We start from the raw sequence: 55784 nt of genomic DNA on the forward strand, positions 1-55784 counted from the left end.
TCTGTGTGGCGGCATTCTACAGAGGAACGCCGGGGTGTCAACCTTCAATTTGGATAAAACCTCTTCAGCTTCAATCGGTTAGCGCTGACTGACGGTCTTTTCGGGGGCTGCAGGTCAGGCAGGGCAAGGGTTTCAGCTCTATTGGAGGTTGGTTTTCGATTGAGAAAATAAATTCAAAGTCCGTTTCCTACAAACTGAAAAGAACATTCCTACCACTGGTGCTATATACAGGTGTCAGTGAGATACTGCCGGTCCGGCTCGCCATGTTTCCTTTTCTGTCATGACTCAGCGAAAAATCATCCACGTCGACTGTGACTGTTTCTACGCCGCCATCGAGATGCGGGATGACCCGAGCCTCGCCGGCAAGCCATTGGCGGTGGGTGGCTCGGCGGACCGGCGAGGGGTGATCGCCACCTGCAACTATGAGGCGCGGGCTTACGGCGTTCGCTCGGCGATGTCGTCCGGACATGCCTTGAAGCTGTGCCCGGACCTGACCATCGTCAAGCCGAGAATGGACGCCTATCGCGAGGCGTCGAAGGAAATACACACGATCTTCAGCGATTACACCGACCTGATCGAGCCGCTTTCCCTGGACGAGGCCTATCTTGATGTCTCGGACAGCGCGCATTTCGGCGGCAGCGCCACGCGCATTGCCCAGGACATTCGTCGCCGGGTTTCCAATCAATTGCACATCACCGTCTCCGCCGGCGTGGCGCCGAACAAGTTTCTGGCCAAGATCGCCAGCGACTGGAGAAAGCCCAACGGCTTGTTCGTAATCACCCCGGATCAGGTCGAAGACTTTGTCAGTGGTCTGCCGGTGAGCAAGTTGCACGGGGTGGGCAAGGTCACCGCCGACAAGCTGAGCAGGCTCGGTATCAATGACTGTATGCAATTGCGCGAGTGGGACAAGCTGGCGCTGGTGCGGGAATTCGGCAGTTTCGGCGAGCGCTTGTGGAGTCTGGCCCGTGGGATTGATGAGCGGTTGGTACACAACGACAGTCGCCGTCAGTCGATCAGTGTCGAAAACACCTACGACGTCGATCTGCCGGACCTGCGCAGTTGCCTCGACAAGCTCCCGGAATTGCTGGAAACCCTGAAAACCCGCATGGCGCGGATCGACAGCAGCTACCGGCCGGGCAAGCCGTTCGTCAAAGTGAAGTTTCACGATTTTACCCAGACCACGTTGGAACAGGCGGGGGCAGGGCGGGATCTGGGCAGTTACCAGTTGATGCTGACGCAGGCGTTCAATCGCGGTGGCAAACCGGTGCGGTTATTGGGAGTGGGCGTGCGGCTCGAGGATTTACGCGGCGGGTTCGAGCAGATGGAGCTGTTTGAGCGATAGACGAGCAAAAAAATGCCCGAAGCAGGTTCGGGCATTTTTTCAGGGGTTTCAGTTCGGCCCCGGATCCGCCACCAGACGCCCCGCATCCCGGGTCAGGGACTTGAGGAATTCGGCCTGCAACTCGGGATCGTTGCGGGTCAGTTCGATCAGGCTTTGTTCCAGCTCACTGGCTTCTTCTTCCAGACCCAGTTCCGACAGACGCTTGACCCGGTGCACCCACTGGCTCACTTCGTCGTCTTCCAGATCGTCGTAGATCAGCCCGTGAGCTTCCAGCAGCTTGCCGCGCAGGTGAGTGCTGATCGCCAGGGACGAATCGGAATGCACGTCATCCTTGCCGTCTTCGACGCTGATCTGCAGTTTGCCCACATGATTGAGGTCGTTTTCGGCGAACGGGCTGTCCAGCAGGTTCAGGCGCAGCACGCCGTTTCGATCGGTAGTCATGTCGAAGGTCTGTTTGCCGGCTTTGACCTGAACCGGGCGCTCGCTCCAGGGCAGGCTCGAATATTCCGTGCGCTTGTCGCGCTGGACTTCGTCGATGCCGGCCAGGTTCTGTTGCGCACGACCGTTCGATTGCACGTTCATGAACGGGTTGAGCCCGGCGAAACCGTAGCTGAGCCAGTCCCGTGTCACGCTGTCGGGCAGATTGCCGAGGGCAAACACGTTGACCACGTTGGCGCCGACGCCGCCGACCACCGCCACCGCGCCCAGCGGAATCTCGTAGATTTCCCGCCATGGCTGGTAAGGCGTGTAACGGTCGTAATGGCGCGTGACCTCGAACTCGGTGACTTCGAAAGTCTTCTGTTCGTTGATCTTCACGCGCCGTTGCGGCAGCTCAAGCACCTTGGGCTCGCCGACATCGATCTGCAGGCTGTGATCGAGCAGTTTGCGCTCGACACGTTCCTCGTGCTCGCTGCGTTGTGACATGTGATTGGCACAGCCGCTGACCAGCAGGGTGCCGCACAGGGCGGCACCACCGAGGCCTAAGGTGTTTCGCTTGAACATGACGTCTCTATCTGGTTTCAGCGGCGGATACGGGCCTGAAGGAAGGACAGCACGTCGGCAACCGGCAGCGCTTGCGCCTGGCCTTCGGTACGGCTCTTGTATTCCAGGTTGCCTTCGGCGAGGCCGCGGTCGCTGACCACGATCCGGTGCGGAATGCCGATCAGCTCCATGTCCGCGAACTTGATGCCCGGGCTGGTTTTCTTGTCGCGGTCGTCCAGCAGCACTTCGAAGCCGGCCGCGGTCAGTTCCGCGTACAGCTTGTCGGTGGCTTCGCGCACCAGCTCGGTTTCATAGCGCAGCGGCACCAGGGCGATCTGGAACGGCGCCAGGGTGTCGCTCCAGATGATGCCGTTTTCGTCGTTGTTCTGCTCGATGGCGGCAGCCACCACGCGGGAAACACCGATACCGTAGCAACCCATTTCCAGGGTCACCGGCTTGCCGTTCTCGCCGAGCACTTCGCACTTCATCGCCTTGCTGTACTTGTTGCCCAGCTGGAAGATGTGCCCGACTTCGATGCCGCGCTTGATTTCCAGGGTGCCCTTGCCGTCCGGGCTTGGGTCACCAGCTACAACGTTACGCAGGTCGGCCACGGTCGGAACCGGCAGGTCACGCTCCCAGTTCACGCCGAAGTAGTGCTTGTCGTCGATGTTGGCACCGATGGCGAAGTCGCTCATCAGCTCGACCGAACGGTCGATGATGATTGGCAGCGGCAGGTTCAGCGGGCCGAGGGAGCCGGCACCGGCGCCAATGGCGTCACGCAGTTCGGCATCGGAGGCCATGACCAGCGGGCTGGCAACACCAGGTTGCTGGGCAGCCTTGATTTCGTTCAGCTCGTGGTCGCCACGGATGATCAGTGCAATCAGCTTGCCTTCTTCTTCCGCGTGCACGATCAGGGTCTTGATGGTCTTTTCAATCGGCAGATTGAATTTCTCCACTAGGGCCGCGATGGTCTTGGTGTCTGGTGTGTCGACCAGGCGCAGCTCTTCGCTTGGCGCGGCGCGCGAGGTTTCACGCGGCACGGCTTCGGCCTTCTCGATGTTCGCCGCGTAGTCGGAACCGTTGCTGAAGACGATGTCGTCTTCGCCGGACTCGGCCAGCACGTGGAATTCGTGGGAGCCGGCGCCGCCGATCGACCCGTTGTCGGCTTCCACCGGACGGAACTTCAGGCCCAGGCGGGTGAAGATGTTGCAGTACGCTTCGTGCATGCGGTCGTAGGTGATCTGCAGCGACGCCTGATCCGCATGGAAGGAGTACGAGTCCTTCATGATGAATTCGCGACCGCGCATCAGGCCGAAGCGTGGACGGATTTCGTCACGGAATTTGGTCTGGATCTGGTACAGGTTGATCGGCAGCTGTTTGTAGCTGCTCAACTCGTTGCGCATCAGATCGGTGATCACTTCTTCGTGGGTCGGGCCCGCGCAGAAATCACGACCGTGGCGGTCTTTGATGCGCAGCAGCTCAGGGCCGTATTCTTCCCAGCGTCCCGATTCCTGCCACAGCTCGGCCGGTTGGGTGCTCGGCATCAACACTTCCAGAGAGCCGGCGGCGTTCATTTCTTCGCGAACGATGGCTTCCACCTTGCGCATCACTCGCAAGCCCATCGGCAGCCAGGTGTACAGGCCCGAGGCGAGTTTGCGGATCATGCCGGCGCGCAGCATCAGCTGGTGGCTGATCACGACCGCGTCGGAAGGCGTTTCTTTCTGTGTGGCGAGCAAAAATTGACTGGTGCGCATGGTTGGCCGTTGTCGGTTGCTATGACTGGAAATGACGGAGCAGTGTAACGGCGAGATCCGCCGACGTACAGAAGTGCAACCCCGGCGCGAAGCCTCTCGCCGGGTGCGAGATGTCTTACGATTCTTCCACGACGGAGGTCGGTGCAGGTTCCGGGGTCGGCGTCGGGCCTTCGCGGCGGCTTTCCTGGAACCAGTGCAGGGCGATCAGCACCAGGGTCGGAACACCGAGCAGCGCGGTGATGAGGAAGAAGTTGTGATAACCGAATTTCTCCACCATCACCCCGGAGTAGCCGCCGATCAGGCGTGGCAGCAGGAGCATGATCGAGCTGAGCAGGGCGTACTGGGTGGCGGAGAACTTCAGGTTGGTCAGGCTCGACAGGTAGGCGACGAACGCCGACGTGGCCAGGCCCGAACTGAAGTTGTCGAGGGAAATCGTCACCACCAGCATTTGCAGGTTCGGGCCCATGTCGGCCAGCATCAGGAACAGCAGATTGGTGCCCGCCGACGCGGCACCGCCGATGAACAGGATCGGCAGGATACCGAAGCGCACGATCAGCAGACCGCCCATGCCGGCGCCGACGAGGGTCATGATCAGACCGAAGATCTTGCTGACGCTGGCGATCTGGTCCTTGGTGAAACCCTGGTCGATGTAGAACACGTTGGCCATCACGCCCATCACCGTGTCGGACATTCGATAGGTGGCGATCAGGCCGAGCAGCAGCAACGCCTGCCAGCGGTAGCGCAGGATGAAGTCGTTGACCGGTGTCAGCACCGGCGCCAGACCGCGACGGCCCATGGCCGAGAGGCACAGGCAGGTCAGCGTGGTGTAGAGAATCGCGCGCAAGAACGCCCGGTCTTCCAGCAGCAGGTCCAGCGGGCTCATGTCGCCAAACAGCACGCTGGCGAAATCGGTGTTGTAGAGCTGGGTGAACATGGCCGGCACGGAGACCAGCAAAATGATCAGCACGAACACCGACATCAACTGATGCATGAAGGTGTAACGCCCCGCCTGCAACTGGGTGCGCAACGGCACCGGCGGCTCGCGCATCAGCAGGGTGGTGAGCAGGGCAGGCACCATCAGGGCACCGAACAGCACGTAGGTGCCGGTCCAGGCCGAATGCTGGTACTTGAAGCCTGTAGAGCCGAAGCCCTCGGCGAAGAACAGCGCACCCGCGGTCGCGAGCAGGGCGGCGATCCGATAACCGGACATGTAACTGGCGGCCAGTGCGGCCTGGCGGTTGTCTTCGGCGATTTCCAGTCGATAGGCGTCGACGGCGATATCCTGGGTGGCGGAAGCGAAGGCGACAACCACAGCGATAGCGATCAGCCAGGACAGGTGTTTTTGCGGGTCGCAAAAGCCCATGCCGATCAGACCGAGGATCACCAGCGTCTGTGAAAGTACCAGCCACGAACGGCGACGACCCAGCTTGCCCAGCAGCGGCAGGCGCCATTGGTCGAGCAGGGGCGACCAGACCCATTTGAAGGCGTAGGCCAGACCGATCAGGCTGGCGTAGCCGATCGTCTCGCGGGCCACACCGGCTTCACGCAGCCAGACCGAAAGTGTCGAGAACACCAGCATGTACGGCAGGCCGGCGGCGAAACCCAGCAACAACAGCACGAGCGTCGAAGGACTGGCATAGGCGGCGAGCGCGGCGCGCCAGGTTTTACGGGGCATGGGCTGAAGTCTGCCTCAAGATTGCGAAAACAAAGCGCGCACTCTAACCGCTGTGCTCTACCGGACGCCAGCCATGGCGCCGAATATCCACACGATTGTTCAGGACGGTGATGCCTTCCATGCGCAATCGAGCCCGCTGTTCGTCCCCGGACGGGCTGCCCGCCGGCAGGCTGATCCGACCGCCGGCGCCGAGTACGCGGTGCCAGGGCAGTTTGGTGTCGCCGGGCAATTGGCTCAGGGTCCGGCCGACCCAGCGGGCGGCGCGCCCCAATCCCGCCAGTTCGGCCAACTGACCATAGCTGACGACTTTGCCCTCAGGCACTTGGGCGAGGGTGGAATAGAGTGCCGTGCGTCGGATTTGCGGATCGTTTTCGCAGGCATGCATCGGGTCTGTCACGTGCGCGGTTCCTGAGCTTGATCGCGTTATGCCCTTAAGCGTAATCGGTGGAGGGGCAATTGAGAAATGAACTCAACAGAATTAGCCGGGTCACTCCTTGTCAGGGAATTATTCCTACGGATAATGCCGACCCTTTTTTCGCAAACTTGAGTCTTCGATTCGCTTATGTTGTCCAGAACCCTGCTGTGCCTTGCTGTCTTCAGTGCGTCCACACCTTTGCTTGCCGACACCGTCTGGTTGAAGAACGGTGACAAGCTGAGCGGTAAAATCACGCTGTTCGACGGCGGCAAGCTGCTGGTCCAGACCCAGTACGCCGGGGCCGTCACCATCGACTGGAAGCAGGTCAAGACCCTGGAGAGCGATCAGGAACTGCTGGTCAAGCAGGACGCCTACAACGGCGAGAAGGCCAAGTCGCTGACCGCTGCCGAAGACGGCAAGGTCATCCTTGCCAACGGCGAAGCGCCGAAAACCGTGGAGCTGGCGAGCATTCAGCAGATTCTCAAGCCCAAACCGGTGGTCGAGGATCTGGTGTGGAAGGGCAATGTCGACCTGGCGCTGGATTACCAGCGTGCGGAAAAGGACACCGACGACTACGACATCGGCTTCAAGACGTCCGCCCGCCATGGTCGCTGGCGGCACACCGCCGAGGGCGAGTACAACCGCGAAGTGCAGGACGACGTGACCACCACCGACAACTGGCGCGCCGAGTACGCACTCGACCGCTTCCTGACGGACAAGTGGTTCTGGCAGGGCCGCCTGAACTACAAGCGCGATCACATCGAAGAGCTGGCGCGCCAGCGCGTGGTCGGTACCGGTCCGGGTTACCAGTTCTGGGATGACGAGCTGGGGGCGTTCTCCCTCGGCTCGCTGCTCAACCGCACGGACTACCAGTATCGCGATGGCAGCAAGGACAACTTCTATTCAGTCGCCATGAAGTGGGACTACAACCGCTACCTGATCGGCAAGAAGGTCGAGTTCTTCACCAATGGCGAAGTCGGCAAGCCGTTGTCCGGCGTGGCTGACTACGCGCTGGATGCGGAAATGGGCCTGCGCTACAAGGTCACCGACTGGGCATCCCTCAACCTCAAGGCTGAGCGCGACATCATCAGCGGCACCGAGGATGCGGACTTGAGCAAGACCCGCTACACCGCCGGCTTCGGCGTCGCTTGGTAAGCAACAAAAAAGATCGCAGCCTTCGCAGGCTGCGATCTTTTTTTTGCGCCTGGAAAAACAGACGCCCACAAAAAAGCCCCGCTTTTGAGGGCGGGGCCTTTTACTAAAGAAGCTACAAGTTAGATAACTTGTACTTCCTCAGCTTGCATGCCTTTCTGACCGCGGGTAGCGATGAAAGAAACCTGTTGGCCTTCTTTCAGGCTTTTGAAGCCGTCGGATTGGATAGCTTTGAAGTGAACGAACAGGTCGTCACCGGATTGTGGAGTGATGAAGCCGAAGCCTTTTTCATCGTTGAACCACTTAACGGTACCGGTTTGGCGATTAGACATGGTGTAACTCCTTGAACAAAGATAACTGCGACTCAGGAAGAACCCTGGCCGAGACTGAGTGCAAAGAGCAGGAAAAATTCTTGTAGATGGTTGGATCGAAATTCAACATATCGTGTAGAGATTCTCAGTGACACAAGCAGCACAGTGGCGCCACCTTAACCCTTTTTCCGGAACGTGCCAATGCTTCTTGCGAAGGTTTCTCTGTTTTAGGGATCGGCGGTGTGACGGTTCGTCGCCAGGGCGCGTAATTCCTGCACGTTCGGCGAGATTTGCAGCCCGGACTTTGAACCCGGCGGCGCGCCCGGTAAGATGCCGGACAGATTTTTTCCACCTCGCTATTCAGGACACCCGCCATGAGCATCAAATCGGACAAGTGGATTCGCCGCATGGCGCAGGAACACGGCATGATCGAGCCGTTCGTCGAGCGCCAGGTACGTGGCAGCGACGACAGCCGTGTGATCTCCTACGGTGTGTCGAGCTACGGCTACGATGTGCGTTGCACCAATCATTTCAAGGTGTTCACCAACATCAATTCGGCCATCGTCGATCCGAAAAACTTCGACGCTGGCAGCTTCGTCGATGTCCACAGCGACGTCTGCATCATTCCGCCAAACTCCTTCGCCCTGGCCACGACCGTTGAATACTTCCGTATTCCACGCAACGTCCTGACCATCTGCCTGGGCAAGAGCACTTACGCTCGCTGCGGCATCATCGTCAACGTCACTCCGCTCGAGCCCGAGTGGGAAGGCCAGGTGACCCTGGAGTTCTCCAACACCACCAACCTGCCGGCGAAGATCTACGCCAACGAAGGCGTGGCGCAGATGCTGTTCCTCGAATCCGACGAGGAATGCGAAGTCTCCTACAAGGATCGTGCGGGCAAGTACCAGGGCCAGCGTGGCGTGACCCTGCCGCGCACCTGATCCGTCCATCCGGCAGTTACCGGGAATTCTTCGGCGGGTAGACACTCTATGGGGTGTACTGCCCGTTTCGCGAACAGCGGGACGGGCCTTCGCCGAGGAGTGCTCCATGAAGATCGATCCGCAAATCACTGCCGAACTGGCAAGGCTCGAGCCCAATCAGATTGGCGTATTGGCCTGGTCCTTGTTGGCACACCCGCCCATCGCCATGGCTGGCGGAATTCCTCACCAGCCCGATCCCGATACCCCCAACGAAGAACCGACCGAGCCCGGCGAGCCTACGCTGCCGGACAAACCGCCACCTGCGCCTGTCGCTTGATCGAATGTATGGCCCGTCGGCTGAATCCTGAACAGGACTTCAGCCGACGGGCCATATTTCGTTGTCGCCAATGACATAGATCCGACAGCTGTCTTCCTTCTCCACCGGATAACCGCCGGTGAAGGCGCCAAACGCCGGCAGCAGGCTGATGCGTTCCCCCAGCCTGAAACACGCCAGACGCAAACGCTGACGCCCCTTGCCGTTCAATCGATAGACCGGGTGAACGTGGCCTGCAAGCACGTGGCGTTCCGGGTGCGGATCGGGTTCGTGCTGCAACGCGAAGGGCCCGAGCAGCATCGGCTCCGGCACCACCCGAATGTTCAGCGTCGCTGGCGGATCACCGGCGCGTTTATCGTGATTACCGCGAATCAGCGTGATCGGCAGATCGGCGTGGCGTGAGCGCCACTCAGACAGAGCACTCAAAGTGCCCGGGGCATGCGAACCGGGCCCGTGCAGAAAATCCCCAAGAAAGATCAGTTGCCGACACGGCAGTTTCGCCAGCAACTGCTCGATCACGGCGATGTTGCTCGCTGTCGTGCCCTGCGGCACCGGCTGCCCCAGGCGCCGGTAAGCGGCAGCCTTGCCGAAATGCACATCGGCAATCAGCAGCGCCTGTTGCGCCGGCCAGTACAGTGCCTTTTCCGGCAACAGCCAGAGGTCTTCGCCTGCCAGACGCACCGGGTAGGGCGCGTTCATCAGGATTGGCCCTTGTCGGCAGTTTGTTCCAGATCGCCGACCATTCGGCGGATGCGGTCGGCGAGTTTTTCCGAACTCATGCTTTCGCGCATGCGTTCCACCAGCAATGGAAAGCCAAGCGGTGTAGGACGTTTGATCAAATGCATGTCCAGCTTCATCCGGTTGATCTGCTCCAATGTCTGTTCCAGTCGACGAATATCCAGTTCTTCCCGCAGGACTTCTTCCCCGGCCTGCGCCAGTAGCAGGTTGTCGGCGTCGTATTGTTTGAACACTTCGAAGAACAGCCCGCTGGAGGCCTGCACCTGACGGGTGCTTTTCGGCGCGCCGGGGTAACCGACGAACACCAGTCCGGCAATCCGCGCGATTTCCCGAAACCTGCGCAGTGCCAGTTCCCCCGCGTTCAGGCTGGCCAGCACGTCTCTCAATAAATCCTCGGGACTGAGCAGCGCGCCATCCAGTTGCACAGACCAGTCAACGGGCGTGGCGCTGAGCAATTCCAGTCCGTAATCGTTGACCGCAATCGAGAAAGTCACAGGCAGGCGCTGACTGACCCGCCACGCCAACAGACTGGCCAATCCCAAATGCACCTGACGTCCGGCAAACGGGTAGAGGAAAAGGTGCCAGCCTTCGCGGGATTTCAGCACTTCGGCCAGCAGGTTGTTGACGGTCGGCAGGCCCGACCAGCGCATCTGCGTTTCCAGCAATGGCTGCAAGGCCTGCATTTCCGGGCCGGCAAACTCACCGTGTGCCGCCGCGCTGAAGCGGCTGACCACGGCTTCGGCCAATTCATTGGAGAGCGGCATGCGCCCGCCATTCCAGCGCGGCACCGCGGCTTTTTTCGCCGTGCTGCGTTTGACATAGGCGGTCATGTTTTCCACCCGCACCAGCTCCAGCAAGCGACCGGCGAACAGAAACCCATCGCCAGGTTTGAGGCGAGCGATAAAGCCTTCTTCAACGCTGCCCAGCTGTTTGCCGCCTCCGCCCTTGCTCCAGAACTTCAGATGAATGCTGGCATCGCTGACGATGGTGCCGATGCTCATGCGATGGCGGCGCGCCAGGCGGGCATCGGGGACGCGCCAGATCCCGTGCTCATCCGGCTCGACCCGGCGGTAATCCGGGTACGCCGTCAGCGACATCCCGCCGTGGCGTACGAACGCCAGCGCCCAGGCCCAGTCTGCTGGTGTCAGGTCGCGATAGGCCCAGGCACCACGGACTTCTTCGTACAGATCATCGGGAACAAAGCCACCGCCCAGGGCCATGCTGACCAGATGCTGCACCAGCACATCCAGCGGTTTGTGCGGGGACAGTCGCGGTTCGATCCGCCGCTGTGCCACGGCATCGCCAGCGGCCGCGGCTTCGATCAGCTCCAGGCTGTGGGTCGGCACCAGGGTGACCCGCGACGTTCTGCCGGGCGCATGCCCCGAACGCCCGGCACGCTGCATCAGTCGCGCCACGCCTTTGGCCGAGCCAATCTGCAGCACCCGCTCCACCGGCAGGAAATCCACCCCCAGATCCAGGCTTGAAGTGCAGACCACGGCTTTGAGTTGACCGTTCTTCAGCGCCTGCTCGACCCAGTCGCGGGTGTCACGGGACAGCGAGCTGTGGTGCAGCGCGATCAATCCGGCCCAGTCCGGTCGCGCTTCCAGCAAGGCCTGATACCAGATTTCCGATTGCGCCCGGGTGTTGGTGAACACCAGACTGCTGGCGCAGACATCCAGTTCGGCGACCACCTGCGGCAACATCTTCAAGCCGATATGCCCGGCCCAGGGAAACCGTTCGATCGCCGGTGGGAGCAGGGTGTCGACCTTGAGCGACTTTTCGCTTTGCCCCTGAATACTGACGCCGTCGCCCTGTGGGATCAGCACCTGTTCGGCGTGGGACTGATTGCCGAGCGTCGCGGAAACGCCCCAGACGATCAGCCCCGGATGCCAGCAGCGCAACCGGGCGAGGGCCAGTTGCAATTGCACGCCGCGCTTGTTGCCGAGCAACTCGTGCCACTCATCCACCACGACCATACGCAGCGTCGACAGCGCCGTTTGCGCGTCGGCCCGGGCGAGCATCAGGGTCAGGCTTTCCGGGGTGGTGATCAGCGTGGTGGGCAGGCGCCGGTTCTGCCGGGCGCGTTCGCTGCTACCGGTGTCGCCGGTGCGCAGGCCGACGCTCCAGGGGATCTGCAGATCGTCCAGCGGCGCTTGCAGGGCGCGCGCAGTGTCGGCGGCCAGCGCCCGCATCGGCGTGATCCACAAGACAGTCAGCGGTTCGGCGTGTGGTTTGCGTTTACGGGTGGTTTCAGCAGCAGGCCTGGAGCGGGCAAACCGACTGAGCGCGGCAAACCACACCGCGTAGGTTTTACCGGCGCCGGTGCTGGCGTGCAGCAGGCCGGATTCGCCACGTTTGACCGCCGCCCACACCTGTTTTTGAAAGGCGAACGGCTTCCAGTCGCGGGCGCTGAACCAGTGTTTGGCGAAGTCGGTGGAAGTGCCCATGCCGGCGACGTGTGCTCTGAAGGTGTTCCTTCAGTGACCGCGCCGGCCGGGCAATAGTTTTACTTGAGATTGCCGCTCAGGAATTGCTTCAGGCGTTCGCTTTTCGGATTGCCCAGCACTTCTTCGGGTGCGCCTTCTTCTTCCACCAGTCCCTGATGCAGGAACAGCACCTGGCTCGAGACCTTGCGCGCAAAGCTCATTTCATGGGTGACCATGATCATGGTCCGGCCTTCTTCGGCCAGGCCCTGAATCACCTTGAGCACTTCGCCGACCAGTTCCGGGTCCAGCGCCGAAGTCGGTTCGTCGAACAGCATGACTTCCGGCTCCATGGCCAAGGCCCGGGCAATCGCCACCCGTTGCTGCTGGCCGCCGGAAAGGAATGCCGGGTATTGATCCGCCACTCGCGCCGGCAAACCGACCTTTTCCAGATAACGCCGGGCGCGGTCGTCGGCTTCCTGTTTGCTGCAGCCCAGCACCCGGCGCGGGGCCATGGTGATGTTTTCCAGCACGGTCATGTGGCTCCACAGGTTGAAGTGCTGAAATACCATAGCCAGGCGGGTGCGCAGGCGTTGCAGTTCATCGGCGTCGGCCACGTGCATGCCGTGGCGGTCTGTGACCATGCGGATCGCCTGGCCGTCGAGGCTCATCGCGCCGTCGTTGGGTTGTTCGAGAAAGTTGATGCAGCGCAAAAAGGTGCTTTTACCCGAGCCGCTGGCGCCGATCAGGCTGATCACGTCGCCGGTCTTGGCCTTGAGCGAGACGCCTTTGAGCACCTGATGGTCGCCATAGCTTTTGTGCAGGCCTTCAACGGTCAATTTGTACATGGGACAGGCATCCTCAAGGCGAAAGTAGATAGCCGCTGCGATAGGCTTCGGCGCCCGCGACGTGGGCGATCACCATCCCGGCAGTGGCCATGCGCCGTAGCGAGCGGGCATAGAGCAGACCGGAAGCGGTGCAATGGACTGGCGTGACCCGGTCGCTGATCGGGTCGATGATTTCGGCGATTTTCTGCCCGGCTTCCAGAAGCTGGCCGGGTGTGGCGCTGTACACCAGCAGCCCGCCGACGGGAGTGGCCACCGGTTCCACACCGGCCAGCGGTGTGGCGGGATGTGGCAGGGCCGGCAAGGCTTTGGGCTCGCCGACGATGGCGCCGAAATGAATCAGGTAATCGATCAGCGCCTGGCAGTCGCGACTGGCCAGCGGATGGGTGACATCCCCCTGACCGCGCAACTCGACGGTGACCGAAAAGCTGCCGAGCGGAATCTCGAAGTGTTCGCCGAAGCGCTCCTTCAATTGCCACCACAGCAGGGTGAAGCACTCATCGAATGACTGTCCGCCGGAGTCGGTGGCCAGCAGGCTCGCCTGGGATTCGATATAGCGCGCCAGCGGCTCGACCTGCGGCCAGGCCTCGGGCGTGGTGTAGAGGTGAACCACGGATTCGAAATCGCAATGCAGGTCGAGCACCATGTCCGCATCGCAGGCCAGCCGTTGCAGGGTCAGGCGCTGGGATTGCAGCTGGGTCGTGGCGGTGTGGCGGGCGAGGGCATTGCGCAGGCTGGAACGGATCAGCTCGAGGTTGCGCTGCGGGTCGTCGCACAGCTGCGCTTCGATTTCGTTGCCGATTTCCTCGCTGAGGTCGACGAACCAGCGGTTGAAATTCTGCCCGCTCTCCAGCTCGTAGCGGCCAAGCGGCACATCCATCAGCACCTGTTCGAGGCCGACCGGGTTGGCTACCGGCACCAGCACGATTTCGCTGCGCAGGCGGCCGGCGGCTTCCAGCTCCGCCAGACGCTGTTTGAGGTGCCAGGCCACGAGCATGCCGGGCAGTTCGTCGGCGTGCAGCGAGGACTGTATGTAGATCTTGCCCTGGGCCTTGTCTGGGCCAAAGTGAAAACTGTGGATCTGTCGTGCGGTCCCCGGCAGCGGGGCCAGCAGGTCGTGTATCTGATGACGCATCTCTAAAGGGTCCTAGTGGGTCGGGCCGAGGAAGGCCAGCCATCGGCGTTCGGCAAGGCGGAACAGGCCGACCAGCGCAAAGGTGATGGTCAGGTAGATCAGCGCGGCGATGCCGAACGACTGAAAGGTCAGGAAGGTCGCCGAGTTGGCGTCCCGCGCGACTTTCAGGATGTCAGGGATGGTCGCGGTGAAAGCCACGGTGGTCGAGTGCAGCATCAGGATCACTTCGTTGCTGTAGTACGGCAACGAACGGCGCAGCGCCGACGGCATGATCACGTAGGCATACAGCTTCCAGCCGGTCAGCCCGTAGGCCTTGGCCGCTTCGACTTCGCCGTGGTTCATGCTGCGGATCGCCCCGGCGAAAATCTCCGTGGTATAGGCGCAGGTGTTCAGGGAGAAGGCCAGGATCGTGCAGTTCATCGCATCGCGAAAGAAACTGTCGAGCACCGGTTGCGCGCGCACGGCGGCCAGGCTGTAAATCCCGGTGTAGCAGATCAGCAACTGGATATAGAGCGGCGTGCCACGGAACAGGTAGGTGTAGAACTGCACCGGCCAGCGAATGTAGAAGTGCGGCGAGACGCGAGCGATCGACAGCGGAATCGACACGATGAAACCGAAGAAGATCGAGGCGCTGAGCAGCCACATCGTCATCGCAAGGCCAGTGATGTTCTGACCGTCGGTATAAAGGAAGGCTTTCCAGTATTCCTGCAGGAGTTCGATCATCGTACGGCCTCCCGGGCACCGGCGGCGTAGCGGCGTTCGAGCCAGCGCAGGATGATGTTGGAAGCACTGGTGATCAGCAGGTAAATCAACGCGGCGAGAACCAGGAAGTAAAACAGTTGATAGGTGCTTTTACCGGCGTCCTGCGCTGCCTTGACCAGATCGGCCAGGCCGATGATCGAAACCAGCGCGGTGGCCTTGAGCATCACCATCCAGTTGTTGCCGATGCCCGGCAGGGCGAAGCGCATCATTTGCGGGAACACCACGAAACGAAAGCGCTGGCCGCGCTTGAGGCCATAGGCGGTGGCGGCTTCGACCTGACCGCGCGGCACGGCGAGAATCGCCCCGCGAAAGGTTTCAGTGAAGTACGCGCCATAAATGAAGCCCAGCGTCAGCACCCCGGCGCTGAACGGGTCGATCTCGATGTATTCCCATTCCAGGTAATCGGTGAGCGTCGTCAGCCAGGTTTGCAGGCTGTAGAAGATCAGCAGCATCAGCACCAGGTCCGGAACGCCGCGAATCAGCGTGGTGTAGAGCTGGGCGGGCAGGCGCAGCAGTTTGACTTTTGACAGCTTGGCACTGGCGCCGAGCAGGCCGAGCAACACGGCCACCAGCAGCGACAACGCCGACAATTTGATGGTCATCCAGGTGCCTTCCAACAGCAAAGGGCCAAAACCCTTGAGGCTGAAGGCGGAGAGCCCCAGATTTTGTAAGAGGTTTTCGAACATAAATCAGCAACCTGACTGAATGAAAAAGGCGCCCATCGAGGATGGGCGCCGGGGCATTATTTGCCGCTGTACAGATTCAGATCGCCAAAGTGTTTCTTTTGAATCTCGGCGTATTTGCCATCATCGTGTAACGCTTTGATACCTTTATCCAAAAGCGCTTTCAGCTCGGTGTTACCTTTCTTAATACCGACAGCGGTCTTGGCTGGCAGCAAGTGGTTGTCGACCGGCTTGCTGACTTCATAATCAGCGCCTTGCGGCGACTTCAGAAAGCCCAGTTCGGCCTGCAGCATGTCCTGAATGCCCGCATCGAGACGGCCGGAAGTCAGGTCGGAATACACCTGGTCCTGATTCTGGTAGGCCTGGGTTTTCACGCCGGCCTTGTCCAGTACGGCTTTGGCATAGGCTTCCTGGATGGTGCCTTGCTCGTAACCGACGGTTTTGCCTTTCAGGGAGGCGACGTCGTCGGTGATGCCCGAACCTTTTTTCGACACGTAGGCCGTCGGCCCGGAGAACAGCTCGCTGGAGAAGTCGATGACTTTTTCGCGGGCTTCGGTAACGGTCATCGACGAGATCACACCGTCGAATTTATTGGCCTTGAGGCCCGGAATCATACCGTCGAAGTCACTTTCGACCCATTTGCACTTGACCTTCAGCTCGGCGCAGATCGCGTTGCCCAGATCGATGTCGAAGCCAACCAGGCTGCCGTCTGCCGCTTTCGACTCGAACGGTGCGTAGGAAGGGTCAACGCCAAACCGCAGTTCTTTGTATTCCTTGGCCAGCGCGGAGCCGGCGGCCATGCACAACGCCAGTGCAGAAAGGGTCAGCAATGCTTTTTTCATTATTCAATCCCTAAGAACCAATATGAGCGCTTGTGGCGCGGAATGATTGTTACTGGAGCGCTTACGACTTATAGAAAGTAGCAATTTCCGAACCAGAGTCCCGAACAAGTGTTTTAAAAGGTGCAGGAAGTGCATGCCGGGGCCGGTCGGTGCACGAAAACGGGCGCGACGGAAAAGCTGCACCAGGTTGGTTCGGAGGTGATCGTTCCCACGTCGAGGCGTCGAACCGTCCGCGTGGGAATGCAGCCCCGGGACGCTCAGTCCCAAAGCGGACGCAGAGCGTCCATTGAGGCATTCCCACGCAGAGCGTGGGAACGATCGGGGTTAGGGGGGAGTATCGTTGGAAAGGAGTCAGACCAACAGGTTTTGCAAGGTCGCCAGGCTGTCGGCCTCGTCCACGGTCTTGTCCTGGCGCCAGCGCAGCATGCGCGGGAAGCGCACGGCGATGCCGCTCTTGTGCCGGCGGGAGAGGGCGATGCCTTCGAAGCCCAGTTCGAATACCAGGCTCGGTTTCACGCTGCTGACCGGACCGAATTTTTCCACCGTGGTCTTGCGCACGATGCTGTCGACCTCGCGCATTTCCGCATCGGTCAGCCCTGAATAGGCCTTGGCGAATGGCACCAGTGACCTTGCACTGGATCCCGGCGGGCCGTCCCACACCGCAAAAGTGTAATCGCTGTAGAGGCTGGCGCGCCGGCCATGTCCGCGCTGGGCGTAGATCAACACCGCGTCGACGCTGAACGGGTCGACCTTCCATTTCCACCACACGCCCATGTCCTTGGTGCGGCCAACGCCGTACATCGCGTCGCGAGCCTTGAGCATCATGCCTTCGACCCCCAGGCGCCTGGAGGCCTCGCGCTGGCGGGCGAGGTCGAACCAGTCGTCACCCGTCAGAATCGGCGAAGGCAGCAGTACCGGGTTGTTGCAGTGGGCGATAACTTGTTCCAGTTGTTCACGACGCCTGGCCTGAGGCTGGTTGCGCCAGTCCTCGCCCTGCCATTCGAGCAGGTCGTAGGCGAGTACCACCACCGGCGCATCTTCAAGGATTTTCCGGTCCAGCGACTTGCGGCCGATCCGTTGTTGCAACAGCGCGAACGGTTGCACCGCCGGGGCTTCTGTCGACTGCGGATCAAAAGCGTCTTCGGTGACCGGGCGCTGGTTCTTCCACACCACGATCTCGCCGTCGATCACCGTGCCGTCGGGTAAACCGTGCAGCAGCGTGTCGAGTTCGGGAAAACGTTCGGTGACCAGTTCTTCGCCCCGCGACCAGACCCACAGTTTTCCGTCGCGCTTGACCACTTGTGCGCGAATGCCATCCCACTTCCATTCCACCTGCCAGTTACTGGCCGGCCCGAGCAGTGCGTCGAAGGTTTCCACCGGTTGCGCCAGGGCGTGGGCGAGGAAGAACGGGTAGGGCTGGCCGCCGCGCTGGGCGTGTTCGTCGCTGGATTCAGGGGCGATCAGTTTCAGGTAACTCGCAGCGTTGGGTCGGTTGGACAGGTCGGTGTAACCCACCAATCGTTGCGCCACGCGTTTGCTGTCGAGCCCGGCCATGGAAGCCAGAGCGCGGGTCACCAGCAGTTTGGACACGCCGACCCGGAAGCTACCGGTGATCAGTTTGATGCACAGCATCAAGCTTGGCCGATCCAGTTGCGCCCACAGTGCGGGCAACTGATGGGCGAGGTATTCCGGGGTTTCACCGCGCAGGGGCAACAGTTTGTCTTCGATCCATTCGGCGAGCCCGGCCTCGGAGGTGTGCGGTTGTTCCGGCAGCACCAGCGAAATGGTTTCCGCCAGATCGCCGACCGCTTGATAACTTTCCTCGAACAGCCACGGGGCCAGGCCGGACACCTCGACCGCGAGATCGCGCAGGATCCGCACCGGCACCAGTTGCCGAGGCCGCCCGCCGGACAAAAAGTACACCGCCCACGCGGCATCCTGCGGTTGCGCCTGGGCGAAGTAGGTTTGCATGGCCGCCAGTTTGGCGTTGCTCGAGGTGGTGGCGTCGAGTTCGGCGTACAACCCGGCGAAGTCTTTCATGGTTGCACCTCGGCAACGACGGGCGTGGCGGTAGATAGCTCTTCTTCATCGTCACCGTATTCGGTGTTGAAACCTTGTGCGTCCAGACCCTGCTCGCGCAGATGGCGCACCAGCACGCCAATCGAGCCGTGGGTGACCATCACCCGTTCGGCTCCGGTCTGTTCGATGGCCCACAACAGGCCGGGCCAGTCGGCGTGATCCGAGAGCACGAAACCGCGATCGACCCCGCGCCGCCGACGGGTGCCGCGCAGACGCATCCAGCCGCTGGCGAAGCTGTCGCTGTAATCGCCGAACCGGCGCATCCAGCTGCTGCCGCCGGCCGACGGCGGGGCGATGACCAGCGCCTGACGCATCATCGGGTCATTCTTTTTCACGTCACCGGCGTAGATGGTTGGCGGCAGGTAGACGCCGGCCTCGCGGTACACGCGGTTCAGCGGCTCGACCGCCCCGTGGCTGAGGATCGGCCCGAGGGTTTCATCGATGCCGTGCAGAATCCGCTGGGCCTTGCCGAACGAATAGCAAAACAGCACGCTGGCCTTGCCGGCTTCGATGTTGGCCTGCCACCACTGATTGATCTCGGCGAACACCTGCGCCTGCGGCTGCCAGCGGTAGATCGGCAGACCGAAGGTCGATTCGGTGATGAAGGTGTGGCAGCGCACCGGTTCGAAGGGGGCGCAGGTGCCGTCGGGTTCGATCTTGTAATCGCCGGACGCGACCCAGACTTCGCCGCCGTATTCCAGCCGTACCTGAGCCGAGCCGAGCACATGGCCGGCGGGATGAAAACTCAAGGTGACACCGTGATGGGTCAGGCGCTGGCCGTAGTCGAGGGTTTGCAGGTTGATGTCCGCGCCCAGACGCGCACGCAGAATCCCTTCGCCGGCGCTGGCAGCCAGGTAATGCTGGTTGCCGCCACGGGCATGATCGCCATGGGCATGGGTGATCACCGAGCGCTCGACGGGCCGCCACGGGTCAATGTAGAAATCCCCGGCAGGGCAGTAGAGGCCTTCGGGGCGGGCGATAACAAGGTCCATGGCGTTACCGGAATGGAGGGACTTGTTAGCTATGAGGTTGGCGCGAAGTCAGAAGTTCTATTGATTTTCTGAACTGTCGCATGATCGTTCCCACGCTCTGCGTGGGAATGCCTCAGGGGACGCTCTGCGTCCAGTGACGCGGAGCGTCACGGGCTGCATTCCCACGCAGAGCGTGGGAACGATCGAGACTGTGGGGGGATTACTTGCCGGGAGTCAGGGTCAATCGCGTCTTGCCATAAACCCGGTCAAAGTTCTGCGGCTGCATCGGCAAGCCGATGTACTGGCCCTTGAGCCACGGATCGATGCCGTTCAGGTAGTTCGGGCTCACCGGATTCCCGGACTGCCCCGTCCCGTTCTGCCCCATCAACGGTTCGCTCTGACCAAAGTCGACAATGAAACGCATCGACGGCGCACGCGTGGTGTTGAAATCCTGGCCCCAGGCAAACGCCGCCGTGTTGAGGGTGGTGTGGTCACCGCCCGCTGCGGTTGGCCCGCGAACGGTCTGGCCGCTGGCATTCTTCCACTCGTAACGGTGCAGTTTGCCCCACTGCCAGGCCCGGCGGTCGCCGCCCAACTGGCTGTCGCCGGCGCTGATCGCTGCCGCCAGACTGCGGGCGAGGATCGCCGGTTTGTCTTCTTTTTGCGGGGTGCGGGCGTCGTCCCAGAATGGACTGTCTTCGCGGCCCAGCAAGTGATCGGCCTGGGCGGCGTAGGACAAGTCGCCGTTGGCGATAAACGCTTTCCACGCCGGACTGTTTTGCGGGCCGAGTTCGTCGAGGAAGATCTGCTTCATGCTTTCCTGCAGGAACAACTCGTAGATCGCTGCGTCGGCGGAAGTCGAGCTGAGCTTGCCGTCGAACGCCATCAGACGGGTGTAGGCCTCGCGGGCCTTGCTGCGGTCAGCTTCCGGCAGCGCGTCGATCGCCTGTTTCAGCGGCTGCGCCATGCCCGGTGCCTCGAACATTTTCTTCAGTTTGGCGGCGAAGGTTGTGGTCTGGTCGTACTGCATGGCGATCACGCTACGACCGTCGTGCTTGCCGCTGCCGGCCAGCTCTGCCAGGCGCTCGCCACGTTCCGGCGCCGCCCAGGAATTGGACAGTTGCATGCCGTAGCCGTGAGGAATGACCCGCTGGTTGGCGGTGCCGAGCCAGCCCTGGGCCGGATCCTGATCGTAGGGGTGCAGCATCGGGTCGGCGTAACCGTCCCAGTCGTAGCGACCTTCCCAGCCCGGCGACGGCAGCAGGCCTTCGCCTTCACGGCGGTTCGGGAAGCGCCCGGTAACTTGCCAGCCAATGTTGCTGGCGTCGGCAAACACCAGATTCAGCGCGATGGCGCGGATTTCCCGACTGGCGTCCGAGGCGCGCTCAACGTTCTGCGCGCGGCTCAGATCGAAAAACGCATCGAGGGATTTGTCGTCGGTGAAGCTCGGCGTCTGTAAGGCCAGGCCAAAACCTGCGCCCTGAGCGGCGGCCTGGGTGCTGTTGAGCAGCGCGCCATGGCGGGTTTCGTACACGGCTTCGCGAATCGGCCGCTGGCCTTTGACGAAGTAGGTTTCGTTGCGCACGGCGACCGGTTGCCATTTGCCGTTGACCTCGTAGGACAACGTGCTGCCCTGACGGCGGATTTTTTCCAGAAACAGGTCCTGGTTATCGCCAAGCACGCTGGTCAGGCTCCACGCCACTTTGCCGTTGAAACCGCCGAGCACCATCGGCAGACCGGCCACGGTCACGCCGGCGGCCTGGTATTTCGGTGCGCGAATCTGCACGAAACTCCACAGCGATGGCGCCGCCAGCGGGCCATGGCTGTCGCTGGCCAGCAGGCTCTTGCCGCTGCGGCTACGTTGCGGGGCGATGGCCCAGTTGTTCGACGACTGAGTGCCCAGCAAGTTAATGGCGGCCAGTTGTTCGCTGGCGTTGCTCAGTTCCGTCAGCCCCGGAATCTGCCCGTTGAGCTTGATGCCTTGCAGCTTGTCGGCTTCGGCCAGCGGCAGATTTTCGTCGGGAGCGGACGGGGTCAGCCACGCCAGTTTGTCGTTGGTCACAGTCTGCGCCAGCACCAGCGAGGCGATTTCTTCCGGCAGGTTGGCCGACTGGCTGAAGTTCAGCAGACAGAAGATCAACGCCGAATCTTCCGGTTTCCAGTATTCAGGCTTGTAGCCGCTGGAAGCCAGATCTCCCGGCAGTTTGTCGGCGTAGCGGAACAGGTAGGCGTTGACGCCCCGGGCATAGACCTCGAAGAAGCGCTTGAGCCGTGGCGACGAAGCCTTGTACAGCTCGCCGGCGCTTTTCTTCAGGTTGACGGCGCGCATGTAGCGGTCGGCGTCGAGCATCGACGAACCGGACATTTCCGCCAGACGGCCCTGAGCCAGCAGGCGCAGGGTGACCATCTGATTGATCCGGTCGCTGGCGTGCACGTAACCGAGGGCGAACAGTGCGTCGTGGAAGCTGTTGCTTTCGATCAGCGGCATGCCCATGGCATTGCGGCGTACCGAAACGTTCTGCGCCAGGCCCTTGAGCGGCTGCACACCGGAGGTCGGTGGGAGGGTGTCCTGGGCGTTCCAGGTCTGACAACCGGTCAGGCTCAGAACACCGGCCACTGCTGCGGCAACGCCGAACCGGGGAAGAAAATGTGAAAGGGCTGGCGAGGCCATGGCAAAGCTCCTGCGGGGGTGTAGAGGCTGGGGGCGCAATAAAGCCGCTACGTTAGTGAGCAGGAGGGGGCCGCGCAAGCGGGGCGAGCGGTTATTTCTTCCCGTTGATCGTTCCCGCGCACGGGAACGATCAGGCCGGGTGACTCAAGCCTTCGGCGGATTGATCTTCTGCACCAGCGCGTAGGCCTTCACGGTCGCCGGGCGATCCTTGATGTGGTTGAACCAGCGTTGCACGTTCGGGAAGTCTTCCAGGTTCTGGCTCTGCCACTTGTGGGAGACGATCCACGGGTAGATCGCCATGTCGGCGATGCTGTATTCGCTGCCGGCCACGAACTCGTTGTTGGCCAGTTGCTTGTCCAGCACCCCGTACAGGCGCGCGGTTTCATCGATGTAGCGCTTGATCGCGTAGGGGATTTTTTCCGGCGCGAACTGGCTGAAATGATGGTTCTGCCCGGCCATCGGCCCCAGCCCGCCCATTTGCCAGAACAACCATTGCAGCGCCACCTGGCGGCCACGCAGATCCTTGGGCAGGAACTTGCCGGTCTTTTCCGCGAGGTACAGCAGGATCGCCCCGGACTCGAACAGCGACAACGGTTCGCCACCGTCAGCCGGTTCATGATCGACGATCGCGGGGATGCGGTTGTTCGGGGCGATTTTCAGAAAGTGCGGCTGGAACTGCTCGCCCTGGCTGATGTTGATCGGGTGCACGTCGTAGCGCAGGCCCGCTTCTTCGAGGAACAGGGAAATCTTGTGGCCGTTGGGCGTGGTCCAGTAATACAGGTCGATCATGGAAAGCTCCAAATCAGAAAAATGGCTTACGTGCGGACAGCAAACGCCGGCTTCAGGTTGTCCTGTGTGCGTTCGATAGCTTGCTTAGTTACAGGAGGTGATGCTCAAGTACGGGAAATTCAATGACCCCGCGTGAGAAAAATCACCATGGAGCTCAAGGCCAACGCTGCACTGATCATCATCGACCAGCAAAAGGGCATTCTGGAACCGCGTCTGGGGCGGCGGAACAATCCGTCGGCCGAGGAGCGGATTCTTGATTTGCTGGGCTTCTGGCGACGCAGCGGGCGGCCGGTGATCCATGTGCAGCACCTGTCGCGCTCGCCGGATTCGGTGTTCTGGCCCGAGCAGTCAGGGGTGGATTTTCAAGAAAGGTTTTTACCGCAGGAAGGCGAGTGGCTGATCCAGAAGCAGGTACCGGATGCGTTTTGTGCCACAGGGCTTGAGGCGAAGTTGCGTGAGGCGGGGATCGGGCAGTTGATCATTGTCGGCGTGGCGACGAACAACTCCGTGGAGTCCACGGCGCGCACGGCGGGCAATCTGGGGTTCGAGGCGTGGGTGGCGGAGGATGCGTGCTTTACCTTCGACAAGGCCGATTATTTCGGCACCTTGCGTTCGGCGGAAGAGGTGCATGCGATGTCGCTGGGGAATCTGCACGGGGAGTATGCGACGGTGGTCGGCACCGGGCACATTCTGGCGGCAGGCTGAAAAAGCTTCCGGTGAATGGGCCGTCCCCTTCGCGAGCAAGCCCGCTCCCACCTTTGCCTGCATTCCGTCAGAAGGAATACGGTCGAATGTGGGAGCGGGCTTGCTCGCGAAAGCGGTGTCTCAGGCGAAGTAGGTTTTCGCCCGAAACATCAAGCACCGTGGCACTTCTTGAATTTCTTGCCGTTGCCGCATGGGCAAGGGTCGTTGCGGCCAACGTCTTTCAGGGCGTTGCGCACCGGTTCCTGGTGAGCGTGGCCGCAGTTCGGGCCGTGGACATGGCCATGGTCGTGATCATGGTGGTGATGGTCATGATCGTGGTTGCAGTCTGGGCCATGGACATGAGGTTGCTGGGTCATCGGGGTCACTCCGTAATCAAATCGGCGGGGATTATCACGCCATTGCGCGCCAGGTGCACGTAGTGAGCGATGAATAAACCGGTTTCCATCTCGCCCTCCAGTCGATAGGGAATCTGCTGGTGCGGGTTTTTCAGCATTTTCACCACCTCTTTCACCTTCGGCCACAGGTTGGTACGGATCGGCACCTTGTAAAACGCGCTGCTTTTGGGGTTCACCGTGATCCAGTGTTCGTGCTCCCCTTCGGCCAGCAGCATGTCGGCCAGGTGTATGCGGTATTCCAGGCCGCGCACGGTCAGGTCGCTGTCGTTGGGGTTGTCGATGCGAAAGTGCAGTATGAATTTCTGTTCCAGCAACTTGGCGCGCACCACTTCGACTTTCACCAGGTGCACGGCGGGGTCGCGGGAATCGTCGGTAAACCATGACGCGCAGCCGCCAAGCCCGAGAAACACGAACAGTGTGAAAGCCTGAAATGCGCGCCAATGACCGAGCATGGTTTAACTCCCTTTGCTGCCCAGTCTAGCCTCAGCTGCCGAAATACCCCGCACAGCATTTCTTGAACTTCTGGCCGCTGGCGCACGGGCAGGCGTCGTTGCGGCCCAGCTTCAGTTGCACGGTCGGGTCGATGAAGTACCAGCGCCCGGTGTTCTGCACGAACGACGAGCGCTCGCGGTGGCTGTGCTCGCCCTGACCGTCATGCCAGCGCGCGGTGAAGGTGACGAACGCGTGCTCCGGCTGGCCGCCGAGCACTTCCGAACTTTCCACGTCCAGACCGAGCCAGGTGCTCTGGGCGCTCCAGTCGCTGATCGACTGGCGATCCAGCCCCGCTTGCTGAGCGGGCAGGGTGGTGGCCACCAGATAATCGATCAGGCCCAGCACATAGGCGCTGTAGCGCGAGCGCATCAGGGCTTCGGCGCACGGGGCCGGGTGGCCGGCGTGATAGTGACCGCAGCAGGCATCCAGCAGGTTGCCGCTGCCGCAAGGGCAAATGGCTGTACTCATTGCATTACCACCAGTATTTCCCGAAGTTTTCCGGATTGGCCCAGAACCGCGAGTTGAGCCAGTCGGGGACTTGTTTGTAGTCAAGCAGATCGTAGGTGAACAGGGTCAATACCTGCTCATCCCGGGCGAAGCGTTCGCTGGCTTGCAGGGCCAGGGAATAAAAATCGGTTTCCTGCCAGCCGCTGGCCGGCAGGTCTGCCAGCACGGCGATGCGGCTGGCGTTGAGGTTGCGGATCCCGCCCAACAGATTCAGGCCGTCGCGCTTGGGCAAATGTTCCAGGCAGTCGACTACCAGCGCCAGGTCGAAACGGCGGGCCGCCAGTTCCGCCGGCAACGCACCGGGCGCGGCGTGCGCGACGCAGGTATCCGGGTGCGCTTCTTTAAAGGCAGCCAGCGCCGGGAACTCGCTGGCGCCGATCAGCAGCAGTCGTGCCGGGGCGTAGCGGTCGAGCAGGGCGGCCAATGCCTGCTGCGGCGTGCGGGAAGAAATGGCGACGTTCATCGAAGCTCCTCAATCAGAGCGCCAAGACTAGCCTGCCCGGACGCCAAGGCCTAGATCTCTGTCCTGCGGGTTTGCGGCAAATTCGTCGAAGTCCCGTGAACAGGCGCACAAACAGCAATGGCCTATTGCTGGCGGAGATTAAAACTCCGGTCTTTACTCCCTGAATCGGTTCTAAGCCGATCCCTCAGGAGAAAACTAGATGAGCATAGTTCGGACAGCATTACCCTTGGTTCTGCTAACCAGTGTGTTGACTGGTTGCGCAGGTTTGCAGAAAACCGACTGGCCGACCTGTGCGGCAGTCGGTGGTGTCGTCGGTGCGGGGCTCGGTGCGACCGAAAGCTCCGCATGGGCGGGGTATGGCGCGTTACTCGTCGGCGGTACGGCAGCAGCCTATTGCTGGGTTCACGGTGATGGCGACGAAGACGGCGATGGTGTGCCGGACAGTCGCGACAAGTGCCCGGGCACGCCTAAAGGCGTACAGGTCGATGCTGACGGTTGCCCTCCACCAGCCCCTGCGCCAGTGGTCGAAGAAGCTGTAGTGGTCAAGGAAGAAACCATTGTCATCCGCGATGTTCACTTCCAGTTCGACAAGGCCACGCTGACCCCGGCCGACAAACTGGTCCTGGATAAGGTCGCTTCGCGCCTGAAACAGGAGTCCAGCACCGCGCAACTGACCGTGACCGGCCACACCGACAGCGTCGGCAGCGATGCCTACAACCAGAAACTGTCGGATCGCCGCGCGCACTCGGTGGTCAAGTACCTGGTCGAGAGCGGTGTACCGCAAAGCAGCTTCGTGTCGGTGACCGGTGCCGGTGAAAGCCAGCCGGTGGCAGACAACAAAACTGCTGACGGTCGTGCGCTGAACCGTCGTACCGAAATCAAAATCAACCGCTAGCCCCCTCGCATCCGCGGCTTGTGCAGTCGCGGATGCGGGTCTTTACTCCTGTGTAACCGGTATGGGCCGGTGACACAGGAGCTTTAACGATGAGTGTTCTTACAAGGTCCGTCTTGCCGGTTCTGCTGCTGGGCAGCCTGTTGACCGGTTGCGCCACCCACAGCGATGGCACCGCTCCCCTCAATCAACGTACCTGGCCGATCTGCAGCCTTATTGGCGGACTGGTCGGCGGCGGTCTCGGCGCGCTCGAAAGTGGCGGCTGGGCCGGCGGTGGCGCTGCGCTGGGGATCCTCACCGGCGGATTGATCTGCTATGCCCAGGATGGCGATGAAGACGACGACGGCGTGTTCGATCGCCGCGACCGTTGCCCCGATACCCCGGCCAATACCCCGGTCGACCACCGCGGCTGTCCGCTGCCGCAATACCCGGTTACCGAGAAACCCGCCGAACCGGCCCCGCAAACTGAAGTCATCACCCTCAACGATGCCGGCAACGTGCTGTTCGATTTCGACAAGTCCGATCTGAAACCGGCCGCGAAAAGCCAGCTGGACACATTGATGGACAAACTGCGCAATGCCGATGTAGTGAGCATCAAGGTCATTGGCCACACCGACAGCAAGGGTTCGGATGCCTACAACCAGGCACTTTCGGAACGTCGCGCCAGCAGCGTGGCGGAGTATTTGCTGAGCCAGGGCCTGGCGCCGAACAAACTCACCAGTGAAGGGCGTGGCGAGAGCGAACCGGTCGCCGATAACAACACGGACGAGGGGCGTGCGCAAAACCGTCGGGTGGAACTGCACATCAATCGTTAGGATGCGTCTGTAGTCCGCAGGCTAGAGCTGTCGGTCGATGATCATCGTCGAACCGGCAGCCATCCGGCGGTGGATCGGTTTTTTTCATTTTTCCCTCTGGCTTATCCCCTGCAGAAGCCGTTACTGTGCGCCCAAAGAATAATTCGCAACACGGGGGAGCGTATGAATGTGTTCTGTGGGCTGGGGCGATTGTTGACCCTGCTGTTCTGCTGCGTGGTGCTGGCCAATCAGCTGGTGCCGTTTGTTCATCCGCTGCACCTGCTGGTCAATCTGGCCGGCGGTCTGCTGCTGTCGATCCACGTGCTCGAAGTGCTGCTGTGCAACCGCAGCCTCAAGGGCCGTCCGCACCCTTGGCGTGATCGTGGCCGCATCCTGTTGTTCGGCGTTTTCCACCTGCAAACCATCCCGGCCCCGGCCGCTCCGGAGGCTTCCCATGCGTAATCTCTGCCTGCTTGCTGCATTCATCAGTCCCCTGGCCTGCGCCCAGGTGGTCAGCGTCGAAACCAACTCGCTGATGCGTCTGCCGAACACCGCCAGCACTCTGCAACTGGAGAAACTGGTGGTCGCCGATTACGGCACTTTGCTGATTCCTTCGAACGTGACCGAGCTGAGTGTCGGCGAATTGCAACTGGGCCATGAAGCGCGCATCGCCATCGTGCCGAGCGAACAGGCGCTGGATATGAAAGTCATCCGCGCTCAACTTGCCGAAGGCAGCCAGATCACCGCCCGTGGTGCACCGGGCACCTACGAAAAAGCCGCCCGCGCCGGGCGCAATCTGAATCTGCAATTCAAGGCGTTGAATGCGCCGAAGCTGGTGGTCGATGCCCGTGGCGGCACCGGTGCGCCGGGTTTTGTCGGGCTCGATGGCGCCAACGGTCAGGAGCCGGGTTGCACCTGGGGCCAGGCGGGACACGGTTTTGATGGCAGCAACGGCAGCGATGGCCAGCCGGGTGCACCGGGCGCGCTGGTGCGTCTTGAAGTGCCGCGCGATTTTCCGGCCGAGCTGATCAAGGTCGAAGTTGCCGGCGGTGCCGGTGGCCCGGCCGGTCCTGGCGGCAAGCCGGGGGCGGGTGGCAAGTCCAAGGGCTGCCTGGTCTATCGCGCCGACGGCGGCAAGAGCGGCAAGCCGGGGGCCGACGGGCAGCCGGGGCCTGCGGGTGCGGCGGGGTCTGTCACCGTACAGCGCTTGTAATCGATTGCACCTACCCTCTACGTTGATCGTTCCCACGCAGAGCGTGGGAACGATCAGGTATCAGTCAGGGTGCGCTCGTCAGAACGAGGGCCGCGCAGCTGCCACCGCCACCAGCACCACCCCGACCAGCAGATTGAACCCCACCACCTTGCGAATCCGCCCCAGCACCGCCGCACCCGCCGGCCAGTCCTTCGCCTGCACCGCCGTGCGCAGCTCAGGCAGCATCAATGCCTGAATCCGGATGAACAGCGCGGTCATCACCACATACAACCCCATCATCACCTGCACATAGCGCGGCGCGTTATCGAAGGCGATGTGTTGCAGATGCAGCATGCCCACCCCGGTGACCGGCAGCAGAATCACCGCTCCCCACACCCAACGAAAAAAACCTTGAAACACTTCCACCCAGAGCGTCAGGCGCCCGGGGCCGTCCAGTGCCTTCATGGCCGCGGGGCGCAGGACCATCCAGGCGAAAAACATACCGCCGACCCACACCAGTGCGGCCAGCACATGGATGGGGTAAACGAGGCTAAAAGGTGTCATTGGGGTACTCCGTTCTGCGCAGGATCGATTCGCGGGGTATGATAGCCGCCGAACCGAACCACTGAAAATTTATCCAGCGTTTTTTGCGCCCGACACTCAATGATCAGCACTGAACTCAAAACCACGATCCAGGGCGCCTACTCGCGTTTTCTAGAGGCCAAGAGCCTCAAGCCGCGTTACGGCCAGCGTCTGATGATCGCTGAAGTCGCCAAGGTCCTCGGGGATATCGACACCGACGACGAAGGCCGGCGCAGTGGCGACCCCGCGATTGTCGCGGTGGAAGCCGGCACCGGTACCGGCAAGACCGTGGCCTACAGCCTGGCGGCGATCCCGACGGCGAAACTGGCCGGCAAGAGGCTGGTGATCGCCACCGCCACCGTCGCCCTGCAAGAGCAGATCGTCTACAAGGACTTGCCCGACCTGATGCGCAACAGCGGGCTGAACTTCAGCTTCGCCCTGGCCAAGGGCCGTGGCCGCTACATGTGCCTGTCCAAGCTCGACATGCTGTTGCAGGAAGGCCATGCGCAGACCGCCACCGCGCAGCTGTTCGAAGAAGAAGGCTTCAAGATCGAGGTCGATGAGGCCAGCCAGAAGCTGTTCACCAGCATGATCGAGAAGCTCGCCGGCAATAAATGGGACGGCGACCGCGACAGCTGGCCCAACGCGCTGGAAGACGCCGACTGGGCGCGCCTGACCACCGATCACAGCCAGTGCACCAACCGTCATTGCCCGAACTTCGGCCAGTGCGCCTTCTACAAGGCCCGCGAAGGCATGGGCAAGGTCGACGTGATCGTCACCAACCACGACATGGTGCTGGCCGACCTGGCGCTGGGCGGCGGGGCAGTCTTGCCCGATCCGCGCGACACCATTTATGTGTTCGACGAAGGCCACCACCTGCCGGACAAGGCCATCGGCCACTTCGCCCATTACACACGTCTGCGTTCCACCGCCGACTGGCTGGAAACCACCGCCAAGAACCTCACCAAACTGCTGGCCCAGCACCCGTTGCCGGGCGACCTCGGCAAACTGATCGAGCAGGTGCCGGAGTTGGCGCGGGAGATCAAGACCCAGCAGCAATTCATGTTCACTGCCTGCGAACAGATTGCTGATTTCAAGCCCGGTGAAGACGTCGAAGGCCGCGAGCGTCCGCGTCATCGCTTCATCGGTGGGGTGATTCCGGAACACATGCGCGAGATGGGCATCGAGCTGAAAAAAGGCTTCGCCCGCCTCAACGACCTGTTCACCCGTCTGACGGATCTGCTCAAGGAAGGCATGGACGGCGAGGTCAACATCGGCATCGCCAGCAATCAGGCCGAAGAATGGTATCCACTGTTCGGCAGCCTGTTGTCCCGTGCTTCCGGCAACTGGGAGCTGTGGACCGCGTTCACCGCCGAAGACCCGGAAGACAACCCGCCGATGGCCCGCTGGCTGACCCTGGCCGAAAGCGGTTCGCTGTTCGATATCGAGGTCAACGCCAGCCCGATCCTCGCCGCCGAAACCCTGCGCCGCAGCCTGTGGAACGTGGCCTATGGCTGTCTGGTGACTTCGGCGACATTGACCGCGCTCGGCACGTTCGACCGTTTCCGCATGCGCGCCGGTCTGCCGAAAAAAGCCGTCACTGCCGTGGTGCCGAGCCCGTTCCATCACGCCGATGCCGGCGTGTTGCGGGTGCCGGACCTGAAGGCCGATCCGCGCGATGCCGCCGCCCACACCGCCGCGATCATCCGTGATCTGCCGGAGCTGGTCGAAGGCTCGCGCGGCAGTCTGGTGCTGTTCTCGTCGCGCAAACAGATGCAGGACGTGTTCGACGGCCTCGACCGCGACTGGCGCAAGCAAGTGTTCATTCAAGGCAACCTGTCGAAACAGGAAACCCTGAACAAGCACAAGGCGCGGGTCGATGGCGGTGATTCCAGCGTGCTGTTCGGCCTCGCCAGTTTTGCCGAAGGCGTGGACTTGCCGGGCGCCTACTGCGAACACGTGGTGATCGCCAAGATCCCGTTCTCGGTGCCGGACGATCCGGTCGAAGCCGCGCTGTCGGAATGGATCGAAGCCCGGGGCGGCAATCCGTTCATGGAAATCTCGGTGCCCGATGCCTCGCTGAAGCTGGTTCAGGCGTGCGGCCGTCTGCTGCGCACCGAAGAAGACCGCGGCACCATCACCTTGCTGGATCGGCGGCTGGTCACCCAGCGCTATGGCAAGGCGATCCTCAATGCGTTGCCTCCTTTCCGTCGTGAAATATCCTGAGACATCGGTGGGCAGTTTTGCCCGCCGCGTTGTCTATCTCTCTGCTATTGCTTTTCCATTGGCCCTCGTGGGTCGTTAGGGAGAAATCCGTTCTCATGATTCGTCGTTCGTTGCCTGCCGTTTTTGCCCTGGTTTTCGCTGGCCCCTTGCTGGCGGCACCTGCCGGCCAGCAGACCCTGTTCAACTTTGTCCGCCCCGCCGATGTGGTGAAAGTGGCGACCGAAAATGCCGACCTGCCGCAAGCCAACGCCGAGCAGACCCCCGAAGGCGAAGTGCTGCGCCGGGTGACGTTCAATCCGACGGCCCGCCCGACCTTGCGCCTGAGCCCGCAGACCGGTGCCTGGGACTGGTCGCAGTCCGGGATGATGAGCCTGCGCATCCAGAGCGCGATGAACTGGGCGGTGACCGTCTACGTGCAAATCCAGAGCAACGACGGCAAGACCCTGGTCAGCCGCGTTGACCTGCCGGCCGGCCCGGCGCAGACCTTGCTCGTGCCGTTGACCGCGACCTCGCCACTCAGCCAGGGCATGAAAGCCGGCCCGGTGATGCCGATGACGATCGATGGGCAGCGCATTCTGCTGGCGAGCAGCAGCGGTGAGCTGGATCGCAGCCAGGTGGTATCGGTCAGCCTGTCGATGGACCAGCCGAAAGCCGCGCAAAGTCTGCTGCTTGAGCGCTTTGGCGTGCAGGACGAAGGCGAGGTGATCAAATCCGCCTACGGCAATCTGGTGGATGCCTATGGCCAGTCGACTCGCGGCAGGTGGCCGGAGAAAGTCGCCAATGACGAACAACTGAAAAGCGCCGCCGCCAAAGAACAGCAACAACTGAACACCTGGCTGGCCGAGCGCGAAAAGTCGTCGCTGGACAAGTTCGGTGGCTGGAGCAAAGGCCCGGCGTTCAAGGCCAGCGGTTTCTTCCGCACCGAAAAGCGTGACGGCCGCTGGTATCTGGTGACGCCCGAGGGCCATCCGTTCTATTCCCTCGGTGTGAACACCGTCAGCCCGGAGGTCAACCAGACCTACGTGGCCGGCCGCGAGTACATGTTCGAATCCCTGCCAAAACCTGAAGAGCCGCTGGCCAGCCACTTCGGCGAAGGCGACAACCGTGGCGGCAACGGTGTCGATCAGGGCCGTGGTTACAATTTCGGGCGCTGGTACGACTTCTACGGCGCCAACCTTCAGCGTCTGTATGGCGAGCCGTGCACCCCGGACAGCGGCAACAAGGCCGGAGTGGCCGAAGCCGCCAAGGCCGGGGCCGCCGAAGAAGCCGCGACCAACGCCAGCGCACCGGTCGCCGCCTCCGAACAGCCGACAGCCGGGGTCGCCGAGTCGGCAGCCACCAGCGGGCAAAGTGTTGCGGCGCCGTGCAAAAACACGGTCGACGAGCAAAAGTGGGCCAGCCACACGCTTGATCGCCTGCAAGCCTGGGGCTTCAACACGGTCGGTAACTGGAGCGCCCCCGTCCTCGGTAACGCCGAGCGCATGCCGTACACCTTGCCGCTGTCGATCGTCGGCGATTACGCCAGCATCAGCACCGGCACCGATTGGTGGGGCGGCATGCCTGACCCGTTCGATCCGCGCTTCGCCATGGCCACCGAGCGCGCCGTGGCGATTGCCGCCCGCGATCATCGCGATGATCCGTGGCTGATCGGCTACTTCGCCGACAACGAGCTGGCCTGGGCAGGCCCCGGTGATGATCCGAAATCCCGTTACGCGCTGGCCTACGGCACCTTGAAAATGACCACCGACGTTCCGGCCAAGCGCGCGTTCCTCAAGCAATTGCGCGACAAGTACCGCAATCAGGCGGGGCTGTCGAAGGCCTGGGGCATTGATCTGCCGGCGTGGGAATTGATGGAAGACCCGGGTTTCGAGGCGCCGCTGCCGAATCCGGAGCATCCGGAAATCGAGGCCGACTTCAAATACTTCCAGAAGGTCTTCGCCGACACGTACTTCAAGACCATTTCCGACTCGCTGAAATGGCACGCGCCGAACCAGTTGCTGCTCGGTGGCCGTTTCGCCACCAGCACCCCGGAAGCGGTGGCGTCCTGCGCCCAGTATTGCGACGTGCTGAGCTTCAACATGTACACCCTGCAACCGCAGGACGGCTATGACTTCGCCGCGCTGCGCAGCCTCGACAAACCGGTGCTGATCACCGAGTTCAACTTCGGCTCCACCGACCGTGGCCCGTTCTGGGGCGGCGTGACCCCGTTGAGCAAGGAAGAAGACCGCGGCCCGGCCTACGCCAACTTCCTCAAACAGGCGCTGAGCGAGCCGTCGATTGTCGGCGTGCACTGGTTCCAGTTTCTGGACCAACCGGTGACCGGGCGCCTGCTCGATGGCGAGAACGGGCACTTTGGTCTGGTCGGTGTCACCGATCTGCCGTTCCAGGGTTTTGTCGAAGCCGTGCGCAAGAGCAACCTGGCGACCGTCGATCAGTTGAGCAAAGAGGCGCAGAAAGCGGCTGCTGCAGCGGACAAGACCGGCCACGAAGCCGAAGGCGGCCGCAAGGCAGACGCCGGCAAAGGCCCGGGACAGGGGGCTGGCCACACAGGCGGGCATTCCGGCAACGGTCACTGATCGATACGAAACCTGAAGACCGCCCGGCCCGCAGCGGTTCCCAAAACCCTCACGGGCTGGAACAATGCGGGCCACTTTGTAGAGCGTTTTCGCGGGGGAGTTGCGGGTGCAGATTCAGGGACATTACGAGCTTCAATTCGAAGCGGTGCGCGAAGCCTTCGCCGCACTGTTCGACGATCCCCAGGAACGCGGCGCCGCGTTGTGCATTCGGGTCGGCGGCGAAACCGTCCTCGACCTCTGGTCCGGCACCGCCGACAAGGACGGCGCCGAGGCCTGGCACAGCGACACCATCGCCAACCTGTTCTCCTGCACCAAGACCTTCACCGCCGTCACCGCGCTGCAACTGGTTGCCGAAGGCAAGTTGCAGCTCGATGCGCCGGTCGCCCGTTACTGGCCGGAATTCGCCGCCGCCGGCAAGGAATCCGTCACCCTGCGCCAACTGCTTTGCCATCAGGCCGGTATCCCGGCCCTGCGCGAATTGCTGGCGCCTGAGGCGCTGTATGACTGGCAGACCATGGTCGACGCTCTCGCCGCCGAAGCGCCGTGGTGGACGCCTGGCACCGGTCACGGTTATGCCGCGATCACCTACGGCTGGCTGATCGGCGAATTGCTGCGGCGCGCCGACGGTCGCGGGCCGGGGGAATCGATTGTGGCGCGGGTCGCCAAACCGCTGGGGCTGGATTTCCATGTCGGTTTGGCCGACGAGGAATTCCATCGTGTGGCGCACATCGCCCGGGGCAAGGGCAATACTGGCGACGCCGCTGCCCAGCGCCTGCTGCAAGTGACCATGCGCGAACCGACGGCCATGACCACCCGGGCCTTCACCAATCCGCCGTCGGTGCTCACCAGCACCAACAAACCCGAATGGCGCCGTATGCAGCAACCGGCGGCCAACGGCCACGGCAATGCACGCAGCCTGGCCGGGTTCTACGCCGGTCTGCTCGACGGCAGCCTGCTGGAAAGCGAAATGCTCGACGAACTGACCCGTGAACACAGCCTCGGCGAGGACAAAACCTTGCTGACCCGCACCCGTTTCGGTCTCGGTTGCATGCTCGATCAACCCGACGTGCCGAACGCCACTTACGGCCTCGGCCCGCGTGCATTCGGCCATCCGGGTGCAGGCGGTTCCATCGGTTTTGCTGATCCGGAGCACGATGTGGCCTTCGGATTTGTGACAAATACACTGGGGCCGTACGTCTTGATGGATCCGCGCGCGCAGAAGCTGGCGCGGGTACTAGCCACTTGTCTGTAAAGCGTCGTCCGAGGTTCCAGGGCCGGAACCTCATGGCGAATTTCGTTTCAAAGCGTCTGTTTATCCGGGCGAAAGTCCTCTGATTGTTCACTACTTCTTTTTGTGGGTTTCCAATGTCGTCCAAACAAACTCTCGCCCTGGCCCTGTGTTTCGCAATCACCGGTTGTGCACAGACTCCGAAGAACGACGCCGATGGCGGCAGCTGGTGGCCGTTCGGTTCTTCCGACAAAGTCGCAGCCAAGGAGCCGGCTCCGGCGCCTGCGCCGTTGAAACCGGCCGCCACCGCGCCTGTGGCCAAGGCCGAGAGCAGCAGTCCGTGGTACTGGCCGTTTGGCTCGGACGACTCGGCGGCCAAGCCTGAAGTGAAAGCTGAAGCCAAACCCGAAGCCAAGCCAGTCGAAGTCGCCAAGGCCGAGGCCGAGGCCGACAAGGGTGGCAAATGGTGGTGGCCGTTCGGCGGCAAGGAGCAGGACACCGCCAAAGTCGTGCCGATGCCCGACCCGAAAGTGACTCAGGCCTGGCTGGATGACTATGAGCCGCGCCTGCGCACCGCAATCAAGGACAGCAACCTGCAACTCGAGCGCCGTGAAAACGTGCTGGTCGTGACCGCGCCGGTGGAAGGCTCGTTCAACCCGGATCGCCCGGCGATGCTGCTGCCAGTGACCCTCGGTCCGTTCACCCGCGTCGCGAAAATCCTCGAAGCCGACCCGAAAACCGCCGTACTGGTGCTCGGTCACAGTGACACCACCGGCGCCGCTCCGGCCAACGTCAAGTTGAGCCAGGAACGCGCCCAGGCCGTGGCGGCGATTTTCCGTCTCAGCGGTCTGCAGCGTGATCGCCTGATGCTGCGAGGCATGGGTTCCGAAGCGCCGCGTGCCGCCAACGACAGCGTTGAAGGCCGTGCCCTGAACCGCCGTGTCGAACTACTGGTGACGCCGCAGAACACCATGGTCGCGCTGCTGAGCAAGTACAACATGCCAGCACCGAAGCCAGTGACCATGGTTGCTGCCCAGGACGTCAAGCCTGCCGCCAAACCGGTGACCCCGGCGCCGGCTGCTAAGAAAGCCGCTGTACCGGCCACCAAAAAGGCTCCAGCCAAGAAAGCTGCTGCCAAGGCTCCAGCGAAGAAGGCCCCGGCCAAGGCTCCGGCGAAAAAGACCGCGCCCGCCAAAGCCGCCGCAACCGACAAAAAAGTCGCTGCGACCGATACCACCAAAAAGTGATCCGCTAACGAAAAGGAATGCGCCGTGACCCAGTCTCTGGCAGATATGCGTCGTGATTACACCCGGGACGGCCTGACCGAGGCGCAAGCCCCGGCCGAGCCCTTTGCGTTGTTTCACCAGTGGTTTGCCGAAGCGGTGAAAACCGAACAGGCGCCAGTGGAAGCCAACGCGATGACCCTGGCCACGGTGGATGCGGACGGCCGTCCGCATTGCCGCATTCTGCTGCTCAAGGGCCTGGACGAGCAGGGCTTCACCTTCTTCACCAACTATGAAAGCGCCAAGGGTCAGCATCTGGCGGCGAACCCGTTCGCCGCGATGACGTTCTTCTGGCCGACCCTGGAGCGCCAGGTACGGATCGAAGGGCGGGTGCTGAAGGTCTCGCCTGAAGAGTCCGACGCGTACTATCAGGTGCGGCCGCTGGGCAGCCGACTCGGCGCTTGGGCCTCCCCGCAGAGCCGGGTCATCAAAGGCCGGGGTGAACTGGAAGACTTGCTTAAGGCGACCGAACAGCGCTTCACCGACACCCAGCCAGATTGCCCGGAGCACTGGGGCGGCTATCGCTTGCTCCCTGAGCGCATCGAGTTCTGGCAGGGTCGCGCGAGCCGTCTGCACGATCGCCTCAACTACCGTGTGCAGGGCGCCAACTGGATTCTTGAACGTCTGGCACCTTGAGCAGTCTACCGAGCGGGATAGTCTGCCGCAGCGGCTTGGAGCCACTTCGGCAGGTCCCGGCGCTTGATCTTCTGCGCCTGAGCCTGCTCCAGCCGTTCGAGCATGAACGCGCGTTTGCCTTCATCCTTGCCGGCCAGTGACAATGCCAGATCGCGATCCATCCAGCGTTTGATCCGCACATACAGCCACCAGTGGAAGTACAGACCGGCGGCGGTGGTGACGACAATGATGAAGTAATCCATGGAAATCCTTGGGTCGGCGGCGCAGGAAACGGATTTTGGCGCTACTGTTGGGTGAGTTCGCGGGTGCCTGTACCGGGCCTGAATGAAAGCAATTTTATCCGGGCGACGCCGTGACAGGCGTCAAGCTGCGGAGTTTAATGAATACCTGTCCTTTGGAGTTGATGCTATGCGTAAGTCTGTTCTGCTGGTTGCTTCCTTTTCCACGATGGCGATGTTGCTGACCGGCTGCCAGTCGAGCCTGACCGGTGACTCCTACTCCCGTGACGAAGCGCGTCGCGTGCAGACGATTCGCATGGGCACCATCGAATCCCTGCGTCCGGTGAAAATCGAAGGCACCAAAACCCCGATTGGTGGTGCAGCCGGTGCAGTGGTTGGCGGTGTTGGCGGCAGTGCCATCGGCGGCGGCAAAGGCAGCATCGTTGCAGCCGTTATCGGTGCCGTGGCCGGCGGCCTGATCGGTTCGGCCACTGAAGAAGGCCTGACCCGCACTCAAGGTGTTGAAATCACCGTGCGCGAAGACGACGGCAGCATGCGCGCCTACGTGCAGCAGGTTCAGGAGAATGAAGTGTTCCGCGTAGGCGAGCGGGTACGGATTTCGACCGTTGGCGGCACCAGCCGCGTTTCGCACTAAGCGCGAACGAGCGATAAAAGAAAACCCCGATCAGGTGACTGGTCGGGGTTTTTTGTTGGTTTGCGGCATTAACGAAGCAGGAAAATCGTGGCTGCAGGACGCGTCTCTAAAGACGTGGGGATTGTTCTCTACAGTGATCCACGGAGTATCAGGAAGGCAGCGCGCTGTTCTTTCTGCTCGCCGCCAACGTCACCGCATAACCGATCAATGCCGCAAACACCGACCCGGTGAGAATGCCCATCCGGTCCATCCCGGCGTATTCACTGGCGCCCGGCACGAAGGCGAGGGAGCCGACAAACAGGCTCATGGTGAAGCCGATCCCGCAGAGGATCGCCACGCCCAGCACCTGGCCCCAATTGGCGCCCTGGGGCAGGGCGGCGATGCCGGTCTTGACGGCGAGCCAGGTCAGGCCGAACACGCCGAGGGTCTTGCCTAGCAGCAGGCCGACGGCGATGCCCATCGGGACGTGGTGGGTGAAGCTTTCGGCGGTCACGCCGGTCAGCGACAGGCCGGCGTTGGCGAAGGCGAACAGCGGCAGGATGCCGTAGGCGACCCACGGGTGCAGCGCGTGTTCGAGGGTCAGCAGCGGCGAAGGTTCGGCATTCCTGGTGCGCAGCGGGATGCAGAACGCCAGGGTCACGCCGGCCAGCGTCGCGTGGACACCGCTCTTGAGTACGCAGACCCAGAGGATCAAACCAATGATCATGTACGGCCCGAGTTTGACCACCCCGAGCCGGTTCATCGCCACCAGCGCCGCGATGCACGCCGCCGCCAGGCCCAGCGACAGAGTCGAGAGTTCGCCGGAGTAGAAGATCGCAATGATCACGATGGCACCGAGGTCATCGATGATCGCCAGGGTCATCAGGAACAGCTTCAGCGACACCGGCACGCGCTTGCCGAGCAAGGCCAGAACGCCGAGGGCGAAGGCGATGTCGGTGGCGGTCGGAATCGCCCAGCCGTCGAGGGCGGCCGGGTTGTCGCGGTTGAGGAACCAGTAGATCAGCGCCGGCACCAGCATGCCGCCGATAGCCGCCGCGCCGGGCAGGACGATCTGCGACGGTTTCGACAACTGGCCGTCGAGGACTTCGCGCTTCACTTCCAGGCCGATCAGCAGGAAGAACAGCGCCATCAAGCCGTCGTTGATCCACAGCAGCAAGGGTTTGGCGATCTTCAACGCGCCGATCTGCGCCACCACCGGGGTGTCGAGCAGGCCGGTGTACAACCACGACAGTGGCGAGTTGTTGATGATTAGAGCCAGGATGGCCGCGGCGATCAGTAACAGACCGCTGGCAGCTTCCAACTGAAAGAAACGCGTGAAAGTGCTACGCAGAGGCAAGGTCGCTCTCCATCGATAAAGTCAAAAGGTGGCACACCCTAACCCGTACCGTTAGTTGTTAAAACAAAAGTTATATTCTTTTTTGTTATATGCGGTTACAGAGCTCCAAGCCTACGTGCAGCAGAGCCTAGCAGTTGCCCGAGGGATTGACGCTCAGCTGTATCTGTCGGTGCCGCAGGTTTTTTCCTAAGCTTGAGGGCTGAGCCTGTGAAGGCACTTCTGCCCGATTCAACGAGAACGACAGCCATGAGCGACAACCGACAGTGGGCCCGCGAAGCCATCCGGATCATCGAAGCGGACTTCCAGCGCAGCGCCGACACCCACCTGATCCCCTTGCCGCTGCCGGGGTTCCCGGGCATCGAGTTGTACTTCAAGGACGAGTCCAGCCACCCGACCGGCAGCCTCAAGCATCGGCTCGCCCGTTCGCTGTTTCTCTACGCCTTGTGTAATGGCTGGCTCAAACCCGGCGCGCCGGTGATCGAGGCGTCCAGCGGTTCGACGGCGATTTCCGAAGCGTACTTCGCACGGATGCTTGGCCTGCCGTTCATTGCGGTGATGCCGGCGACCACCTCCAAGGAGAAGATTGCGCAGATCGCCTTCTACGGTGGCCAGAGTCATCTGGTGGAGGATCCGACCCAGATCTACGCCGAATCGGAACGCCTGGCCCGCGAGCACGACGGTCACTTCATCGACCAGTTCACCTACGCCGAGCGCGCCACCGACTGGCGGGCGAACAACAACATCGCCGAGTCGATCTTCCAGCAGATGCGCTATGAGCAGCATCCATGCCCGGCCTGGCTGATTTCCAGTCCCGGCACCGGCGGCACCACCGCGACCCTCGGGCGTTACGTGCGTTATCGCCAGCACTGCACCCGCGTGCTGTGCGCCGATGCCGAGCGTTCGGTGTTCTTCGACTTCTACCAGACCGGCGACGCGAGTTTGCGTCTGGACCACGGTTCACGCATCGAAGGGATCGGCCGGCCACGAGTGGAAGCGTCGTTCCTGCCGAAGGTCATCGATGCGATGGTCAAGGTGCCGGACGCCTTGTCGCTGGCGGCCATGCATTACCTGGCGCAGCGTCTGGGCCGGCATGTGGGCGGGTCGAGCGGCACCAACCTGATCGGCGCGCTGATGGCGGCGCAGCAGATGAAAGCGGCGGGGGAGTCGGGCTCGATCGTGGCGATTCTGTGCGATGGCGGCGAGCGTTACGCAGACACCTATTACGATCCAGCGTGGCTCAAGGCGCAGGGCTATGAGCTGGAGGGATTGATGGCGGCTGTGGCAGCGAGTGCCGAGCAAGGTGAGGCGCTGCCGGCCTCGGTTCTGCGCGCCAATATCTGACGCGGAAAACGACTGTGGGAGCGAATTCGCTCCCACAGGTTTTTGTATTGCTTCAGGTGTTGCGGATCAGTCTTTCAAACCGAGGATGTCACGCGCCACGGCTTCCGCAATCCGAATCCCGTCAACACCCGCCGACAGAATCCCGCCCGCATAACCCGCGCCTTCACCGGCCGGAAACAGGCCTTTGACGTTCATGCTCTGCAGCGTCTCGTTACGCGTGATGCGCAGCGGAGACGAGGTGCGGGTCTCGATCCCGGTCAATACCGCATCGTGCAGCGAGTAACCGCGAATCTGCTTCTCGAACGCCGGCAACGCTTCGCGGATCGCCTCGATGGCGAAGTCCGGCAGGGCCAGGGCCAGATCGCCCAGTGCCACGCCCGGTTTGTATGATGGCTCGACTTCGCCCAGTTCGGTCGAAGGAATGTCGTTGATGAAGTCGCCGACCAGTTGCGCCGGCGCCTTGTAGTCGCTGCCGCCGAGGATGAAGGCGTGGGACTCCAGACGTTCCTGCAACTCGATCCCCGCCAGCGGACCGCCCGGATAATCGACTTCCGGGGTGATGCCGACGACGATGCCGGAGTTGGCGTTGCGCTCGTTACGCGAGTACTGGCTCATGCCGTTGGTGACCACGCGGTTCGGCTCGGAGGTCGCCGCCACCACGGTGCCGCCCGGGCACATGCAGAAGCTGTAGACCGAACGGCCGTTCTTGGCGTGGTGCACCAGTTTGTAGTCGGCGGCGCCCAACTTGGGGTGGCCGGCGTATTTGCCCAGTCGCGCACGGTCGATCAGCGATTGCGGGTGCTCGATCCGGAAACCCACCGAAAACGGCTTGGCTTCCATGAACACGCCACGGCTGTGGAGCATGCGGAAGGTGTCGCGGGCACTGTGGCCGAGGGCAAGGACCACGTGTTTCGAATGCAGGGTTTCGCCGCTGGCCAGCTCGACGCCGACCAGTTGGCCGTCTTCGATCAGCACGTCGGTGACGCGTTCCTGGAAGCGCACTTCGCCGCCCAGAGCGCGGATCTCTTCGCGCATGGTCTCGACCATGCCGGTCAGACGGAACGTACCGATGTGCGGTTTGCTGACGTAGAGGATTTCTTCCGGCGCGCCGGCCTTGACGAATTCGTGCAGAACCTTGCGGCCGAGGAATTTCGGATCCTTGATCTGGCTGTACAGCTTGCCGTCGGAGAACGTGCCCGCGCCACCTTCGCCGAACTGCACGTTGGACTCGGGATTGAGCACGCTTTTGCGCCACAGGCCCCAGGTGTCCTTGGTGCGCTGGCGCACTTCGGTGCCGCGCTCGAGGATGATCGGCTTGAAGCCCATCTGCGCCAGCAACAGGCCGGCGAAGATCCCGCACGGGCCGAAACCTACCACGATCGGGCGCTGGCTCAGGTCGCTGGGCGCCTGGCCGACGAATTTGTAGCTGACATCCGGCGCCACATTGACGTTACGGTCGTCGGCGAACTTGCCCAGCACTTTGGCCTCGTCGCGCACTTCGAGGTCGATGGTGTAGATGAAGCACAGTTCGGAGGACTTTTTGCGCGCATCGTAGCTGCGCTTGAACAAGGTGAAATCGAGCAGGTCATCGCTGGCGATGCCCAGGCGTTGCACGATGGCAGCGCGCAGGTCTTCGTCGGGATGGTCGATCGGCAGCTTGAGTTCGGTGATTCGTAACATGACAGGATCCGGTTCGCGGGGCGCACAACTGCGCCAGGGCGTTTGAAGGCGGCGATTATAAGCCGCATCGGCCGGATCCCGTGAGGGTAAAACGATCAGTCGTTACGCGAACCGCCGAAATACCCGCAACCGCGCTGTACGATGCCATCGATACGCAACTCGGCGCTCATGTGCTGCACGCTGCCGGTGCTGCTGTCGACGCAGCGCTGCGGCGCCACCCACAGTTCGATGCGCTGGTTGTTGGCTTCGCTGCTGAGGTTGAAACGACCGTCGCCCAGTTGCTCTTCGACGTAGGGCACGGCGAGCGGTGGCTGACCTTCGCGATCGATGACCAGGCCTTTGCCGCTGACTTTTACGTTCCACTCCGGGCCATGGCCGGCGGCGCGCAGGATCAGCTGTTTGAAGTTGGGATCGTCGCAGGCGGTGCCAGAGCGTTCGACGCGATAAAGCTGGGTCAGGTCGAGGCGGTCGCCGGCGATCTTCCCGCGCACGTCGGCGAACAGCTTGCCCTGCTGATCGGCCAGGGTGGCGGCCTCTTGCAGGACGCTGGTGCCGCCGATGTCATTGACCACGTACTGGCGCTGCTCGCCGCAGGCCTGGAACACCAGTTTGCCGTCGGCAGCGGTCAGTTGCCCCTGCATCCGCGTCTGGCCGACGTGGGAGGCGCTTTCCCGCGCACCATCGAACAACTGGCACGCGGCAAACAACGGGAGCAGGGCAACAACGATCAGGGAACGGGCAACACGCATCTTTGGCTCTCCAGACAAGTGCCTTCACGTTACGCAGGCTGACCGTTCATCACAAGGGTTTAGCCCACGTGAAATGTCTGACCTGTCTGCAAGCCTTCGACACTTTTGGCGTAGGCCAATGCCACATCCGCCGCAGGAACCGGCTTATAGCCACGGAAGTACGGGGCGTAGCTGTCCATGGCTTCGACCAGCACGGTCGGGCTGATCGAGTTCACCCGCAGGCCGCGTGGCAGTTCGATGGCCGCTGCGCGGACGAAGCTGTCCAGCGCGCCGTTGACCAGTGCAGCCGAAGCGCCGCTGCGGATCGGATCGTGGCTGAGCACGCCGGTGGTGAAGGTGAACGATGCGCCGTCGTTGGCGAACTCACGGCCGATCAGCAGCAGATTGACCTGGCCCATCAACTTGTCTTCCAGACCGAGGGCGAAGCTGTCTTCGGTCATTTCACCCAGTGGGGCGAAGGTCACGTTGCCAGCGGCGCAGACCAGTGCGTCGAACTTGCCGGTCTGTTCGAACAGCTTGCGGATCGATGCGCTGTCGCTGATATCCACCTGGAAATCGCCGCTGCTGCGACCGATACGAATGACTTCATGACGCTGCGACAGCTCTTTGTCCACGGCCGAACCGATGGTGCCGCCCGCGCCGATCAACAGAATTTTCATCGTGATTGCCTCAAGTGATTGAACGAGGTTTCAGTCTAGAGTGGTTTTTTCTGCGGATAAGCGCACTAATGGGCAACCTTTGGTTTTCAAATGGAAACAATCCATGAGCGAGATGGATGATCTGGCGGCGTTCGCGGTGTTGATCGAGGCCGGCAGTTTTACCTTGGCAGCGCAGCAATTGGGGTGCAGCAAGGGGCAGTTGTCCAAGCGCATCAGTCAGCTGGAGGCACGGTTTTCCGTGGTGTTGTTGCAACGTACTACGCGTCGGCTGAGCCTGACGGCGGCCGGTGCGGCGTTGTTGCCGCAGGCTCAGGCGCTTGTCGTCCAGGTGGAGCGAGCGCGTCAGGCATTGGCGCGATTGAAGGACGACATGGCCGGCCCGGTGCGTATGACGGTTCCGGTTTCGCTGGGGGAAACTTTCTTCGATGGCCTGCTGCTGGACTTCTCGCAGAAATACCCCGAAGTGCAGATCGAACTGGAGCTGAATAACAGCTACCGCGACCTGTCCCGCGACGGCTTTGATCTGGCGATCCGCACTGAAGTGGCCAATGACGAGCGACTGGTGGCCAGACCGCTGCTGGCCTGGCAGGAAATGACCTGCGCCAGCCCTGAATATCTGGAGCGCTTTGGCGAACCGCTGACGCCGCAAGCATTGGCCGAACACCGTTGCCTGCTCAACAGTCACTACAGCGGCCGCGAGGAATGGCTCTATCACCAACAGCACGAACTGCTGCGGGTGCGGGTGTCGGGGCCGTTCGCCAGTAATCACTACAACCTGTTGAAGAAAGCCGCATTGGCCGGCGCCGGGATCGCTCGCCTGCCGTCCTATCTATTGCAGGCGGAATTGGCTGACGGCCGATTGCGCTGGCTCCTTCGCGATTTTCAGACCCGGCGCATGCCGATGTACCTGGTGCACCCGTATCAGGGCGGGTTGCCGAAACGCACCCAGGTGCTGGCGGATTACCTGATCGGCTGGTTCAAGCTCAGCGGCGAGGCGCTGGACCGGTTGTAGTGCCTGGCGATCAGGTGATCGATCGACAGTTTGCCCGGCCCGGTTGCCATCAAGTACAGCAACACCGCCATCCAGGTACCGTGAGTCGGGTAGGCATCCGGGTACACGAACAGCTGAATGGTCAGGGTCATGCCCAGCAACGCCAGCGCCGAAAAACGTGTGGCAAAGCCGACGAGGATCAGGATCGGGAAGAAGTGTTCGGCAAACGCGGCCAGATGTGCAGCGATTTCCGGCGACAGCAGCGGCACGTGGTACTCGCTCTTGAACAACGGAATCGTCGAGTCCGCCAGACGTGGCCAGCCGAACTCGAACGTGCCATCGATCAGGTCGACGGCCAGCCCTTCGACCTTGGTTTGCCCGGATTTCCAGAACACGGCTGCGATGGAGAATCGCGCGATGAAGGCGATCAGGCTGTGAGGGATTTTCTCCAGCAGCGCGATGGCGCGGGCAATGAGACTGTTCATGACAACACCTTTGGGTGGAAATGAGTGATGACGTGGCGGCTGATGAGCAGGGCGAGGGTCTGGCTGAGGTCGAAGGCCTCGGCGGATTCCAGCGCCTGGGTCAGTGACAGGCCAGACTTGAGCTGGCGAATAAACTGGCTGGCGCCGCGATCCACGGTGAACACCTCGACTTCCAGTCCATTGCGCAGGATCAGCGCGTGTTGGGCGTGATGCAGATCGATCCCGGCCAGCGTCGCGTCGTGTTGATGCGCGGCCCAGATGTCCACCACGGCGAAGTTTGAATCGAGCAGATGCAGCGAAGGGTGCAGGCCGATGCGCAGTTCATTCAGCGCATCGGCATCTGCAAACACAGCAGCGATCCGCTCCTGACTCAGGGGCAACACATCGGCAGCGTGGTAGGCCTGCGTGCGCAAGCGTTCCAGCCGCGCGACATCGGCCAGATAGGGAACGCTCGCGGCTGGTTCGAACTCACTGATGAAGTCCACCAGCCCGCTGCCGTAGTCGCTCATCAACGGACTGTGTGGCGGATGGCGATGCACGAAAACTCCGGCCATGGCCCGGAAGAATTCGTCCCCCACCAACTGCATCACCACGGGATAACTGTCGGCCAGTGCGTTGATCAACGAGCTCTGAACATTGTTGCGGTACACCGCGAAACGGCTGGCCGGATCGGCGCCGTTGGCACTGCACAAACCGTCGGGGCAGGGCAGGTCGGTATCGAGCAACGCCGCGCTGAACGCAGCTTGAGTGCTCATGGCCGACCTCCCGCGCAGAGCAACAGCTCATCGGCCTGCTGCGCTTCCTCCAACAGCACACTGAAGGCTGGCACCTGATTGTCACGTTCGATCAACGTCGCCACCGGGCCGACGCGTTCCAGCGCTTGCCGGTACAACGACCAGACCGCTTGATCGATTGGCGCGCCGTGATCGTCGATCAGCAAACGATCACCGAGGCTGTCGGAATCTTCGGCAAACCCGGCCAGATGAATCTCGCCCACCGCTTGCAGCGGCAATGCTTCGAGATAAGCCAGGGGATCGCGCTGATGGTTGATGCACGAGACGTAGACGTTGTTCACGTCCAGCAACAGACCGCAGCCACTGCGCTGGATGACTTCACGGATGAAATCGGCTTCGTCGATGGTCGAGCGCTGGAACGCCAGGTAGGTTGCCGGGTTTTCCAGCAACATCGGACGCTTGAGGGTGTTTTGCACCTGATCGATGTGGTCGCAGACGCGGTTCAGCGTCGGCGTGTCGTACGCCAGGGGCAACAAGTCATTGAGGAACACCGGGCCGTGGCTTGACCAGGCCAGGTGTTCGGAAAAGGAGTGGGGTTGATAGCGCTCGATCAGCGCGGCCAGGCGTTTGAGGTGCTGGACATCCAGCGCGCCTTCGGCACCGATGGACAGCCCGACGCCATGCAGCGACAGCGGATACGCGTCGCGAATCAAACCCAGAAAATGATGAAACGGGCCGCCGGCCACCATGTAGTTTTCGGCGTGGACTTCGAAGAAACCGATGTCCGGACGTGAATCGAGCACTTCGCTGAAGTGCTCGCTCTTGAGCCCCAGCCCGGCACGGGACGGGAGCCCGGTGAGGGCTGCCCGAGTGCGGCGCAAGGCATGGTCGCAGGATGTGATCATGATCGACACTCGGGCGGCTCCCGGATCAGGACTTGGCTTTGAACGCTTCGAGCTGACCGAAACCGGTCGGCGAGGTTTTGCTTTCGGTGGTGGTGCAGGTGCCTTTCGGAACCAGTTTCCAGGCGTTGGCCTGATGATCCATTTTCGCGGTGCCGGCACAGGTGGTGCCTGCACCTGCGGCGCAATCGTTCTTGCCTTTCATGGCCACGCCGAAGCATTTTTCCATGTTGTCGTCAGCGGCGTGTGCGGTGGAGACGGCAGCGATGCTCAGAGCAGAACCGAGGGCCAGAACCAGGGCGGTGGCGGACAGGGTGCGGGTGGTAGCAGTCATGATGTTTCTCCGGTTTTAACTTGGGTTTGAACAAGCGATTGCGCTTGCTTGCCCCACTAGAGAAACGACTCGGCGATGCGTTACAGCGATCGGTAGAAGTTTTTTGCCGGGCACAAAAAAAAACGGCCCGAAGGCCGTTTTCTGTTTGAAGCGATCAATCAACCGCCGAGGTACGCCTCGCGCACTTTCGGGTCGGTCAGCAGCGCTTCGCCGGTGCCTTGCATCACCACCCGGCCGTTCTCCAGAACGTACGCGCGGTCAGCGATTTTCAGCGCCTGGTTGGCGTTCTGCTCGACCAGGAACACCGTCACACCGTCCTTGCGCAGCTGTTCGATGATGTCGAAGATCTGCTGGATGATGATCGGTGCCAGGCCCAGCGACGGCTCGTCGAGCAGCAGCAGTTTCGGCTTGCTCATCAGTGCACGGCCGATGGCGAGCATTTGCTGTTCGCCGCCGGACATGGTGCCGCCGCGCTGGTTGAAGCGTTCTTTCAGGCGTGGGAAAAGTCCGAGAACCTTGTCCATCTGTTCCTGATAGTCGCCCTTGTCGGTGAAGAATCCGCCCATGGACAGGTTTTCTTCGACGGTCAGACGGGCAAACACCCGACGACCTTCCGGCACCACGGCGATGCTCTTGCGCATGATCTGCGACGAGTCCTGGCCGACCAGTTCCTCACCCATGTAGCGGATGCTGCCGCTGTGGGCCTGCGGCGAACCGCAGAGTGTCATCAGCAGCGTGGACTTGCCGGCACCGTTGGCGCCGATCAGGGTCACGATCTCGCCCTGGCGGACTTCGACGTTGACGCTGTGCAGGGCCTGGATCTTGCCGTAGAAGGTGGAAACGTTTTCGAACTGCAGCATTTACGCTTCCCCCAGGTAGGCTTTGATCACTTCAGGATTGTCGCGGATCTGTTCCGGCGTGCCGTCGGCCAGGGGCGTGCCCTGGTTGATCACGACGATGTGGTCGGAAATGCTCATGACCAGTTTCATGTCGTGTTCGATCAGCAGCACGGTCACGTTGTGCTCTTCACGCAGCACGCTGATCAGCGCCTTGAGGTCTTCGGTTTCCTTCGGGTTCAGGCCGGCGGCCGGCTCGTCGAGCATGAGGATCCGCGGACGGGTCATCATGCAGCGGGCGATTTCCAGACGGCGCTGCTGACCGTAGGCCAGGGTGCCGGCGGGGCGGTTGGCGAACTCTTTCAGGTTGACCTTTTCCAGCCAGTACTCGGCGAACTCCATGGCCTCGCGCTCGCTCTTGCGAAACGCCGGGGTCTTGAACAGGCCGGACAGGAAGTTGGTGTTCAGGTGACGGTGCTGGGCGATCAACAGGTTCTCGACCGCCGTCATGTCCTTGAACAACCGCACGTTCTGGAAGGTGCGCACCACGCCTTTGAGGGCGATCTTGTGGCCCGGCAGGCCGTGAATCGGCTCGCCATCCAGCAGGATGCTGCCGCCCGATGGCTGGTAGAAACCGGTCAGGCAGTTGAACACGGTGGTCTTGCCTGCGCCGTTCGGCCCGATCAGTGCCACCACCTGTTTTTCCTTCACGGTCAGGGCCACGCCGTTGACCGCCAGCAGGCCGCCGAAGCGCATGCTCAGATTTTCGACTTTCAGGATCTCGCGGCTCATTTGCGCAGCTCCATGTGAGGACGTTGCATGGGCAGCAGACCTTGAGGTCGCCAGATCATCATCAGCACCATCAGGGCGCCGAACATCAACATGCGGTACTCACTGAACTCGCGCATCATTTCCGGCAGCAGGATCATCACAACGGCCGCGAGAATCACGCCCAGCTGCGAGCCCATGCCACCCAGCACCACGATGGCTAGGATGATGGCGGACTCGATGAAGGTGAACGATTCCGGCGTTACCAGACCCTGACGGGCGGCGAAGAAGCTGCCGGCGAAACCGGCAAATGCCGCGCCGAGGGTGAACGCCGAGAGCTTGATCACGGTCGGGTTGAGACCCAGCGCACGGCAGGCGATTTCGTCTTCACGCAGCGCTTCCCACGCACGGCCGATCGGCATGCGCAGCAGGCGGTTGATCACGAACAGCGCCGCCAGTGCCAGCAACAGAGCAACCAGGTAGAGGAAGATCACCTTGTTGATCGAGTTGTACTGCAGGCCGAAATACTCGTGGAAGGTTTGCATCCCTTCTGCGGCTTTACGTTCGAAGGTCAGGCCGAAGAACGTCGGTTTCTCGATGTTGCTGATACCGTTCGGGCCGCCGGTGATGTCAGTCAGGTTACGCAGGAACAGGCGGATGATTTCCCCGAAGCCCAGGGTCACGATCGCCAGGTAGTCGCCGCGCAGACGTAACACCGGGAAGCCGAGCAGGAAGCCGAACGTCGCCGCCATCAGGCCGGCAATCGGCAGGCAGATCCAGAAGCTCAGGCCGTAGTAGTGCGACAGCAGCGCGTAGCTGTAGGCGCCGACGGCGTAGAAGCCGACGTAACCCAGGTCGAGCAGACCGGCCAGACCGACCACGATGTTCAGGCCGAGGCCGAGCATCACGTAGATCAGGATCAGCGTCGCGATGTCCACCGCGCCACGGGAGCCGAAGAACGGCCACACCAGCGCACCGATGATCAGCGCGATGATGAAGTAGCGTTGGGTGGTCGGCAGGGTCAGGAAGTTGCTGGCCTTGGCCGGAATCAGCGGCATGCCCGGCGACGAGCGCCACGCCTTGCTGATCTGCTGGTTGAACAGCACCCGCAGGAACATCAGCACCGAGCAGATGGCGATGGTCGCCAGAATGGCCGGGCTGGTGTTGTGCACTTCCAGGTTGATGCCGACGATGGTCAGTTTCAGACCCAGTACCGGATAGGCCACGGCCCAGACCAGCAAGGCACTGAACAGCGCCTGTTTAAGATTCCTAGTCATACTTTCTCAACCTCCGGACGGCCCAGAATGCCGGTCGGACGGAACAACAGCACCAGAACCAACAAGCCGAAAGCCACGACATCCTTGTACTGGTCGCCGAAGATATCGGCGCCAAAGGCTTCCGCCACCCCGAGCACCAGCCCGCCGAGCATGGCGCCGGGGATGCTGCCGATCCCGCCCAGTACCGCAGCGGTGAAGGCCTTGAGGCCGACGAGGAAACCGGCGTTCGGGTTGATCACGCCGTATTGCATGCTCAGCAGCACGGCCGCGACGGCCGCCAGCGCAGCACCGATGACGAAGGTCAGGGCGATGATGTTGTTGGTGTTGATGCCCAGCAGGTTGGCCATCTTGATGTCTTCGGCGCAGGCGCGGCAGGCGCGGCCCAGGCGAGAGCGGGAGATGAACAGCGTGAGGCCGAGCATGGCGATCAGGGTCACCACGAACACCACGATTTGCATGTAGGAAATCAGCACTTCATGTGCGCCACCTGGGCCGAAGGCGAAGTTGCCCGGAATCAGGTTGGGGATTGCTTTGTCCTTGGAGTCTTGCGCCAGCAGAACCGTGTTCTGCAGGAAGATCGACATACCGATCGCGGAAATCAGCGGGATCAGACGGTTGCTGCCGCGCAACGGGCGGTAGGCAATGCGTTCGATGCTGTAACCGTAGGAGCTGGTGACGACGATGCTGGCGATGAACGCCACGGTCATCAACAGCGGGACGCTTTCGAGTCCCATCATGGTCAGCCCGGCGATGGCGATGAACGCCACGTAGGAACCGATCATGTACACCTCGCCGTGGGCGAAGTTGATCATTCCAATGATGCCGTAGACCATCGTGTAGCCGATGGCGATCAGGGCATACATGCTGCCAACGTTCAAGCCGTTAACCAGCTGTTGGAAGAAGTGATAGATGTCAGGCATTACAGCGCTCCTAAAAACCTGATACGCATTTCACTGGTGGAGTCATTTTCCCGCCCGGTCCCGTGGATCTTTATCCACTTCGAATCCGGGTTTTGCCAGCGAACCGCTGATGACGGTTTTGAGATTTTCAGGTGGGGAGACTGGCGGATCACGCCAGCGCGGCCCAATACATTCGTAAAACAAAGCCCACGGCACGCCGTGGGCTTTATTGGCAGTCAGTCAGGCAGGGCCTTACTGAGGCGACACTTCGGTTTTAGGTTTGCCTTCGTGCCATTCGTAAACCACGAATTTGAAGTCCTTCAGGTCGCCCTTATCGTCGAAGCTCAGGTCACCGGTAGGCGTCTTGAAGGTGCCTTTGTGGATGGCTTCAGCCACCTTGGCAGCATCTTCGGACTTGGCAGCCTTGATACCTTCGGCAATTACTTCAACTGCCGAGTAGGACGGGAACACGAACGGACCGCTCGGGTCTTCTTTCTTGGCCTTGAATGCATCGGCCAGGGCCACGTTGGCCGGATCCTGGTCGAAGGATTTCGGCAGGGTCACCAGCAGGCCTTCGGCAGCGCTCTTGGCGATCTGGGTGATCGAGTCGTTACCCACGCCTTCCGGACCCATGAACTTGGCTTTCAGGCCTTTTTCCTGGGCTTGACGCAGGATCAGACCCAGCTCCGGGTGGTAGCCGCCGTAGTAGACGAAGTCGACGTTGGCTTGCTTGAGCTTGGCGATGATCGCGGAGAAGTCTTTGTCGCCGGCGTTGATGCCTTCGAACACGGCAACCTTGGTGCCTTTCTTCTCGAGAGTGGATTTGACGGCGGTGGCGATGCCTTCACCGTACTGCTGCTTGTCGTGCAGCACGCCGACGATTTTCGGCTTCACGTGATCGGCGATGTAGTTACCGGCGGCAGGGCCCTGGGCGCTGTCCAGACCGATGGTACGGAAGATCATTTTGTAACCACGAGCGGTGATGTCCGGGCTGGTGGCAGCCGGGGTGATCATGATCACGCCTTCGTCTTCGTAGATGTCCGAAGCAGGCTGGGTGGAGCTGGAGCACAGGTGACCGACCACGAACTTGACGCCGTCGTTGACGACCTTGTTCGCAACCGCTACCGCTTGTTTCGGATCGCAAGCGTCATCGTATTCAACGGCTTCGAGCTTCTTGCCGTCGACGCCGCCTTTGGCGTTGATCTGTTCGATGGCCATTTTCGCGCCACTGAACTGCATGTCGCCGTACTGGGCTACTGGACCGGTTTTAGGGCCGGCGATACCGATCTTGATGGTGTCAGCTGCGAACGAATGGCTGGCAACCCCGGCCAGAACCATAGCGGCAAACAGTTTGGAAATCTGCTTAGTAGCCTTAGTCATAGTGCTCCACTCTTACTGTTGTATTTTTTTAGAGTCCTGACGCCGTAGCAGCAGAACCGGGACAGATATCTAGGCGATACCCTCCGGAAAAGCCCCCGGCAACTGTACCGGTACAGTGTAGAGCGCCGGTTGTTGGCCTGGGAAGCTGGCGCCAGGGGGCAAAACCTGAGGGTGTCGCTTAAATGAAAGAAAAAGACAGAATTGCGGCGGGACGTTCAGAGGGCTTATACCCCAATCATCAGCATTCCTTGGCGTTCCTGCTCTTTTCGTTCGGTACGGCCTTTTGCAACCGGGTTTTTCTGCCGGACCACCGACGTTATCATTCGCGCCGATTTCTTTTCCGGACAGTCCCATGAATCAAGAACCTAGCACCCTCTATGCCAAGCTGCTTGGTGAAACCGCATCTATTGCCTGGAAAGAGCTGGAGCGCTTCTACGCCCAAGGTGCCCTATTGTGGGTCGACGCCAGCCTGGATTTGATCGCGGTCGCCGAGGCCGTGGCGTCGGATCAGGGCGAGAAAGTCGCTGCCTGGCTGGCCGAAGACAAGGTCGCCAAGCTGTCTGAAACGCGGGCGCTGGATATTTTCGAGCGCGATCCCGAGATGTGGGCGGTGGTGGTCCGGCCGTGGATCCTGGTCCAGGAAAGGGCAGCGGCCTGACGGGTTGCACCTTGTTGGTGCGAGTGCCGGCCGGCAAAAAGTGTGTAGCGGAGTAGCGTGATGGCACGTTGCCGTAGAGAAATGCCACAGGCGGGGGTGGCATAACGGTGACGTAAACGTAACGGGCACAGTTTAGTAAGCAGCCTAACGGCTGCTTAATTGTTTCGGGATGTTGGAAAGGCTGAAATTTTCAGTGAATTTCAGGGCCTCATCGCTGGCTTGCCAGCGATGAGGGCGACCCGGTCCCGGATCAGACCGAGTAAGACTTGCCGGTATGGTTATTGAGGGAAATAACCTTGGTCTTGCCGATCCGGTGACGGTAGATCTCGCGCAAGTACTTGATCGACTTCTTCACGCAATCGCGCGACAGGCGAATATCGTTGATCGAGACAAACTTCTCTTTGTCGTTGATCAACTCGCGGTACTTCTTCTCGTACATCGGCTTGATCGCGTACCAGTTGGTATCGAGGATCTTCGCCGGGTTTTCGAATTCGTTGAGCAGGTCGTCGATGCGGTCTTCGTCGAACTCTTCCTGAATGATGAAATCGAGGATCGAGTTGTCCAGGGTCTCGTCGAAACGGTACGGGGTCTTGGCGAAGCAACGCTTGATGAATGCCACGATCAGCGTCAGGAAGTCGTCCGACAGGCACGGGCTCTTGGCGATCAGGGTGGTCAGCGACAGGTTGGCCGAGGCGCCGATCACCAGCGCGTAGCGCTTGAGCGTGGTGTTGGGGAACAGGCTGTTGAGGTGGGTCTTCAACCGGTTCAGGTCCATGTACGACAGCTTGTAGTCTTTTGGCAGCGAAACGATCGAGACCACCGACGAGCAGTTCTTGAAGAAGTGCAGGTCGTGCAGCGCAGCCGCGTCGTAGCCGGAGTTCTTGTATTGCTCCAGCGACGCACGATAACGCTTGGATTCGATCGGCAGCAGGCTGATGCCTTCGATGGCCTGGGTCACTTTGTTGAAGTGCGGGAGGTCGATCGAGCGGAAGAACAGGTCGTCGATGTTCAGGCGCTGCGGCTCTTTGTCGAACACCTTGAACTTGTCGCTGCTCGGCGGCGGGGTTTCCGGCACCACGGATTCGGCGTAGGCAATCGCCACCGGGCCGGCCAGACTCATGAACAGGTCGTTGGCGTCCAGGCGAATGGTCTCGCCGATGTCGATGCCGGCACGACGGAAATAGTTCTGGTCGTAGTCGGTCGTGACGGCCTGGGCCGTCAGAATGTTGAAGATCTGCTGCGAAATGTACTGGTTGGCGTGCTTCTCCATCGCATTGACATCAATGTTCTGGATGTTGCCGTCATCGCTCTCTTCGGCATAACGCATGATGTCGTTGGAGATCAGCATCATCGCGTTCCATGGGCGGATACGGCCCATGACGCTGGCTTCGCTGCTGTCTTCGTTGGCGAAGTTGTACGAGAAATCCCATTCTTCCGAGAGGTATTTGCACAGCAGGCGGCCGGCGTTGATGTGCAGCGCCTCGGACATTTCGCTGCGGTGGTCGGAAATGTTCGGCAGCACGCAGATGCCGCTGGTGAAGATCGGCTCGAACACGAACGAATGACCGCTCTTGCCGTCGTGCTCGTCCATCGGCTTGGTGTCGAACGTCTTGTTCATGTACGAGTGCTGCTGGGCCAGGCCGAATTCCGAGGCCATGCCCGAACCGGTACCGCCGCCGGCACTGAAGATCGAGAAATACAGGCGCGACTGGTTGGCCTTGATGCCGCAGCTGTCGATCAGGTACGAGTGGATCATTTTCCAGTCAGGGCTGGAGAAACGCTGGGTGTCCTTGTTCAGGATGATCTTCGCCAGGTACTGGCCGAGGATCGGCGCGTTACCGGCGCCACCGGCGTGGACTTCCGACAAGTCCATGATCTTCATCTTGCTGTAGTCGCGCAGGAAACCGCTCTTTTCGCCCTTGCGCGAGAAGCGGATACGCCCGGCAATGTCCTTGTCCAGGTCGCCGAGCATCACCAGCGGTTCTACCAGGAACACCGGTTTGGTCGACTTGTTCGGGCCGATCCGCAGATTCTGCTTGATCCACTGGGCCGGGCTGTAGCCTTTGTCGGAGGCCAGGCGACGGTCAGCCGCGCGATCCTCGTTGTTGAATTCGTTGAGGTAGAACTTGCGCGCGTTGTACACCAGCTCCGCCACGTCGAGGGCGATGTTGGAGCCGCAGCGACCGAGGCCGATCAGGCACACCGACGGGAATTCCTGGTCGTTGTGCTGTTCGTTGTCGCCTTCCAGGTGCGGCGGGCGCGGGAACACCAGGTCACGCAGGCCATCGAGGTTGTCGAGGATGCGGTCGGTGTTGGTTTCGGTGAAGTACAGGTATTGCTGGGTGCCCAGCGGGCGCGAAGGTGGCAATGGCTTCATCGGGGCAGGGCTGTTCGCCGCAGGGCTCAGAGTCAGATCGGATACCGCAGTGGCCGGATTGTTTTTAGAAGTCATTGTGCGCCATATACCTGGACTGGTTGGATCAACGACCGCTGTCGTCGAGCCTCACGGAATGGGAATCTCGCGTCTTTTTTCTGCGCGTGCTTTGCCCGTGCGTCAGGGACTTTGCCTGAGTGCCGCGCGGGGGAATCCTTTCCTGATCGATGATGAATCGGCCATTATTCGGCGATCTTTAATCAAAAGGAGGCTAAATGATGTCAACGCGACCTTCGTTGGGGTTTGCCGGAATCGGCCTGATGGGCCTGCCGATGTGCCGCCGCTTGCTGGCCGCCGGTTATCCGCTGACCGTGTGGAACCGCAACCCGGCCAAGTGCGCGCCGCTGGTCGAGGCCGGCGCCCGGCAGGTGGCGACCCCTGCTGAACTCTGTGAACAGGCTGACGTGGTGATGCTGTGCCTGGCGGACACAGCGGTGGTGCGCGAGGTGGTGTTCGGCCCGGCCGGCGTGGCTGAAGGGGCGAAACCCGGTCAGTTGCTGGTGGATTTCTCCAGCCTCGAACCGACGGCGACCCGTGAGATGGCAGCCGAACTGGCCGACAAGGCAGGCATGGCCTGGCTCGATTCACCGGTGTCCGGCGGGGTAGTCGGAGCCGAGGCCGGCAGTCTGGCGATCATGGTCGGCGGTGATGCAGC

55 protein-coding genes (1 of these 55 running past the window's edge) are annotated in these 55784 nt (G+C 61.5%); 19 read left to right on the forward strand and 36 right to left on the reverse strand.

What is annotated here, in order from left to right; translation table 11 throughout:
* Positions 1–280: 280 nt before the first annotated feature.
* On the forward strand, positions 281–1342 hold the full coding sequence (dinB, locus tag L6D82_RS04055) for a DNA polymerase IV (RefSeq protein WP_102686588.1): 1062 nt from the start codon (positions 281–283) through the stop codon (positions 1340–1342).
* A 48-nt stretch (positions 1343–1390) separates the two neighbouring features.
* On the opposite strand, the gene L6D82_RS04060 is transcribed toward dinB, so the two are convergent.
* From L6D82_RS04060 to L6D82_RS04075, 4 genes are all read right to left on the reverse strand, one after another.
* Complete coding sequence (locus L6D82_RS04060; RefSeq protein WP_102686589.1) at positions 1391–2344, reverse strand: hypothetical protein; 954 nt, start codon at positions 2342–2344, stop codon at positions 1391–1393.
* A 17-nt stretch (positions 2345–2361) separates the two neighbouring features.
* Complete coding sequence (locus L6D82_RS04065) at positions 2362–4077, reverse strand: proline--tRNA ligase (RefSeq protein ID WP_085748167.1); 1716 nt, start codon at positions 4075–4077, stop codon at positions 2362–2364.
* Between the two features lie 115 nt (positions 4078–4192).
* Positions 4193–5752, reverse strand: coding sequence for an AmpG family muropeptide MFS transporter (locus L6D82_RS04070; protein WP_085748168.1), 1560 nt, complete (start codon positions 5750–5752; stop codon positions 4193–4195).
* Between the two features lie 43 nt (positions 5753–5795).
* Positions 5796–6137 carry an MGMT family protein gene (locus L6D82_RS04075; RefSeq protein WP_011332761.1) on the reverse strand — a complete coding sequence of 114 codons (342 nt, stop codon included), beginning with the start codon at positions 6135–6137 and terminating at the stop codon, positions 5796–5798.
* 177 nt (positions 6138–6314) lie between these two features.
* Between L6D82_RS04075 and L6D82_RS04080 the strand changes: the two genes are divergently transcribed.
* Positions 6315–7322, forward strand: coding sequence for a DUF481 domain-containing protein (locus tag L6D82_RS04080; protein ID WP_085748169.1), 1008 nt, complete (start codon positions 6315–6317; stop codon positions 7320–7322).
* 119 nt (positions 7323–7441) lie between these two features.
* On the opposite strand, the gene L6D82_RS04085 is transcribed toward L6D82_RS04080, so the two are convergent.
* Positions 7442–7651 carry a cold-shock protein gene (locus L6D82_RS04085; RefSeq protein WP_002554837.1) on the reverse strand — a complete coding sequence of 70 codons (210 nt, stop codon included), beginning with the start codon at positions 7649–7651 and terminating at the stop codon, positions 7442–7444.
* Between the two features lie 353 nt (positions 7652–8004).
* Here L6D82_RS04085 and dcd point away from each other — a divergent pair, with 353 nt between their 5' ends.
* Together dcd and L6D82_RS04095 are read left to right on the forward strand one after the other, a co-directional pair.
* On the forward strand, positions 8005–8571 hold the full coding sequence (dcd, locus tag L6D82_RS04090) for a dCTP deaminase (RefSeq protein ID WP_007954988.1): 567 nt from the start codon (positions 8005–8007) through the stop codon (positions 8569–8571).
* A 106-nt stretch (positions 8572–8677) separates the two neighbouring features.
* Entirely contained in the window at positions 8678–8887 is a 210-nt protein-coding gene (locus L6D82_RS04095; RefSeq protein ID WP_085605329.1) for a hypothetical protein, read from the forward strand.
* Positions 8888–8926: 39 nt separating this feature from the next.
* On the opposite strand, the gene pdeM is transcribed toward L6D82_RS04095, so the two are convergent.
* The 11 genes from pdeM to L6D82_RS04150 all read right to left on the reverse strand — a co-directional run bounded on the left by pdeM (position 8927) and on the right by L6D82_RS04150 (position 22822).
* Positions 8927–9583 carry a ligase-associated DNA damage response endonuclease PdeM gene (gene pdeM / locus L6D82_RS04100; protein WP_236188163.1) on the reverse strand — a complete coding sequence of 219 codons (657 nt, stop codon included), beginning with the start codon at positions 9581–9583 and terminating at the stop codon, positions 8927–8929.
* Entirely contained in the window at positions 9583–12069 is a 2487-nt protein-coding gene (locus L6D82_RS04105; RefSeq protein ID WP_236188164.1) for a ligase-associated DNA damage response DEXH box helicase, read from the reverse strand. The genes pdeM and L6D82_RS04105 overlap by 1 nt, the downstream gene beginning before the upstream one ends.
* Before the next feature lie 59 nt (positions 12070–12128).
* On the reverse strand, positions 12129–12893 hold the full coding sequence (locus L6D82_RS04110) for an ABC transporter ATP-binding protein (RefSeq protein ID WP_007954993.1): 765 nt from the start codon (positions 12891–12893) through the stop codon (positions 12129–12131).
* A 13-nt stretch (positions 12894–12906) separates the two neighbouring features.
* Entirely contained in the window at positions 12907–14025 is a 1119-nt protein-coding gene (locus L6D82_RS04115) for a succinylglutamate desuccinylase/aspartoacylase family protein (protein WP_236188166.1), read from the reverse strand.
* Positions 14026–14037: 12 nt separating this feature from the next.
* The gene (locus tag L6D82_RS04120) at positions 14038–14748 is read right to left on the reverse strand and encodes an ABC transporter permease (protein ID WP_236188168.1); all 711 of its coding nucleotides are present in this window, start codon (positions 14746–14748) and stop codon (positions 14038–14040) included.
* Positions 14745–15473 (reverse strand): ABC transporter permease, encoded by a 729-nt coding sequence (locus L6D82_RS04125; protein WP_007955000.1) that lies wholly within the window; start codon positions 15471–15473, stop codon positions 14745–14747. Before L6D82_RS04125 ends, L6D82_RS04120 begins: the two co-directional genes overlap by 4 nt.
* A gap of 56 nt (positions 15474–15529) precedes the next feature.
* On the reverse strand, positions 15530–16312 hold the full coding sequence (locus L6D82_RS04130) for a transporter substrate-binding domain-containing protein (protein WP_011332769.1): 783 nt from the start codon (positions 16310–16312) through the stop codon (positions 15530–15532).
* Positions 16313–16663: 351 nt separating this feature from the next.
* Entirely contained in the window at positions 16664–18352 is a 1689-nt protein-coding gene (locus L6D82_RS04135) for an ATP-dependent DNA ligase (RefSeq protein WP_236188170.1), read from the reverse strand.
* Complete coding sequence (locus L6D82_RS04140; RefSeq protein ID WP_102686595.1) at positions 18349–19383, reverse strand: ligase-associated DNA damage response exonuclease; 1035 nt, start codon at positions 19381–19383, stop codon at positions 18349–18351. Before L6D82_RS04140 ends, L6D82_RS04135 begins: the two co-directional genes overlap by 4 nt.
* A gap of 199 nt (positions 19384–19582) precedes the next feature.
* Positions 19583–22033, reverse strand: a complete 2451-nt coding sequence (locus L6D82_RS04145) for a penicillin acylase family protein (RefSeq protein ID WP_236188172.1) — start codon at positions 22031–22033, stop codon at positions 19583–19585.
* A gap of 144 nt (positions 22034–22177) precedes the next feature.
* A complete protein-coding gene (locus L6D82_RS04150; protein WP_064593916.1) occupies positions 22178–22822 on the reverse strand; it encodes a glutathione binding-like protein in 645 nt (214 codons plus the stop codon).
* A gap of 147 nt (positions 22823–22969) precedes the next feature.
* Between L6D82_RS04150 and L6D82_RS04155 the strand changes: the two genes are divergently transcribed.
* On the forward strand, positions 22970–23527 hold the full coding sequence (locus L6D82_RS04155; protein WP_236188174.1) for a cysteine hydrolase family protein: 558 nt from the start codon (positions 22970–22972) through the stop codon (positions 23525–23527).
* 149 nt (positions 23528–23676) lie between these two features.
* Here the strand turns inward: L6D82_RS04155 and L6D82_RS04160 are convergent, their stop codons facing one another.
* The 4 genes from L6D82_RS04160 to L6D82_RS04175 are packed head-to-tail and all read right to left on the reverse strand — an operon-like array spanning position 23677 to position 25384.
* Positions 23677–23883, reverse strand: a complete 207-nt coding sequence (locus tag L6D82_RS04160; RefSeq protein ID WP_007955014.1) for an SEC-C metal-binding domain-containing protein — start codon at positions 23881–23883, stop codon at positions 23677–23679.
* Positions 23884–23888: 5 nt separating this feature from the next.
* The gene (locus L6D82_RS04165) at positions 23889–24374 is read right to left on the reverse strand and encodes an LEA/WHy family protein (protein WP_236188177.1); all 486 of its coding nucleotides are present in this window, start codon (positions 24372–24374) and stop codon (positions 23889–23891) included.
* A gap of 31 nt (positions 24375–24405) precedes the next feature.
* Complete coding sequence (locus tag L6D82_RS04170) at positions 24406–24882, reverse strand: YchJ family protein (protein ID WP_007955017.1); 477 nt, start codon at positions 24880–24882, stop codon at positions 24406–24408.
* A gap of 4 nt (positions 24883–24886) precedes the next feature.
* Positions 24887–25384, reverse strand: coding sequence for a DUF6231 family protein (locus L6D82_RS04175; protein WP_011332778.1), 498 nt, complete (start codon positions 25382–25384; stop codon positions 24887–24889).
* Positions 25385–25583: 199 nt separating this feature from the next.
* Between L6D82_RS04175 and L6D82_RS04180 the strand changes: the two genes are divergently transcribed.
* The 4 genes from L6D82_RS04180 (at position 25584) to L6D82_RS04195 (ending at position 28283) form a co-directional block, all read left to right on the forward strand.
* Positions 25584–26279 carry a PA1041 family peptidoglycan-binding anchor lipoprotein gene (locus tag L6D82_RS04180; protein ID WP_011332779.1) on the forward strand — a complete coding sequence of 232 codons (696 nt, stop codon included), beginning with the start codon at positions 25584–25586 and terminating at the stop codon, positions 26277–26279.
* A gap of 89 nt (positions 26280–26368) precedes the next feature.
* Positions 26369–27091, forward strand: coding sequence for a PA1041 family peptidoglycan-binding anchor lipoprotein (locus tag L6D82_RS04185; RefSeq protein WP_007952001.1), 723 nt, complete (start codon positions 26369–26371; stop codon positions 27089–27091).
* A 162-nt stretch (positions 27092–27253) separates the two neighbouring features.
* Complete coding sequence (locus tag L6D82_RS04190) at positions 27254–27532, forward strand: DUF1145 domain-containing protein (protein WP_236188178.1); 279 nt, start codon at positions 27254–27256, stop codon at positions 27530–27532.
* The gene (locus L6D82_RS04195) at positions 27525–28283 is read left to right on the forward strand and encodes a collagen-like protein (protein ID WP_236188180.1); all 759 of its coding nucleotides are present in this window, start codon (positions 27525–27527) and stop codon (positions 28281–28283) included. Before L6D82_RS04190 ends, L6D82_RS04195 begins: the two co-directional genes overlap by 8 nt.
* A gap of 78 nt (positions 28284–28361) precedes the next feature.
* Here the strand turns inward: L6D82_RS04195 and L6D82_RS04200 are convergent, their stop codons facing one another.
* Positions 28362–28826: a CopD family protein gene (locus tag L6D82_RS04200; RefSeq protein WP_064382929.1), complete on the reverse strand. Its 465-nt coding sequence runs from the start codon at positions 28824–28826 to the stop codon at positions 28362–28364.
* A 99-nt stretch (positions 28827–28925) separates the two neighbouring features.
* On the opposite strand from L6D82_RS04200, the gene dinG reads away from it, so the two are divergent.
* From dinG to pdxH, 5 genes are all read left to right on the forward strand, one after another.
* Complete coding sequence (gene dinG / locus L6D82_RS04205) at positions 28926–31070, forward strand: ATP-dependent DNA helicase DinG (protein WP_007952008.1); 2145 nt, start codon at positions 28926–28928, stop codon at positions 31068–31070.
* Positions 31071–31165: 95 nt separating this feature from the next.
* A complete protein-coding gene (locus L6D82_RS04210) occupies positions 31166–33646 on the forward strand; it encodes a beta-galactosidase (protein WP_236188182.1) in 2481 nt (826 codons plus the stop codon).
* 106 nt (positions 33647–33752) lie between these two features.
* Positions 33753–34898 carry a serine hydrolase domain-containing protein gene (locus tag L6D82_RS04215; RefSeq protein WP_236188183.1) on the forward strand — a complete coding sequence of 382 codons (1146 nt, stop codon included), beginning with the start codon at positions 33753–33755 and terminating at the stop codon, positions 34896–34898.
* Between the two features lie 113 nt (positions 34899–35011).
* Positions 35012–36121 (forward strand): OmpA family protein, encoded by a 1110-nt coding sequence (locus tag L6D82_RS04220; protein WP_236188184.1) that lies wholly within the window; start codon positions 35012–35014, stop codon positions 36119–36121.
* Between the two features lie 24 nt (positions 36122–36145).
* Complete coding sequence (gene pdxH / locus L6D82_RS04225; protein WP_236188186.1) at positions 36146–36793, forward strand: pyridoxamine 5'-phosphate oxidase; 648 nt, start codon at positions 36146–36148, stop codon at positions 36791–36793.
* Between the two features lie 5 nt (positions 36794–36798).
* Here the strand turns inward: pdxH and L6D82_RS04230 are convergent, their stop codons facing one another.
* Complete coding sequence (locus L6D82_RS04230; RefSeq protein WP_064382934.1) at positions 36799–37035, reverse strand: hypothetical protein; 237 nt, start codon at positions 37033–37035, stop codon at positions 36799–36801.
* Positions 37036–37201: 166 nt separating this feature from the next.
* Here L6D82_RS04230 and L6D82_RS04235 point away from each other — a divergent pair, with 166 nt between their 5' ends.
* On the forward strand, positions 37202–37666 hold the full coding sequence (locus tag L6D82_RS04235; RefSeq protein WP_007969461.1) for an outer membrane lipoprotein: 465 nt from the start codon (positions 37202–37204) through the stop codon (positions 37664–37666).
* A 148-nt stretch (positions 37667–37814) separates the two neighbouring features.
* Here the strand turns inward: L6D82_RS04235 and nhaA are convergent, their stop codons facing one another.
* Positions 37815–39002: a Na+/H+ antiporter NhaA gene (nhaA, locus tag L6D82_RS04240; protein ID WP_085748184.1), complete on the reverse strand. Its 1188-nt coding sequence runs from the start codon at positions 39000–39002 to the stop codon at positions 37815–37817.
* Between the two features lie 246 nt (positions 39003–39248).
* Between nhaA and L6D82_RS04245 the strand changes: the two genes are divergently transcribed.
* Positions 39249–40343 carry a PLP-dependent cysteine synthase family protein gene (locus L6D82_RS04245; RefSeq protein WP_236188188.1) on the forward strand — a complete coding sequence of 365 codons (1095 nt, stop codon included), beginning with the start codon at positions 39249–39251 and terminating at the stop codon, positions 40341–40343.
* A 66-nt stretch (positions 40344–40409) separates the two neighbouring features.
* On the opposite strand, the gene L6D82_RS04250 is transcribed toward L6D82_RS04245, so the two are convergent.
* The 3 genes from L6D82_RS04250 to L6D82_RS04260 form a co-directional block, all read right to left on the reverse strand.
* Positions 40410–42023, reverse strand: coding sequence for an NAD(P)/FAD-dependent oxidoreductase (locus tag L6D82_RS04250; protein WP_179692437.1), 1614 nt, complete (start codon positions 42021–42023; stop codon positions 40410–40412).
* A gap of 95 nt (positions 42024–42118) precedes the next feature.
* Positions 42119–42772 (reverse strand): COG3650 family protein, encoded by a 654-nt coding sequence (locus L6D82_RS04255; protein WP_236188189.1) that lies wholly within the window; start codon positions 42770–42772, stop codon positions 42119–42121.
* A 59-nt stretch (positions 42773–42831) separates the two neighbouring features.
* The gene (locus L6D82_RS04260) at positions 42832–43431 is read right to left on the reverse strand and encodes a short chain dehydrogenase (RefSeq protein ID WP_085748188.1); all 600 of its coding nucleotides are present in this window, start codon (positions 43429–43431) and stop codon (positions 42832–42834) included.
* 103 nt (positions 43432–43534) lie between these two features.
* Here L6D82_RS04260 and L6D82_RS04265 point away from each other — a divergent pair, with 103 nt between their 5' ends.
* Complete coding sequence (locus L6D82_RS04265) at positions 43535–44443, forward strand: LysR family transcriptional regulator (RefSeq protein ID WP_007959151.1); 909 nt, start codon at positions 43535–43537, stop codon at positions 44441–44443.
* On the opposite strand, the gene L6D82_RS04270 is transcribed toward L6D82_RS04265, so the two are convergent.
* The 9 genes from L6D82_RS04270 to L6D82_RS04310 all read right to left on the reverse strand — a co-directional run bounded on the left by L6D82_RS04270 (position 44392) and on the right by L6D82_RS04310 (position 52037).
* A complete protein-coding gene (locus L6D82_RS04270; RefSeq protein ID WP_102718213.1) occupies positions 44392–44907 on the reverse strand; it encodes a DoxX family protein in 516 nt (171 codons plus the stop codon). The genes L6D82_RS04265 and L6D82_RS04270 overlap by 52 nt on opposite strands.
* A complete protein-coding gene (locus L6D82_RS04275) occupies positions 44904–45662 on the reverse strand; it encodes an HvfC/BufC N-terminal domain-containing protein (RefSeq protein WP_236188190.1) in 759 nt (252 codons plus the stop codon). Before L6D82_RS04275 ends, L6D82_RS04270 begins: the two co-directional genes overlap by 4 nt.
* Positions 45659–46546, reverse strand: coding sequence for an MNIO family bufferin maturase (bufB, locus tag L6D82_RS04280; RefSeq protein WP_236188191.1), 888 nt, complete (start codon positions 46544–46546; stop codon positions 45659–45661). The genes L6D82_RS04275 and bufB overlap by 4 nt, the downstream gene beginning before the upstream one ends.
* A gap of 25 nt (positions 46547–46571) precedes the next feature.
* Entirely contained in the window at positions 46572–46877 is a 306-nt protein-coding gene (locus L6D82_RS04285) for a BufA1 family periplasmic bufferin-type metallophore (protein ID WP_011332799.1), read from the reverse strand.
* A 158-nt stretch (positions 46878–47035) separates the two neighbouring features.
* A complete protein-coding gene (locus L6D82_RS04290) occupies positions 47036–47737 on the reverse strand; it encodes an ABC transporter ATP-binding protein (RefSeq protein ID WP_003222380.1) in 702 nt (233 codons plus the stop codon).
* The gene (livG, locus tag L6D82_RS04295) at positions 47738–48505 is read right to left on the reverse strand and encodes a high-affinity branched-chain amino acid ABC transporter ATP-binding protein LivG (RefSeq protein ID WP_007959160.1); all 768 of its coding nucleotides are present in this window, start codon (positions 48503–48505) and stop codon (positions 47738–47740) included.
* Positions 48502–49758 (reverse strand): high-affinity branched-chain amino acid ABC transporter permease LivM, encoded by a 1257-nt coding sequence (locus tag L6D82_RS04300; protein WP_085605378.1) that lies wholly within the window; start codon positions 49756–49758, stop codon positions 48502–48504. Before L6D82_RS04300 ends, livG begins: the two co-directional genes overlap by 4 nt.
* Positions 49755–50678, reverse strand: coding sequence for a high-affinity branched-chain amino acid ABC transporter permease LivH (gene livH / locus L6D82_RS04305; RefSeq protein ID WP_007959165.1), 924 nt, complete (start codon positions 50676–50678; stop codon positions 49755–49757). The genes L6D82_RS04300 and livH overlap by 4 nt, the downstream gene beginning before the upstream one ends.
* A gap of 231 nt (positions 50679–50909) precedes the next feature.
* Positions 50910–52037, reverse strand: a complete 1128-nt coding sequence (locus tag L6D82_RS04310) for a branched-chain amino acid ABC transporter substrate-binding protein (protein ID WP_085605380.1) — start codon at positions 52035–52037, stop codon at positions 50910–50912.
* Between the two features lie 352 nt (positions 52038–52389).
* Between L6D82_RS04310 and L6D82_RS04315 the strand changes: the two genes are divergently transcribed.
* Positions 52390–52695, forward strand: coding sequence for a DUF2288 domain-containing protein (locus L6D82_RS04315; RefSeq protein ID WP_085748193.1), 306 nt, complete (start codon positions 52390–52392; stop codon positions 52693–52695).
* Positions 52696–52945: 250 nt separating this feature from the next.
* Here L6D82_RS04315 and L6D82_RS04320 read toward each other — a convergent pair whose 3' ends face one another.
* Positions 52946–55147, reverse strand: a complete 2202-nt coding sequence (locus tag L6D82_RS04320) for a hypothetical protein (RefSeq protein WP_011332804.1) — start codon at positions 55145–55147, stop codon at positions 52946–52948.
* A gap of 197 nt (positions 55148–55344) precedes the next feature.
* On the opposite strand from L6D82_RS04320, the gene L6D82_RS04325 reads away from it, so the two are divergent.
* Positions 55345–55784, forward strand: the beginning of a protein-coding gene (locus L6D82_RS04325) for an NAD(P)-dependent oxidoreductase (RefSeq protein WP_236188192.1). It continues 457 nt past the right edge of the window; only the first 440 of its 897 coding nucleotides appear in the window; its start codon is at positions 55345–55347; its stop codon lies beyond the right edge, outside the window.

The organism is Pseudomonas paraglycinae (assembly GCF_021601625.1).
Lineage (GTDB): Bacteria > Pseudomonadota > Gammaproteobacteria > Pseudomonadales > Pseudomonadaceae > Aquipseudomonas > Aquipseudomonas paraglycinae.

Coding starts and splice junctions, on each gene's coding strand:
- L6D82_RS04130 (WP_011332769.1), bottom strand. CDS start 16,312: ATGAAAAAAGCATTGCTGACCCTTTCTGCACTGGCGTTGTGCATGGCC.
- L6D82_RS04155 (WP_236188174.1), top strand. CDS start 22,970: ATGGAGCTCAAGGCCAACGCTGCACTGATCATCATCGACCAGCAAAAG.
- L6D82_RS04115 (WP_236188166.1), bottom strand. CDS start 14,025: ATGCGTCATCAGATACACGACCTGCTGGCCCCGCTGCCGGGGACCGCA.
- L6D82_RS04180 (WP_011332779.1), top strand. CDS start 25,584: ATGAGCATAGTTCGGACAGCATTACCCTTGGTTCTGCTAACCAGTGTG.
- L6D82_RS04310 (WP_085605380.1), bottom strand. CDS start 52,037: ATGACTAAGGCTACTAAGCAGATTTCCAAACTGTTTGCCGCTATGGTT.
- L6D82_RS04080 (WP_085748169.1), top strand. CDS start 6,315: ATGTTGTCCAGAACCCTGCTGTGCCTTGCTGTCTTCAGTGCGTCCACA.
- L6D82_RS04250 (WP_179692437.1), bottom strand. CDS start 42,023: ATGTTACGAATCACCGAACTCAAGCTGCCGATCGACCATCCCGACGAA.
- L6D82_RS04315 (WP_085748193.1), top strand. CDS start 52,390: ATGAATCAAGAACCTAGCACCCTCTATGCCAAGCTGCTTGGTGAAACC.
- dinG (WP_007952008.1), top strand. CDS start 28,926: ATGATCAGCACTGAACTCAAAACCACGATCCAGGGCGCCTACTCGCGT.
- L6D82_RS04290 (WP_003222380.1), bottom strand. CDS start 47,737: ATGCTGCAGTTCGAAAACGTTTCCACCTTCTACGGCAAGATCCAGGCC.
- bufB (WP_236188191.1), bottom strand. CDS start 46,546: ATGATCACATCCTGCGACCATGCCTTGCGCCGCACTCGGGCAGCCCTC.
- L6D82_RS04065 (WP_085748167.1), bottom strand. CDS start 4,077: ATGCGCACCAGTCAATTTTTGCTCGCCACACAGAAAGAAACGCCTTCC.
- livG (WP_007959160.1), bottom strand. CDS start 48,505: ATGAGCCGCGAGATCCTGAAAGTCGAAAATCTGAGCATGCGCTTCGGC.
- L6D82_RS04145 (WP_236188172.1), bottom strand. CDS start 22,033: ATGGCCTCGCCAGCCCTTTCACATTTTCTTCCCCGGTTCGGCGTTGCC.
- L6D82_RS04265 (WP_007959151.1), top strand. CDS start 43,535: ATGAGCGAGATGGATGATCTGGCGGCGTTCGCGGTGTTGATCGAGGCC.
- L6D82_RS04210 (WP_236188182.1), top strand. CDS start 31,166: ATGATTCGTCGTTCGTTGCCTGCCGTTTTTGCCCTGGTTTTCGCTGGC.
- L6D82_RS04255 (WP_236188189.1), bottom strand. CDS start 42,772: ATGCGTGTTGCCCGTTCCCTGATCGTTGTTGCCCTGCTCCCGTTGTTT.
- L6D82_RS04160 (WP_007955014.1), bottom strand. CDS start 23,883: ATGACCCAGCAACCTCATGTCCATGGCCCAGACTGCAACCACGATCAT.
- L6D82_RS04185 (WP_007952001.1), top strand. CDS start 26,369: ATGAGTGTTCTTACAAGGTCCGTCTTGCCGGTTCTGCTGCTGGGCAGC.
- L6D82_RS04075 (WP_011332761.1), bottom strand. CDS start 6,137: ATGCATGCCTGCGAAAACGATCCGCAAATCCGACGCACGGCACTCTAT.
- L6D82_RS04235 (WP_007969461.1), top strand. CDS start 37,202: ATGCGTAAGTCTGTTCTGCTGGTTGCTTCCTTTTCCACGATGGCGATG.
- L6D82_RS04170 (WP_007955017.1), bottom strand. CDS start 24,882: ATGAGTACAGCCATTTGCCCTTGCGGCAGCGGCAACCTGCTGGATGCC.
- L6D82_RS04285 (WP_011332799.1), bottom strand. CDS start 46,877: ATGACTGCTACCACCCGCACCCTGTCCGCCACCGCCCTGGTTCTGGCC.
- L6D82_RS04085 (WP_002554837.1), bottom strand. CDS start 7,651: ATGTCTAATCGCCAAACCGGTACCGTTAAGTGGTTCAACGATGAAAAA.
- dcd (WP_007954988.1), top strand. CDS start 8,005: ATGAGCATCAAATCGGACAAGTGGATTCGCCGCATGGCGCAGGAACAC.
- L6D82_RS04300 (WP_085605378.1), bottom strand. CDS start 49,758: ATGACTAGGAATCTTAAACAGGCGCTGTTCAGTGCCTTGCTGGTCTGG.
- L6D82_RS04120 (WP_236188168.1), bottom strand. CDS start 14,748: ATGATCGAACTCCTGCAGGAATACTGGAAAGCCTTCCTTTATACCGAC.
- L6D82_RS04070 (WP_085748168.1), bottom strand. CDS start 5,752: ATGCCCCGTAAAACCTGGCGCGCCGCGCTCGCCGCCTATGCCAGTCCT.
- L6D82_RS04165 (WP_236188177.1), bottom strand. CDS start 24,374: ATGCTCGGTCATTGGCGCGCATTTCAGGCTTTCACACTGTTCGTGTTT.
- L6D82_RS04270 (WP_102718213.1), bottom strand. CDS start 44,907: ATGAACAGTCTCATTGCCCGCGCCATCGCGCTGCTGGAGAAAATCCCT.
- L6D82_RS04105 (WP_236188164.1), bottom strand. CDS start 12,069: ATGGGCACTTCCACCGACTTCGCCAAACACTGGTTCAGCGCCCGCGAC.
- L6D82_RS04095 (WP_085605329.1), top strand. CDS start 8,678: ATGAAGATCGATCCGCAAATCACTGCCGAACTGGCAAGGCTCGAGCCC.
- livH (WP_007959165.1), bottom strand. CDS start 50,678: ATGCCTGACATCTATCACTTCTTCCAACAGCTGGTTAACGGCTTGAAC.
- L6D82_RS04110 (WP_007954993.1), bottom strand. CDS start 12,893: ATGTACAAATTGACCGTTGAAGGCCTGCACAAAAGCTATGGCGACCAT.
- L6D82_RS04195 (WP_236188180.1), top strand. CDS start 27,525: ATGCGTAATCTCTGCCTGCTTGCTGCATTCATCAGTCCCCTGGCCTGC.
- L6D82_RS04150 (WP_064593916.1), bottom strand. CDS start 22,822: ATGATCGACCTGTATTACTGGACCACGCCCAACGGCCACAAGATTTCC.
- L6D82_RS04190 (WP_236188178.1), top strand. CDS start 27,254: ATGAATGTGTTCTGTGGGCTGGGGCGATTGTTGACCCTGCTGTTCTGC.
- pdeM (WP_236188163.1), bottom strand. CDS start 9,583: ATGAACGCGCCCTACCCGGTGCGTCTGGCAGGCGAAGACCTCTGGCTG.
- L6D82_RS04220 (WP_236188184.1), top strand. CDS start 35,012: ATGTCGTCCAAACAAACTCTCGCCCTGGCCCTGTGTTTCGCAATCACC.
- L6D82_RS04245 (WP_236188188.1), top strand. CDS start 39,249: ATGAGCGACAACCGACAGTGGGCCCGCGAAGCCATCCGGATCATCGAA.
- L6D82_RS04260 (WP_085748188.1), bottom strand. CDS start 43,431: ATGAAAATTCTGTTGATCGGCGCGGGCGGCACCATCGGTTCGGCCGTG.
- L6D82_RS04175 (WP_011332778.1), bottom strand. CDS start 25,384: ATGAACGTCGCCATTTCTTCCCGCACGCCGCAGCAGGCATTGGCCGCC.
- L6D82_RS04135 (WP_236188170.1), bottom strand. CDS start 18,352: ATGAAAGACTTCGCCGGGTTGTACGCCGAACTCGACGCCACCACCTCG.
- L6D82_RS04060 (WP_102686589.1), bottom strand. CDS start 2,344: ATGTTCAAGCGAAACACCTTAGGCCTCGGTGGTGCCGCCCTGTGCGGC.
- L6D82_RS04140 (WP_102686595.1), bottom strand. CDS start 19,383: ATGGACCTTGTTATCGCCCGCCCCGAAGGCCTCTACTGCCCTGCCGGG.
- L6D82_RS04275 (WP_236188190.1), bottom strand. CDS start 45,662: ATGAGCACTCAAGCTGCGTTCAGCGCGGCGTTGCTCGATACCGACCTG.
- L6D82_RS04125 (WP_007955000.1), bottom strand. CDS start 15,473: ATGTTCGAAAACCTCTTACAAAATCTGGGGCTCTCCGCCTTCAGCCTC.
- L6D82_RS04200 (WP_064382929.1), bottom strand. CDS start 28,826: ATGACACCTTTTAGCCTCGTTTACCCCATCCATGTGCTGGCCGCACTG.
- L6D82_RS04320 (WP_011332804.1), bottom strand. CDS start 55,147: ATGACTTCTAAAAACAATCCGGCCACTGCGGTATCCGATCTGACTCTG.
- dinB (WP_102686588.1), top strand. CDS start 281: ATGACTCAGCGAAAAATCATCCACGTCGACTGTGACTGTTTCTACGCC.
- L6D82_RS04230 (WP_064382934.1), bottom strand. CDS start 37,035: ATGGATTACTTCATCATTGTCGTCACCACCGCCGCCGGTCTGTACTTC.